Source organism: Novosphingobium sp. KCTC 2891 (genome assembly GCF_025938155.1).
Classification (GTDB): Bacteria; Pseudomonadota; Alphaproteobacteria; order Sphingomonadales; family Sphingomonadaceae; genus Novosphingobium.
Genome location: NZ_JAPCZG010000009.1, coordinates 56,494 through 112,880, shown reverse-complemented (window position 1 = coordinate 112,880; position 56,387 = coordinate 56,494). Strand labels below are relative to the sequence as shown.

Genomic DNA, 56,387 nt, shown 5'->3' with positions numbered 1-56,387 from the left:
TGAATCAGATCCTCGGTCAGGCGGCTGTGATCCCAGGCAAGGTACTTGAGCGATTCGCGCATCGCCTCGACCGAGGGTTCATAGCCCCAGACCTTGTCGAGCGCAGGGGTAATCGGAAAGTTGAGCCCTGCAGGTCCCATCAGAACGGCGCGCTCCACCCGATCGGGGTGGGCGATCATGAACGCCAGCGTGATCCCGCCACCGAAAGAATTGCCGACGATCGAAACCTTGTCGATGCCCAGACCGTCGAGAAAGCCGGCGAGCTGATCGACCCAGACCTGCTTGTCCTCGATCCGGCCCTTGCTGTCCGAATAGCCGAAGCCGAACATGTCGGGCGCGATGACCCGGAAATCCTCGGCGAGGATCGGCATATTCAGCCGCCAGTTGGCCCAGGCTGTCACACCGGGGCCCGATCCGTGGACCAGCAGCACCGGGTCGCCTTCGCCGACGTCGTGGTAATTGGTCGAGCTTCCGCCGACAACCAGCGACCTACCGATTTCCGGACGTGCCGTGTCCAAAGTCGAGCGTGCCATGGTAGCCCTCCGATCCTTTCCCGCCTCGATGATTTTGCATTGGGCTGGACCTGGACGCCGAATCGCCGTCTCTGTCGCCAGCACCGTCATCCATTGCACTATTTGAAACGCATTTGCAAATGAAGAACGACGTGGGCGACGGCAATCGCCGGCGCCCCGCGCTCTTCGATCAGATGAGACCTTCGGCCTGCAAGGCCGCCCCAACCGCAGGCCGCTGAGCAATCCGACCGCAATAGGCGCCCAGTGCGGGATACGCGCTCATGTCGATCCCGACATGGGCAGGCCAGCCCAGCATCACGAACAGATAGATGTCGGCCACGCTAAAATCGGCGCCCACATAGTGCTCTTTGCCGGCGAGATCCTTATCGAGCGCGGCCAAGTGATTCTTGACTGCGGTCGTAGCGACTGCCTTGGCTTCATCGCTGGTGCCGGGCGTAAACAGGGGCACGAAGGCCTTGTGAAACTCCGAACCCAGGAAGCTCAGCCGGCTGAGCAGGCGGTACCGGTCCATGGTGCCGTCGCGCGGCGCCAGGCCGGCTTCCGGCTTTTGGTCGGCGATGTAAAGCAGGATCGCGGGATTTTCGGTCAGGGTTTCGCCGCTGTCGAGGGTCAGCGCCGGAACCTTGCCCGACGGGTTGACCGTCAGGAAATCGTCTCCGGTCTCGACCTTGCGGGTCGCCAGATCGACCTTCACCGCATCGAAAGTGGCGCCGGTTTCGCGCAGGGCGATATGCGGAGCGAGCGAACAAGCACCAGGGCTAATGAACAGCTTCATGGATAGTCTCCTTCTGGGAAAACAGGAAATTGGGGATTGGCTCAGATCGGGGTCGCCAACAGCGTGGCGATGCGCAGCGTGTCATAGATGCAGGTCCGGCTTTTCAGTCGAACGGTTCCACCGCTAAGATCAAACCGATCGACATATTTGCCGGCATTGTAGATGCGCGTTTCACCATCGTTACGGGTCTGGAAGACGACATAGCTGGCTTCAGCAGAAACCTGGTCGCCTTCCACGCCGGTGATCACCGCACGCCCGATCAGGTGCCGGTTGAAATGTTCGGGGAAGACGTTTGCCTTGCGCAGCGCGACAACCCGATCCGCCAGCATCCCTTTGCTGTCGCAATACATCACAGCTGCGGGCAAGCCGTTATCGACATTCTCGCGCGCGATCACCTGGTACAGGCAATCGTCAACGAACAGCGTGGGCCATTGCTCGAGCCGGTCATCATCAAGGCAAAGCCCGTAAGCCGCGTTGAAATCGTCGATCGCACTTTGCGCGACTTGCGCTACTTCGGCTGCAACGCTCATGCCCGGCCCTCCGCTGCGAGATCGGCCAAGGCATTGCCCATCAGCCCGAGATAGCCCTTCCAGAACCCGCGCACGGAATTTTCATCCATACCCATCGGGGCGTATGACGGTCGGACATCGTCCCCGCCCATCTCGACGAAGCTGCGCTTGCCTTCGGCACCGATCGTGCCCTGCTGGCACAGTTCGACCGCTTCGCCGTCTTCCATCGAAATCAACCCAGACGGTCCAACCAGGTTGAGGTTGCGAAGGCGGTGGCGAGTCGTTTCATCGTCATCGTCGGCATAGCCGAAATAGGTCCAGACCAGCTCGGTCTTGTCGGTCCCGTGGGGCACGATCTGCCTGGTGGCGAGGGTGTTCTGGATCTGCTGGACAACGACAGACGGGAAGATCGACTGGATGTGCAGTCCGACATCATCAGCGATCTCCGGGCGGAATGCCAGCAGGCGCTCGTCCTGCAACTTGGCCTCACCCTGCATCTCGCGGTTGGCCTCGTCACCGAACGAGCCGTAGTCGACATCGCCCTTGGGCTTAGACACGGTAAAGACGGTGTGGTAGCCCTCGTCCGAAACCAGACCCGCGCTTTCCTGGCTCTGGCGGTAGATGCCGAAAGTCGGATAGAACAGGTGCAACAGACCGCCGTGGTAGCTGTCACGACTGTTTTCCGAATAGAGCTTCCAGTTGCCGGCCATGAACTGCCGCGCATAGCCCAGAACCTTGACCGGGCGCTGGAAGACGCGCTGAATGTATTTGCGCATCACTGGACCCAGAAAGTCGTCGAGCGGGGCGATGGTCGAGTTGAAGGTGCCGAACACGAGGCCGCCGAATGTCTCGACCCGCAACCGCTCCAGCGAATGCTCGGCCATATTGAATTCCTTCGAATAGCCGCCCACGCCTTTCAGCCCCCGCCGGAACGGCACGCCGACAAGCACACCGGTCGCGTCGTAGGCCCACTGGTGATAGACGCAGACGAACGCCCCGTCGGCCTGGTTGCCACGCAGCGAGCGGCACACGGTTGCGCCCTTGTGGGCGCAGCGATTTACCCAGGCATGAATGGTGCCATCGGTTGCCCGCGTCACCACCACCGGAGTATTGCCGACATGGGTCGAACGGAAATCGCCGCTGTTGGCCAGCTCGGCTTCGAGGCCGAGGTAGCACCAGGTCTGTCCGCGAAAGATGTTTTCCTGTTCGGCAGTGAAGATCGCTTGGCTGTGATAGACTGCGTAATCGACCGCAGTCGGCTCCGACCCCGCGGCGACGGGCATGGTTTCGGCGTTCATGGTCTTCTCCTTAAGCTTGTTCGAAACCGCGGCCCGAAGCGAGTCGTCCGCAAGTGCGCATCGCGCTCAGCATCATCGCGGCATCGGCCTTGCCGGTACCGACGATGTCGTAGGCGGTGCCATGGGCCACCGACATGTGCAGGTACGGCGGCCCCATGATGATCACGCTGTTGCCCGAAAAGCCCCAGGTCTTGACCGCGATGTGGCCCTGATCGTGGAACATCGCCAGGACCATGTCGTAGCGACCCTCGATGCAGTGGCGGAAGACCGAGTCAGGCGCGATAGGCCCTTCGACATCGATGCCCCTTGCCCGCGCCGCTTCAATCCCAGGCGCAATTTCAAGGCGATCCTCGTCGCCGATGGCATGTGGGTTGAGACCGGCAACCGCGATCCGCGGTTGGGCGATGCCCCACGATTGCATGGCCTCGTGCAGTTGCCCCACCGCCGTGGCGACGAGATCGGCTGAAATAACGTCGATCACTTGCCGCAGCGACATGTGGTCGGTGAGATGCGCAACCCTGAGCGGCCCGGTCAGCAGCACCAGATAGCTTTCGCCCGGGGTCGGGCTGATGACCCTGTCGAGCTTCTTGGCCAGTTTAAGCGAACCAGTGCTGATCGGCCCCATGATCGTGGCGGCGAAAGAACCGTCGCGGGCCAACGCGTCGAGCTCATCCAGCCATTGCGCGGTGGCGTGCCCGGCGGCCTCGGTGTCCTCGCCCAGGGGCAGAACGCCATCGGGCAGCGCGCCGGTATCGATGACGTCGATGATCGCGGGATCGTCGCTGGGTTTTTCGAAGCCGCGCATCACCCGCAGCCGTGCCTTGGTGCCAGTGAAATCGAGCGCCCGCTCTACCGCCGCAGCAGACCCGACCAGCACGGGGATCGAATCCGTGTGTACGGCACCGTCGGCCAGCGCCCTGACAGCCACTTCGGGTCCGATCCCGGCGGGATCACCGATCATCGTCCCCACGACGGGGCGCACCCGCTCAGAGGCTGTAGACATCGGCTACTTCTTGGAACAGATCGGTGACGACAATCGTCTTCTTGCGGCGGATCACGAACGAATCATCCCGAGGTTCGAGATCATAGAAGGCCCACCCGCTGAGAGTGGCGACTTTGCCTTCCAGCACCGAAACCGTGGTCCAAGACGTCCGCGCATGCACCTGGCCATCGCTCTCCTCAGCAGACAGCAGGGAGAACTGGTGAACCGTGCGTGGCTGCGGCGTGCTCGCCGCCGAGCGCCGGGTCCTGATCCGGAACACCCGATCCTCAAGCCCGCCCCGGTTGGGATAATAGATCAGCGAGACTTCGTTCTGCGGATCCGCAGTCGGCCGTTCGTGATCGTCCCAGGCTGGAACCCAGTATTCCGCCTCTTCGTGATAGAGCGCCAGCCAGGCATCCCAGTCCTTGTCGTCAAGCGCCATGGCTTCCTGACCGATGAAGCGGGAAACCGCCAGCCAGCGCGAATGGAATGCGGTCATCATGCCTTCTCCAGCGAACGCTCAAGGAAGGCGGCAAGCTCGCTGCACTCGCTGTCGATGGCCTTTTCCATGAGCGTGAGCCACTCGTCATGGATCGCCACATAGAGGCCTTCGTCGGCAACCGCCGGGCTGCTCAGCACCACATTGAAATCGAGCGGCTCGCCGAACTTGCCCGGGCCGGTGTCCCAGCGCGTCGAACCGCGCGACATCTCGTTGTAGCGGCCTTCGCCGGCGCCATAGCCGGTCTGGCAGTTGTTGAATTCGGTCAGGTCGTCCGGGGTCGCCATGCCGGTCGAATTGAAGAAATCCTCATACTGACGCAGCCGCAGGGCACGCGCCTCGGCGCTTTCGCCGACCGGGGCGATGCACACCGTGCTGACTTCGGTCTCATCCACCGCCAGCGGCTGGATGATGCGGATCTGAGTGCTGGTCTGGTCCATCAGGAAGACGTTGGGAAACAGCTGCAGGTTGCGGATGCGCTTGTTCATCCACTTGGCCTTTTCGGCACCGTGGGTTTCTTCCAGCCAGTCGACGATCTCGAAATTGGGCCGATCGGCGAAATTGGCATAGTCTGCCCACAGCACCGTATGGCCGTTGTGGAACGAGAACGAGCCGCCATCGCGCGCGGTGAAGCCATTGAAGCTAATCGCCTTGGTTTCGTTCTTCGAAATGCCTTCGACGCGGCGCTGAACCGTCATGAAGTAGTTGGCGTGCGTGGTCATGACGTGATAGCCGTCGAGCCCGTTCTCGACCTGCATCTTCCAGTTGCCGTGATAGCGGTAGCGGTTGGTTCCGGGCAAAACTTCCATTGCGCCGGACTTCGACTGGTCCACCAGGATATCGATGAAATCCCGCGCGCCGGCGAGGTGATCGACCAGCGGGACGACATCGGCGGAGAGGCTGGCAAAAATGAAGCCGCGGTAGCTTTCCACCCGGGCGACCGGTTGAAGCCCGAAATCAGCGCGATTGAATGCCTCCGGATAGCCCCCGATGCTCTCATCGGTGACGTCCAGCAGGTCGCCCCCAGACGAGAATGTCCAGCCATGGAACGGACACATGTGGTTGCGCTTGTTGCCCGCCCGCTCGCGGCAAATGCGCGCGCCACGGTGCGAACACGCATTGACGAAGGCTCGGACCTCTCCCGTCTTGTCACGGGTGACCAGGATAGGAACGCGCCCGATCTTGGTCGTGATGAAATCGTTAGGTTTAGCGATCTGGCTCTCATGCGCCAGATAGACCCAGTTGCGCTCGAAGATGTATTTCATCTCGAGATCGAACAGCGCGCCTTCGGTAAAGGCAGCACGATCTAACTGGAAGATCCCGCGCTCGTGATCCTTCTTGAGCCAAGCGCGCATGCGCCCTTTCAAGCCCTGCAAGTCGGCAATCCTGCCGCCGATTTTCTCATTGAGTTCCATCGATCCTCTCCCGTTCTGTGCGTCGGGCACCCAATACCTCCGCGAATCAACCGCAGATTGCACACGGGGACTACCTCATCCCATCATTTCGTGCAACGTATTGCACAATGAAAAACGTTCTGGTAGGTAATGAGTCAGAAATGGCTGAAACCGGCGGCTTGAATCGAAGCAAGGCGGCCAGCAAATCGCAAAATGACCCCGTTTTGGGGTGAATTGGGAGAGTTTGAACTATGTCGGTCGTCACCGAACTCGGCTATCTTGGTCTTTCCGTTTCCGATCTCGCTGCCTGGCGCGCTTACGCCGCCGAAGTCGTCGGCATGGAAGTCGTCGATGAAGGCGAAGGGGATCGGCTCTATCTGCGAATGGACCTTTGGCATCACCGCATCGTTCTGCACGCTGATGGCAGCGATGACCTGGCTTACATGGGCTGGCGCGTGGCCGGGCCGCAGGAATTCGCCGCGATGCAGGAAAAGCTGAGCGCGGCGGGAATCCCCTTCACCGTGGGCACCGAAGCCGAGGCGCGCGAACGCCGGGTTCTCGGGCTGCTCAAGCTGGCCGATCCGGGCGGCAACCCGACCGAGATCTTCTTCGGCCCCCAGGTCGATACGCACAAGCCGTTTCATCCTGGCCGTCCGATGTTCGGCAAGTTCCTGACCGGCTCGCAAGGGATCGGGCACTGCATCCTGCGCCAGGACGATGTCGAGGCGGCGGCCCGGTTCTATGAACTGCTCGGCCTGCGCGGGTCGGTTGAATACCATCTCCACCTGCCCAACGGCATGGTCGCCCAGCCCTATTTCATGCATTGCAACGAGCGCCAGCACTCGGTCGCCTTCGGCCTCGGACCGATGGAAAAGCGCATCAACCACCTGATGTTCGAATACACCGATCTCGACGATCTCGGCATGGCTCACGACATTGTGCGCGGGAAGAAGATCGATGTAGCGCTGCAGCTTGGCAAGCACGCCAACGATCAGGCCCTGACCTTCTATTGCGCCAATCCGTCGGGTTGGTTGTGGGAGTTCGGCTGGGGCGCCCGCCACTCGACCGGCCAGCAGGAATACTACACCCGCGACATCTTCGGCCATGGCAACGAGGCGGCTGGCTACGGGATGGACATTCCGCTGCTCTGACAATCGCCCATTTTGCTCGATTCTTGACAGGACAACAGGTCAACCATGTCAAACAAATTGCGACTCTGTGAAGCTGCCAGCGTGAAGGACGGCGAGCCGGTTGCGGCATTCGCAGAGGGAATGCCCGCCCTTGCCGTCTACAATGTCGATGGCGAGATTTTCGTTACCGACAATCTTTGCACCCACGGCAATGCCATGCTGACCGACGGATATCAGGATGGCGACATCATCGAGTGTCCGTTCCATGGCGGCTCGTTCGACATCAAGACCGGCGCAGCCAAGGCCTTTCCCTGCCAGGTGGCGATCGCGTCCTATCCGGTCGAAATCGAGGATGGCTGGGTCTGCATCACGAAGCCCGAAGGAGCAGCATGATGGGCCTTCCCACCCTTGAGCAGATGCAGTTTCAGCATGCCGCTGCGCAACTTAATGCGCTTCATGCGGAACTGATCGATGACGACCGGTTGGAAGAATGGCCTGACCTGTTTGAAGAAAAGTGCCAGTACAGTGTGATCTCAGCGGAGAACCACAATCGTTCACTGAACCTGGCTGCGGTGTTCTGCGACAGCCGCGGCATGCTGGTCGATCGCATCGTCTCTTTGCGCCGCGCCAATATTTTTCCCGCGCACAGCTACCGGCATATTCTCGGTCCGACCCGCGTGAAGTCGACCAGCGGGCAGATCGTCACCACACAGACCAACTATGTGGTCCTGATGACGCGCAACGACGGTCAGACGTCGATCTACAATTCCGGAAAATATGTCGATCAAATCGACGTTTCCGGGGCTGCCCCGCGCTTCCTTTCCAAGACCGCGATCTTCGACACCCACCTCATCGATACGATGATGGTCCGCCCGATCTAGCTGCAAAGTTGAAAGCACCCAATTATGTCCATTCCCCAGCAAACAGACGCCTTGGATCAAGCCCCGTCCACTGCAGGATGCCGGGTTCCGTACCGCGTTTTCACCGATCGCCAGTACTACGATCGCGAACAGGAGAACATTTTCAAGGGTAACTGCTGGTCCTTCGTCGGACTTGAGGCTGAAGTTCCGCAGGCGGGTGATTTCAAATCGACCTTCGTGGGCGAAACACCGGTGATCCTCACGCGCGACAGCGACGGCTCGTTGCATGTCGTGGTCAATCGCTGCGCCCATCGCGGCGCCCTGGTCTGCCGCGAAATGCGCGGCAACCGCGCAAGCCTGGAATGCGTCTACCACCAATGGGCCTACGATCTGAAGGGGAACCTGATCGGGGTACCCTTCCGCCGCGGCCTCAAGGGACAGGGCGGGATGCCGGGCGATTTCGACATGTCCCAGCACAATCTTCGCCAGCTGCGCACCGAATCCGTTGGCGGTCTGGTGTTTGCCTCATTCTCCGAAACTGTCGAATCCTGCCGCGATTTCCTCGGCCCGATCGTGGTCGAGCAGATCGAGCGGATCATGTGCAAGCCGATCACCGTGCTGGGCGACCAGCGCCAGCGGATCCGCGGGAACTGGAAGCTCTACGCCGAGAACACCCGCGATCCCTACCACGCGAGCCTGCTGCACCTGTTTCACAACACGTTCGGTCTCTATCGCTCGACCCAGACAGGTAAGGCATTGATGGATGCCAACAAACGCCACTCGCTGCTCTATTCGATCGCGGCCAGCAACGACGATGCCGCCGACAAGCAGGCCTATGGCGATTCCCGCACCTTCGACACCGAATTCAAGCTGCAGGACATGTCGCTGCTGAAAGGTCGGCAGGAATTCGCGGACAATGTTACGCTGGTGATCCTCGCGGTCTACCCCAACCTGGTCCTCCAGCAGATCCAGAACACTCTCGCGGTGCGCCAGACGGTGACCTACGGGCCGGATGAATTCGAGCTCGTCTGGACCCATTTCGGCTACCAGGACGACGATGCGGAAATGCAGGCCATCCGGCTCAAGCAAGCCAACCTGATCGGCCCCGCCGGGCTCATTTCGATGGAAGACGGCGAAGCGGTGGAAATCGTCCAGAACGCCATCGTCGGCGAGGCAAGCGCGACGTCCTACATCGCGATGGGTGGCGGCCGGGCCGAGGATGCCGACCATCTCGTCACCGAGGGCGCGATCATCGGCTTCTGGGACAATTATCGCGAAATGGTCGGCTTTGAGGTGGAGCCGACATGACCCGCACGATCGACTTCTACTTCGATTTCATCAGCCCGTTCAGCTACCTTGCGCAGCTCAAGCTGCCGGAGATCGCGCGGGCAGCGGGATGCACGGTCGATTACTGGCCGATCGACATTCCCGAAGCCAAAATTGCCGCCGGCAACTATGGCCCGTCCAATCGCGAGGTATTGCCCAAGATCAAGGTCATGAAGGCAGACCTTGAGCGCTGGGCCGAGCGCTATGGAGTGCCCCTCACCTTTCCAGCCAGCTTCGCTTGCGCAGACTGGAATTGCGCGGTGCTGTTCGCCCGCGAGCACGGTAAGGCCGAGGCATTTGTGACCGATGCCTACCGCCGGATCTGGGGCCAGGGGATCGATCCCGGCGACCGCAACGAACTGGCCGCATGCGCGATAGCAGCGGGGCTTGATCCCGCGGCGCTGATCGCTTTCGTCGAATCGCCCGCCGGCCAGAACGAATATCGCAAGGCCCGGAGCCAGGCGATCCAGCGCGGCGTGTACGGTGCGCCGCTGATGTTCGTCGACGACCAGATTTTCTGGGGAAATGACCGATTGGATTTTCTTGCCGAGTATTTGAACAATTCAAAATAAGCAATTCGGTTACATAGGGGAGGTTTGCATGAAAAAGTATGGCTGCTATTTCGTTGCCTTGATGGGAGCGACCGCGCTGACGCCGCAGATGGCCTTGGCACAAGACATCACAAGCGAATCGGACGAATCCCACGCTACCGACACGGGCCTAGGTGACATTATCGTCACGGCCACTCGGCGCGAGGCCAGGCTGCAAACCGTGCCGGTTGCAGTTACTGCGGTTACCGGCGACGCTCTGGCTTCCGCCGATGTTTCGACGGTCCGCTCCCTCACTCAGGTTGTGCCGGGCTTCATCGGCAGCCGTAATATGGGCGTCTTCCAGCCGGTGGTCCGCGGGGTCGGCTCAACCGGCATTTCGGTTGGTGATGAACCCAATATCGCAACCTACGTCGACGGCGTCTATCAACCGGAATCGGCCGCCAACTGGATCGACCTGGTCGAGGTCGAACGGGTCGAGGTGCTGCGTGGCCCGCAGGGAACGACCTTTGGCCGCAATGCCACCGGCGGACTGATCAACGTAATCACCCCCGATCCCAGCTTCGACTTCCGCGGCAAGGCTTCGCTGCGCGTGGGGCGGATGAGGCGCGATGCCGGCGATTACGATGCCCGGCTCTATTTCACCGGCCCAATGAGTGACAAGGTCGCGGCTGATTTTGCCGCGCTTTTCCGCAAGAACGATGGCTATATCGACGATCTGGTCCGCGGCGGCACACTTGGCAACCAGCGCGTCATCGACCTGCGTAGCAAGTTGCTGTTCAAGCCGACCGACAATTTCAAGGTGGTCCTGACCGGGGAATACTTCAATCAGGAAAGCACCACCAATTCGCCGCAACCGCTGGACGGCAACACCGCGGGCCGCAACTGGCCGGGCGTGATCGTACCGACCGATGCCTGGCAGGCGTCGTTGACCGAGGTTCCGCTGCTCAATCTCACAAGGTGGAGCTTTGCGCTGCACACCCGGCTCGATCTGGGCAGTGTGATGCTTGAGACCACCTCTGGTTTCCTCAACCTGCGCTGGCAGCAGACCACCGATGGCGATGCCTCGAACATCAAGCTTTCGAACTTTCCGGCAGTGTTCGAATCGGAATCGGGCAGCCAGGAAATCAAGCTGAGTTCGGCCAAGCCCGGCCCCTTCCAGTGGCTGGTCGGCGGCTATTTCTACCAGTTCGGCGGCGGCGCGCCGGTGCTTCAGCCTTGGACCACCACCAACCCCGCTTTGCCTTTGACCGGACCTTCGTTGACACCCAAGCTGGATGGGCGCTCTTTCGCGGGCTTCGCCGAAGGCACCTACGAGGTTCAGCCGGACCTATTCATCACGCTCGGCGGGCGCTATACTACCGAAACGCGGTGGTTCAGCCAAAGCAACAATGGCGTGTTGCTGGTCAATCACGTTTCGAAGACGTTCAACAAGTTCAACTACAAGGTTGGCGTCCGCTATGAAGTGACTGAAAAGACCAACGTATATGCCACCTACAGCACCGCGTTCAAGAGCGGTGTGTACAACATGGCGAGTACCGGCGGCACCCCAGTCAATCCGGAGAACATCAAGGCGGCTGAATTCGGAATCAAGTCCGATCCGCTGGATTGGCTGCGCACCAACCTTGCTGCCTATTATTATGATTATAAGGGCCTGCAGCTGCAGTCGAAGGCCCCGGCCGGCCCCGGATATATCCTGCAGAACGCCGCCAATGCCGAAATCTATGGTGGCGAATTCGAGACCATCATCAGCCCGGTCCGCGACCTCCGGCTCCGCGCGGCGGTTGCCTATACCCATGCCCGCTACAAGGATTTCCCGAACGCCCAGGGCTTTACGCCGATCGTCAACGGCAATGGCGACTTTGCCGGCAACGTTGCGGCGCCGTTCGATGCCTCGGGCAAGGTCATGACCCGCGCACCGGAATGGTCAGGCAATGTCGGGTTTGATTGGGGGCATGATGTCGGTAACGGCCGCGTTACCCTGGCCGGAAACCTGCTGTGGAGCTCCAGGGTCTATTACGACTTCGCCAACAGGTTCTCGCAGCGGCCCTACACCCTGTCCAACCTTTCGGTGAATTGGCAGCCCGAAAGCGAAGCCTTCAAGATCGGTCTGTGGGTAACAAACCTGACCAACGCGAAAGTGCTGCAAACCGTGCGCCCGGGCACTTTGGGCACCGATGGGTTCTACGAACAACCCCGCAAGATTGGGGTCACGATCGAAACAAAATTCTAATTACAAAACATAATAGGGAGAATAATAATGATCACGAGTAGCCTGAACATGCGCAGGCTTGCGCTTCGTACCAGCGCTTCGGCCATAATCGGGCTTGCTTGCTTTGCCCCAGTGTCGGCCTATGCCCAACAGGCCGCCGCAAGTGAGCCGCAGGCCGAGGAACAGAATTCCGGCGGCCTTGAAGAGATCACTGTCACCGCGCGCAAGCGGTCCGAGAACCTGCAGGAAACGCCGGTTGCGATCACCGCGATGACCGGGGCGATGCTGGAAGAAAAGCAGATCGTCAACGTTGCGGAAGTCGCCAAGTTCGCGCCGAACGTCAGCATCTCGCCGGTGGCGAACATCTCGGGTTCGAGCGCCTCGATCACCGCCTTCATCCGCGGCGTGGGCCAAACCGACTTCAACATTACTGTCGATCCCGGCGTGGGTGTCTATGTCGATGGCGTCTATGTTGCCCGTTCGGTTGGCGCGCTGCTCGACATGGCCGATGTTTCGAGCGTCCAGGTCCTGCGTGGGCCGCAGGGCACGCTGTTCGGCAAGAACACCATCGGCGGCGCGATCGTGGTCAATTCGGTCGAGCCGCAGAAGGACTTCGACATGAAGCTCGAAGCGGCGACCGGCCGGTTCAACCGTGCCGATTTCAAGGGCATGATCAACGTGCCGCTGAGCGAAAATCTGGCGATGCGGGCCGTTGCCTCGTACGAAACCCGTGACGGCTATCAGAAGCGCCTGTTCGACGGTGGTCGCCAGGGCAACAAGGACAGCTTCGGCGGGCGCGTTGCGTTCAAGTGGGAACCGACCGACAAGTTCACTGTCAACCTCAGCGCGGATATCAACATCCGCCGCGAGGAAATGGCCGCATCGACCCTGGTCAACCTATATGAATCGCCCGACTTGCTGCAGGTTGTCGACTTGAATGGCCGAACCGTGGTTTTCCCCAGTTCGACTTATGCTTGGAACAAGTTGCAGGGCGGCGCAGGTTTCTGCGGTGCGGACGGGCAACTGGCACCGGTCAACGACCCGCGCTGCGCCACCACGCAGTGGATCACCGGCGATATCGATTCAACCTGGTCCGGTGCCAAGAACCAGTCGGATTTCGACCTGTGGGGCACGAACCTGACGCTGGATTATGATTTTGGTGACATCAACCTGAAGTCGATCAGCTCCTATCGCGATCAGAAGGCCACGATCCAGTTCGACTTCGACGGAACGCCACATCCCTACCTCAACCTGACAAACAATATCGATCTGTGGCAGGCTTCGCAGGAATTCCAGTTGACCGGCAGTGTCCTGAATGATCGGGTGAAGTTCGTTCTGGGCGGCTATTACCTGAAGGAAAAGGGCCAAGACAAGAACAACCTGCTGTTCGGCTTCGCTGACTTCTTCAGCGGCGGCAAGATCGACAACGACAGCTATGCTGCCTATCTGCAGGCAACGATCAAGGTGACCGATCGTCTTTCGATCACGCCGGGCATCCGCTATACCGACGAGACCAAGCGGTTCGATCCTTCGTTCCAGACCATCAATGTTGATTACACTGCTCCGCTTGGGCAGGCCGGCATCATCCCTTACCCCCAGGGCGTGTTCATCGCCTTCAGCCAGTGCGTGACCGGCCAGCCAGTGCCCTTGCTGGTGACCGATCCGGCGAGCCCGCTGTTCGGCTTCCCGCTGCCTGGAGGCTGCGCACCAGCCGCCACTAACCCTGGTGGAAACCACACGATGCCGGCGGTCCAGGTTGCCGCCAAGGCCAAGGAATGGACGCCGGCAATTTCGGCTGACTACAAGATCACCGACGATATCCTGGTCTATGCCTCCTATTCCAAGGGTTTCAAGAACGGCGGCTTCACGCAGCGAATCTTCCCGGCTGAACAGGTTGCGCCGTCGTTCAGGCCCGAATTCGTGGAATCATACGAACTCGGCCTCAAGACCGAGCTGCTGGATCGCCGCCTGCGGCTGAACCTCGCCGCGTTCATGTCAAACTACGATGACATCCAGGTCGTCGTCAGCGAAGGCATCGCCCCCCGGGCACGAAACGCCGGTTCCGGCCGGATCAAAGGCTTTGAAGTCGAAGGCGAGGCGGCTCCGACCGATTGGCTGCGCCTGACCTTCGGCGTTGGCTATCTTGATGCCTATTACCGCTCCATTGATCCGCTCGCGTTCCCCGTGAACCAGAACTCGAAGTTCGCCTTCGTGCCGGAATGGACCGGATCGGCCTCGTTCAACGCCGACGTCTATGAAGGTGACATGGGCAAGCTGACGCTGCGCGGAGACTGGTCGTACCAGAGCGAAACCTTCAAGGATGCGGTCAACAGCCCGCAACTGCGCCAGCCTGGCTACAGCGTCTTCGGCGCCAGTGCTTCGTTCACCGAGAAGAGCGAGCACTTCACCGTGACCGCTGGTGTGACCAACCTGACCGACGAACGCTATATCCAGGGCGGTTACGTAGATCCGTTCGTCGCCGGGACAGCGTTGGCAACCTATTCGCGCCCGCGTGAATGGTTCCTCAAGCTCGCCTATAAGTACTGACACTTACCACCCCCGAGGGCGGCGGTCCGCCGCCGCCCTCACCCTTCTGGTGGCACCGACCAAGAGCCTGCCAGACACCTCGCCGCCCAATTTGGTATTGGCAACTTGTCTTGCGGCCAAAGGAGCAATGTCTTGGGCGTTACGATCCCCCCGCTCGAGCGCAGCGATTTCCTGACCGGCCAACCACTTGTCGACGGCACCGAAATCTGTGGCGACTCTACCTACGCGATCACTAACCCGGCAACCCGCGAAGCGCTGGCGAATGTCGCCAAGCTTGGCGCTGCCCAGACGTACCGAGCAATTGAAAGCAATTCCCGCGCCTTCATCGATTGGCGCAAGCGGCACGCACAGGAACGCGCCCGTCTGCTGCACGACTGGCTGGCGCTGGTCCGGCTGCACCGCCAGGATCTGGGTCTGCTGATGACCGCCGAGCAGGGCAAGCCGCTGGCCGAGGCGCTGGGCGAGGTCGATTACGCCGCCAGCTTCATCCAGTGGTTCGCCGAGGAGGCGCGCCGCGTCTATGGCGAGGTTATTCCAGGCAGCGCCGACCGGCGGATTATCGTGATCCGCCAGCCGGTTGGGGTAGCGGGGGCGATCACGCCGTGGAACTTTCCCGCCGCGATGATCACCCGCAAGGTCGCGCCAGCGCTGGCGGCGGGCTGCACCGTCACCCTCAAGCCGTCCGAACTCACCCCGCTGACCGCTTTCGCCCTCGCGAAGCTCGCCCTTGAAGCCGGCATCCCGCCCGGCGTGTTCAACGTGGTCTGCGGCGATGCTCCGGCCATTGGATCGGTGCTGACCAGCCATCCCGATGTCACCAAGTTCACCTTCACCGGTTCAACCGCGGTGGGCAAGCTGCTGACTGCGCAATGCGCCACCACCCTGAAACGGGTTTCGATGGAACTGGGCGGCAATGCCCCGCTGCTGGTTTTCGACGACGCCGATCTCGATCAGGCGGTCGAGGGGACGATCGCCTCGAAATTCCGCAACACCGGGCAGACCTGCGTCTGCGCCAACCGCATCCTGGTTCAGGGCGGGATCCACGACCGTTTCGTCGAGGCGCTGGCCGCCAGGGTCAGCGCGTTCACGGTCGGCAACGGGCTTGAGGGCGCAACCGATCAAGGGCCGCTTATCACCCGGGCCGCCTTCGACAAGGTTCAGGGCCATGTCGCCGATGCGCTTGCGCAAGGCGGCGGCATCGTCACCGGGGGCAAGCGGCACGGGGCGGGGGAACTGTTCTTCCAGCCGACCGTGCTGACCGGCGCGAACCCCGCCATGCGCCTCGCGGACGAGGAGACCTTTGGCCCGGTCGCGCCCGTGTTCCGCTTCGATACCGAGGCCGAGGCGCTGGCCCTGGCCAATGCGACCCGTTCCGGGCTGGCCGCCTATGCCTTCACCCGCGACATCGACCGGGCATGGCGAGTCGCCGAAGGGCTGGATACCGGCATGGTCGGCATGAACAACGGCATCGTCTCGACTGAAACGGCCCCGTTTGGCGGGATCAAGGAATCGGGTCTAGGCCGGGAAGGATCACGCCACGGCATCGACGAATTCCTTGAGCTGAAAACGATCAATCTGGGGGTTCGGGCGTGAGTTGAACCGCTTTCATCGGTTCGCAAAACTCGTTGCGCAATGCGGAATGCATTGTATAGTGTTGGCAAAGATCGGGAGACGGATTGCAGCATGCCCAACAAGGTTTGGCCTTGTGCGACCTTGATCGCGATGCGCGCGCAGGCAGGATGCCTGCGGTGAAGAGGATGGTTGTGGGCATTACCGGCGCAACCGGATCGGTCTATGGCCTGCGACTGCTTGAACTGCTGCGCGATGCCGGGGGCTGGGAAACCCATCTCGTGTTGTCTCCGGCCGCCCTGCTCAACATTCGCGAGGAATTGCCTGATGGCAAGGCCAGGCTCGAAGCGCTGGCCGATGTCGTGCATAACGTCCGCAATGTCGGCGCCTCGATCGCCAGCGGTTCGTTCGTGTGCGAAGGCATGGTGATTGCGCCCTGTTCGATGCGCACGCTGGGCGCGGTCGCCCACGCCCTGTCCGATAACCTGATCACTCGCGCCGCCGACGTGATGCTGAAGGAGCGCCGTCGCCTGGTGATGATCACCCGCGAAACGCCGCTCAACCTGGCGCACCTGCGCAACATGAGTGCCTGCACCGAAATGGGTGCGGTGATCTTCCCGCCGGTGCCGGCCTTCTATTCGCGGCCTACCTCGCTGGCCGAGGTGGTCGATCACAGCTGTATGCGGGTGCTGGATCTGTTCGGGCTTCACGCGAAGTCGGAGAAACGCTGGCAAGGCCTGAGCAAAGAGGCGGCAAACCTCGTTCCGGCCTTGGCGCAAGAAGAAGGGAACTAGAGAATGGCGTGGGATGTCAGCCGTCGCACCGTCATGAGCGGGGGTGCCGTGGGAGCGGCAGTGGCCGGTCTGGGGATCGGTCGCAGCGCCTTGGCGAAGCGACCACTCAAGATCATTGTCATTGAGGAAGCAGAAGTCCCCGAAAGTCGGCTCTATGCCGAAACCTTCGTCAATTCGGGACGTGCGGCAAAGGTGATCCGGATCGACCGGACGCTCAACGGCCTGCTCCATGAACTCGTCATTGGCGAAGGTGTGCTCGTCGGCCTGACTTCCGACCCGGCAGCCATGATTGCCGAACAGGTTCTGCTAGCCGACGGCGCGCGCCCGTTGCTGAAATGGGCGCATCATTACCGCAAAATGCGGTGGGAACACCGGACCGACGGCGCTCCGGCGCTGCTCGCGCGGGCCAGCACCGGCTGGCCGACCGTTCTAGCCAACCACATGCAGGATGCGCTTGGCGGGAGCCGACAGGCTCCCGATCTGCGGTGCCAGTCGGGACATTGCGGTCTCGATGGAAAGAGCCCCGGCATGCTGGTTTCGTGGGCATTCGAAGTGGGAGTACAACAGTCGTGAGCACGCGCATGCCCCATGGCGTCGACGCCGCAACCTTTCGCAAGGCGCTGGACGAACTGGCCGCGATCGTCGGCAAGGAATGGGTCTTTGTCGACGATCTGCCGTTGTCGGCTTATCGCGATGCCTATTCGCCGCTGGCCGATGGCGAAATGCTGCCTTCGGCTGCCGTGGCGCCGGCAAACATGGACCAGATCCAGCAGGCGTTGAAAGTCTTCAACGCCTACAAGCTGCCGATCTGGACCTTCGGCAACGGCCGCAATTTCGCCTATGGCGGACCCGCCCCGCGCCAGTCCGGTTATGTCATGTTCGATCTCAAGCGGATGAACCGCATCCTCGAGGTCAACGAGAAATACGGCTACGCGCTGGTCGAACCCGGGGTCTCCTATTTCCAACTCTACCGGCATCTGCGCCAGATCGGCAGCAAGCTGTGGATCGATCCAGCGGCGCCGGGCTGGGGCGGCGTGATGGGCAACGCGCTTGAACACGGCGCCGGCTACACCCCCTATGGCGACCACTTCACGATGCAATGTGGCATGGAAGTGGTCCTTGCCGACGGCCAGGTGGTCCGCACCGGTCAGGGCGCGATCGAAGGGTCGCAGCACTGGCAGTCAACCAAGCACGCCGCCGGCCCGCATTTCGACGGCATGTTCACCCAGTCGAACTTCGGCGTGGTGACCAAGATGGGGATCTGGCTGATGCCCGAACCACCGGGCTACAAACCGTTCATGATCACCTACGAGCGCGAGGAAGACCTCGCTGCGATCTTCGATGCGGTCAAACCGCTAAAGGTTAACCAGGTGATCCCCAACGCGGCGGTGGCGGTCGATCTCTTGTGGGAAGTGTCCGCCAAGACCACGCGCCGCCATTACTTCGACGGCAAGGGCCCTGTCCCGGATTCGATCCGCAAGAAGATCGCTTCGGATCATGGCCTGGGCATGTGGAACTTCTACGCCGCGCTCTATGGTCCGCCGCCGATCATCGAGAACAACTGGAAGCTCGTCGAGGAAGCGATGATGAGCATCCCGGGCGCCAAGCTGCACCTCAACCGCGAAAACGATCCCGCCTGGGACTATCGCGTGCGGCTGATGCGCGGCGAGCCGAACATGACCGAATTCAGCATCATGAACTGGATCGGCGGCGGCGGGCATATCAACTTCTCGCCAATCTCTGCACCCGACGGCAAGGAAGCGCTGAGCCAGTACAACCTGATCAAGCAGCGCTGCCACGATTTCGGGTTCGACTATATCGGCGAGTTCCTGGTCGGATGGCGCGACATGCACCACATCCTGATGATCATGTACGATCGCGCCGACGAGGCCATGCGCAAGAGCGCATACGACCTGTTCGGCAAGCTGGTCGACGAGGCAGCGGATGCCGGCTTCGGCGAATACCGCACCCACCTCGCCTTCATGGACCAGATCGCCAAGACCTATAAGCATAACGACGGGGCGCTTTGGGATCTGCACCACCGGCTCAAGGACGTGCTCGACCCCAACGGCATCCTCTCGCCCGGCAAGCAGGGTATTTGGCCCCAGGCGATGCGCAACCAAGCGTAATCACCCGGCCGGCTGAACAAAGACTTCAAGGATTGAAAGACCATGACGCAACTTGAGCACTGGATTGGCGGCACCGCCGTGGCTGCAACAGGCGGGGCCTATTTCGACGATCTCAACCCGGTCGATGATTCGGTCTATTCCCGGGTGCCCGCCGGCACCGCTGAGGACGTGAACCGCGCCGTGGAGAACGCGCATCAGGCCTATCTGCAGCATCGCGACCTGCCCGCCGCGGTGCGAGAAGGGTGGATCGCGAAAGCCGCCGAAATCATGGAGCGCGATACACCCAAGTTCGCCGACGTGCTGGTCGACGAAATCGGTTCGCCCATAGCCAAAGCCGGATTCGAAACCCGCTTTGCAATCAGTTTCCTGCGCGCGGCGATCGGCGTTCCGCGCCGGGTCCGGGGCGAAACCATCCCATCGGACACGCCGGGCCGGTTCAGCATGAGCCTGCGCCAACCGGTGGGCGTCGTTGCCGGGATCACCCCGTTCAACGTACCGCTGATCAAGGGGATCAAGCAATCGGCCATGGCCCTGGCCACAGGCAACGCCTTCGTGCTGCTGCCCTCTGAAGCCGCGCCAATGATCGCCGATCTGCTCGCTAAATTGTGGAAGGAGGCCGGCGTTCCCGACGGCCTGTTCAATGTGGTCTATGGCAATGGCGCGGAAATCGGCGATGTGCTGACCGGCCACCCCAAGGTCGCCTCGATCACCTTCACCGGCTCCTCGCGCGTCGGCAAGCACATTGCCGAAATCGCGGCGCGCAACCTCAAGAAGTACACGCTGGAGCTGGGCGGCAAGAGCCCGCTGGTGATCTGCGCCGATGCCGATCTGGACAAGGCGGTCAACGCCGCGCTGTTCAGCATCTTCATGTACCAAGGCCAGGTCTGCATGGGGGCCTCGCGTATCTATGTCGAACGGCCGATCTTCGACCAGTTCGCCAAGGCCTTCGCCGCCGCGACCAGCCGGGCGAAGAGCGGCGACCTGCGCGAGCCGACCACCATGCTGGGGCCGATCATTTCCGAACGCCAGCGCGACCGGGTCCGCCGCCATATCGACGATGCCCGGTCCAAGGGCGCCGCGGTGCTAGCCGGCGGCGAGTGGAGCGGAAACAGCTGCGCGGCCACCATCCTGAGCGGCGTTACCGCGGAAATGACCGTGTTCGAGGAGGAAACCTTCGGACCGGTGACCTCGCTCTATCCGTTCGACACGCTCGAGGAGGCGCTCGAACTCGCCAACAGCACCGAATACGGCCTCAGCGCCTCGATCTTCACCCGCGATCTCGACAAGGCGCTGGCCTTTGCCCAGCGGGCCGAATCGGGGATGGTCCACATCAACGCGCCGACCCTGCACGATGAACCCCACGTTCCGTTCGGCGGGACCAAGGCCTCTGGGTTCGGGCGCGAAGGCACCGAAGCCGATCTCGAAATCATGACCGAATGGAAATGGGTCACGATTCAGTCGGCGACTGCTGGCGCGGGCGGACACTGACAGGCGGGATGCAACGGCAATGAACGATCTTCCCAACCGCGCCCGCTCGATCTCCTCGCTGCGCGATTTCCTCGAACTGCTCGAGGATTCGGGCCAGGCCATCACCTGGAGCGATCCGGTGATGCCGGAACCCGGCGTGCGCAACATTGCCGTTGCCGCCTCGCGCGATGCCAACGGCGCGCCGGCGATCGTGTTCGACAACATCACCGGCTATCCCGGCAAGCGCCTGGCGGTGGGCGTCCATGGTTCGTGGGACAACATCGCCCTGCTGCTGGGCCGGCCCAAGGGCACGACCATCCGCGAGCTGTTCTTCGAGATCGCCGGTCGCTGGGGCGATCAGGAAGCGCAGATCAGTTATGTGCCCTCCGCACAGGCCCCGGTGCACGAATGCCGACTCGAGCAAGACATCAACCTCTATGATATCCTGCCCGTCTACCGGATCAACGAATACGATGGCGGGTTCTACATCGGCAAGGCTTCGGTTGCCTCGCGCGATCCGCTTGATCCCGACAATTTCGGCAAGCAGAATGTCGGGATCTATCGCTTGCAGATCCAGGGACCGGACAGCTTCACCCTGATGACGATCCCGGCGCATGACATGGGCCGCCAGATCCTTGCCGCCGAGCGCGAGAAGGTTCCGCTGAAGATCGCGGTGATGCTGGGCAACCATCCCGGGCTGGCGGTCTTCGCCGCGACCCCGATCGGTTACGAGGAATCGGAATATTCTTATGCCTCGGCAATGATGGGCGCACCGATCCGACTGACCAAATCGGGTAACGGGATCGACATCCTGGCCGACAGCGAAATCGTGATCGAGGCCGAACTGCAACTGGGCGAGCGCGAGCTGGAAGGGCCGTTCGGCGAATTCCCCGGTTCTTACAGCGGAGTGCGCAAGGCGCCGATCTTCAAGGTCACGGCGGTGTCGCACCGGCGCGATCCGATCTTCGAGAACATCTACATCGGGCGCGGATGGACCGAGCACGATACCCTGATCGGCCTGCACACCTCCGCCCCGATCTATGCCCAGCTGCGCCAGAGCTTCCCCGAAGTCACCGCGGTCAACGCGCTTTACCAGCACGGACTGACCGGGATCATCTCGGTCAAGAACCGCATGGCCGGCTTTGCCAAGACGGTCGCGCTGCGTGCGCTGAGCACGCCGCACGGCGTGATGTACCTCAAGAACCTGATAATGGTCGATGCCGATGTCGATCCGTTCGATCTCAACCAGGTGATGTGGGCGCTTTCGACCCGCACCCGCGCCGACGATATCATCGTGCTGCCCAACATGCCGGCCGTGCCGATCGATCCTTCGGCCGTGGTCCCGGGCAAGGGCCACCGCCTGATTATTGACGCGACCAGCTATCTCCCGCCCGATCCGGTGGGTGAAGCGCACCTTGTCACCCCGCCGACCGGGGACGAGATCGACGCCCTGAGCAAGCGGATCCGCGAAATGCAGTTGGGAGCCCTGTCATGACCACCACCGTCTGCGGGCGCTGCAAATCGAGCGGCGCTGTCACCGATTTTCAGGGCAGGCAGGACGGCGCGGTCGTGTGGACGATCCTGCGCTGCCCGACCTGCAACTTTTCCTGGCGCGACAGCGAACCGGCCCGCGCGATCGACCCGGCTGTGCGCTCGGCCGATTTCGCCGTCGATGCCGGCGATCTCCAGCGTTATCCCAAGATTCTCCAGCAATAAGGCTCCCAGCGCCATGATCGATCAAGCCCGCCAGACGGCCATGCTCGGCACCCTCGCCCAGGCACTGGGCAAGGCCGCCGTCGATACCAGCCCGCAGACCCTGGCCCGCTATGCTGTCCCGGGGATGGCACCGGCAGGCGTGGTGCTTCCGGCCGATGAAGCCCAGCTCGCCAGGGTGCTGGAAGCCGCGCGCAGCAGCGGCGGCGTGGTCCAGACGGTCTGCAACGGCGCCTACGGACTTGAAAAAGCCGTACAGGACAAGGTGATCGTGCTTGACCTGCAGAAGATGAACAAGGTCCTCGAGGTCAATGACGAACTGGCCACCTGCCTGGTCGAACCGGGCGTGACCTTCCGCCAGCTCGATGCCCACGTCAAGGAAAAAGGAAGCAAGCTGTGGGTCGACTTTCCCGGCAATCCCGATGAAAGCGTGGCCGCCAGTTTCATCAACCGCCGCCCCGGCTACACTCCCTATTCCGATCACTTCCTGATGCAGTGCGGGCTCGAGGTCATGCTGGCTGATGGCAAGATGGTGCGCACCGGCATGGGCGCCATGCCCAAGAGCACCTGCTGGCAGCTGTTCAAGTTCGGCTATGGCCCTTGGGTCGATGGTCTGTTCACCCAGTCCGATTTCGGGGTGGTGACCAAGGTCGGCATGTGGATGATGCCGCAGCCCCCGGCGCACCAGACCTTCATGGTCTCGGTCCCCAAGGAGGACGATCTGGGCGCGTTGCTGGACGTGCTCGGGCCGCTCAAGCTCAACATGGTGGTGGCCAATGGCGTCGCGGTGGGCAATGCGCTCCACGAAGCGGCCCTGCTCGGCAAGCGCCGCGCCGATTTTGAGGGCCAGGGGCCGATGGCGGCAAGCGCGGTCAAGGCCGCTGGTGAGGTGCTCGGACTAGGCTACTGGAACCTTTACGGCTCGCTCTATGGCCTGCCCGGCAACGTCGCGATCCTGTGGGACATGGTCAAGGGCGCGTTCTCGTCGATCAGCGGCGCAAGGGTGATTACCGATGGCAAGGGCATCGATCCCAAGCTGTGGGCCTGGCGGATGGGCACGATGACCGGTGTGGTGGCCGATCCCCCGGCCAGGACAGCAGGCTGGAGCGGCGACTTGGCGCTTACGGTCAACCCGGTCAGCCCTGTGGATGGCGAGGAAGCCGTCAAGCTCTATGAACTGTCGCGCGATATCTGTGCCAAAAACGGCTTCGACTTCGTTGGCGAAACCACCGCGATCTGGCGTTCGGCCAACCATCGCCAGGTGCTGCCCCATGCCGCCGGGAAGGGCGAGGATGCGGTACGGGCCAAGACTTGCGCCGAAGCCCTGATCGCCGCGCAGGCCGAGGCCGGCTTCGGCCAGATCATGACCGACCCCGGGCTGGGGGCGGCGGTTGCCAAGACCTATGAAAAGGGTGGCCGCTCGGCCCTGCATGCGCGGGTCAAGCAGGCGCTTGATCCCAACTCGATCTTTGCCTCGGTCTGAGCCGATGCGTCGCCATGCCTGCGGAGGTAAAATGAATAAGTTCCTCGCCCTTTCGCTTTTCGCTGCACTTGCTGCCTGTTCGTCCGCACAAGGCGAATCAGTGGTGGACGGTGCGGAGAATTATGAGCGTTACTGCGCAGGTTGCCACAACCCCGGCCCGGGCCACGGTGGCACCATGCTGCTGGCCGAAAAAGGTGCTCCGGTGCCTTCGCTCATCGGTCGCAAGGACTTAGATTACGATTACCTACATTCGGTCGTTCGCCAGGGCCTGATCGAAATGCCGCCGTTCCGACCGACCGAATTGTCGGACGCGGAGATCAAGCAGATCTACGATCACATCGTGGCGCAGAAGCTTCCCCCCACAAAGGCCGAACCCGCCAAAAACAAGGCACTTTGAGGTCAAATCAAGCTGGGCGGAAAAGGTCAACAGGGTTTGTAAGGCTGAAATTGCTAGGGTGCCAACGGAGTATGCGGATAGCTGGTTGCTTTGGTGAGCACGCAGGCTTGGTGCCATTGAGAAGTCAGCCATCTCCGGTTGGCACCGCAGTCGTCTGCAGACCCGCCGCATCTGATCCCGAACCGGGTTCGGTCAGGCCGAAAGCGGCGATTTCATGCGCGGCAGCCATGCAGACTTCTGCGCTTCTGTTCCACCATTCTTGAAGGCTGATGCGAACATGCCGACATTGATCGAAATGAACGAGCGGAATGCCGGCATCGCATAACTTAGCGTGTGCCTGGTGAGGATATACTGGCTGATGTTCATGCCGGCGCCGCCATGCTCTTCCGGTATGGTCAATCCAAACAGACCCAGGTCGCGCATCGCTCGAGGACGCTTTCGGGGATGAGGTCGGTTTCAATAATTTTGCACTCGACAGGACTGAGCCGGTCGCGCACGAAGCGTTCAAGCTGTATCAAGACTTCTGCATCTATGCCGGCATTGCTCATCGGTTACCTGTCAGATTGCATCATAAGGAAAGACATGCGCCGAGACTTCATCGGCGCGCGCGAAGCTGCTGCGAAACGAAGGTACAAGCTCGTGGGCAATTGCCTCCGGCGTCCAGCCTTCGACCTTGGTCATCGACCGGATCGGCCGGGGCTTGCAAAACAGGGCGATTTCATTCTTGCGAACCGCGAAAATCTGGTTCGTCACGTCCTTAGACAGGTCGGATGCCAGATAGGCAACCAACGGCGCGATCTTGTCTGCCGACATGGATTGCAACCGTTGGACACGTTCGTGTTCGGCAGGAGTTGTCGCGGGAATTGACGAGGTCATGCGGCTCCACGCAAAAGGCGCGATGCAATTCGAGCGGACGCCAACCCGCGCCATGTCGAGCGCGATAGACTGCGAAAGCGCGACGACGGCAACTTTGCCGCCGAATAGTTCGCCTGCCCGATGTTGCCGATCAGACCGCTCGTCGAAGTGAAATGATCGAAACTGCCCGCCTTCTGTTCACGAAAATAGGGCGTGGCGGCCTTGGAAACGTTGAAGACACCAGTAAGATTCACCGCGATAACGCTGGTCCAGTCCGCGTGACTCATCTTGTGCCAGATGCTGTCTCGCAGGATGCCTGCATTGTTCACGACCGCATCGATTCGGCCAAATTTCCGTACCGCATCCTCGATAATGCTCTGCGCCTCCGCCGGATCTGCAACATTACCGAAGTTGGCCGCCGCTTTGCCCCCGGCAGCGATGATGTCGTTGGCGGTGTTCTGAGCGAATGCGGTGTCGCCGCCGTTGCCCGCCTGCGCCACGCCAAGATCGTTGACGATAATTGCCGCCCCCTGCGCGGCGCAATACAACGCCAGTTGGCGACCTATTCCGCGCCCGGCACCAGTGATCGCGACAACTGATCCATCCAGGCACCGATCCATATCCCGTTCCTCAAATGCAATTAGCCCGACAGGCAGGACTGGCTCAATGCCAGGCCCTGGCAACAAGCTCACCCAGTTCCTCTGCCACTCCGCCAGATGTGCTCGCCAAGGTACAATAGTTGGCAAAGCTTGCCTGGACTGCAGCTTCGGACGACTCGGCACGGGTCAACTGGTCCAGGTCCAGCCCAGCGAGCATTTGGGACTGGACCAGACGTTCACCATGCAACTCTGCCGTCTTCAGCGCCGCATAAGCCGCGGCGTTAATTTCCGACTCAGGCGTACCTTGGCACCACTGCTTCATCCAGCGCCGCACCGCACGGACCGGTTGCACGAAGCGTTCATTCGCAGTTGCTGCCGAGTGCTGCGCGGCCTCGATGTCCGAAACAGCGAGAATGGCGCTACGCGCCCCTGCCAACCAAAGGCAAAGCAACACCGTGTTGACGTCACAACCATGCTGGTCCTGCAAGGCAAGGCAGGAAGCTGCCACACCCGGCTTGGCATAAATGTGTAAGGAATAGTCCCATAACGCCGCCGCGTGCTGCTCCACCTGAACTGAAGCTCCATCACCCACTGGCGGCACGGCCGGGCCTTGGTCCGACCGTGCCGAAGTACCCAATCGCGGACCTTGGTGAAAATGCTGACCAGACATGCAACGTGGTCAACCGCCTAGAACCTGCGGGCGCCGAAATGGATTTCCATCATCGGACGCATGACATCCCACCGTTCCAGCTGCGACCAGTGGCCCGAACGGTCGAGAACGTACAGTTCGGCATGCTTGAGATGCTGGATCAGGTAGAGGCTGGTGTCGAGCGGCACCACCCGGTCCTGGCGGCCATGGAAGATCAGCACTTCGTGCGGCATTTTGCCCAGCAGTTCGGGCGGCATGTTGAGCGTCTCAATGCCGTTCTTCATCGAATCGATCATCTTGACCGCGGTCTTCATGATTCCCGGATCGGTGGCGATCTTGTAACGGTTCTCGACGATTTCCTCCATGCCTTCGAACTTCTCGGCATCGTAGGCGAAGCTGTGCATCACCTGGCGATAGCGGGCATATCGTGGATCGGAATAGAACGAGAGCAGGCGGATCAGTTCCGGGGTGCGCGGGCCGGGGGCTCCGATCGAACCCATCAGCACCACCTTGTCGATCGCGTCGGGCTCCTCGCTCATCATCTGCAGGGTCAGCGCGCCGCCCATCGAATTACCGACAACGTGGGCCTTCTTCACACCGAGCGCCTCAAGCAGGCCAAAGCACTGGTCGACCCGGGTGCCGATCCAGCCCATCACGCTGTCAGGCCACGGATCGGGAATCACTGACTGGCCGAAACCGATCAGGTCGGGCGCGATCACGAAGAAGTTTTCGGCGAGGTCCGGCATCAGGTGATACCAGTTGGATGCGGCATGTGCGCCCGGACCCGCACCGTGAAGCAGCAGAATTGCCGGCTTGGACGGATCGCCCGCCAAGAGGGTGTGCGAGGTCAAGCCCCGGCCCGTGATCTTTTCTTCCCTGATAACCCCTTCAGCAGCCATGACATTCTCCCATGCGATCTTGACGAAATATCCGCGAGACTCTTTGCCGGAGTTCACGGTCATTTTTACCGGAGCCTAAGATATCGTTTGACATTGTGCAATGAGTTTTCCCAAACGATATGCCACGGGAGATTGCAAGATGGCAGTGGAGGCATTCAGCGACATACTGGTCAACGAGCTGGCGCTTGAACTCGACGGCGCCGAGCAGACCCGCGAACGGGTCCGGCCGTTCTCGGCGCGCTATCCCGCCATGCGGATCGAGGATGCCTACCGCATCAACCAGGCCTGGGTCGATCTCAAATTGGCGCGAGGGCGCACCGTTTGTGGCCACAAGATCGGCCTGACCTCGCGCGCGATGCAACAGGCAGCCGGGATCACCGAACCCGATTACGGCACCTTGCTGGATGACATGGTGTTCGAACAGGGCAGCGACGTTCCAGCCGCGCGGTTCATCACGCCCAAGGTCGAGGTCGAGCTGGCCTTTGTGCTCGGGCGCCGCCTGGAAGGAGCACAGACGACGATTTTCGATGTCCTGAGCGCCACCGACTATGTGGTTCCGGCAATCGAAATCATCGACACACGGGTGCATCCCAAGGATGCCGAAACCGGGGCCGCGCGCAAGGTCCTGGACACGATCAGCGACAATGCCGCCAATGCCGGAATCATCGTCGGCGGTCTGCCGGCGAAACCCGACGGGCTCGACCTGCGCCGCATCGGCGCCCTGCTCAGCCGCAACGGGGTGATCGAGGAAACCGGCCTTGCGGCAGGGGTGCTCAACCATCCCGCCAACGGCGTCGCCTGGCTGGTACGGCGGCTCGCGCCCTGGGGGCAAGCGCTCGAAGCCGGAGAAGTCGTGCTCGGCGGATCGTTCACGCGTCCGGTCGAAGCGGCGCCGGGCGATGTCTTCAACGCCGATTTCGGCGAGTTTGGTTCAATCGGGTTCCGGTTCGTATAGAGGGCGACAATGCAAACACCCGTCAACAGCTTCAAGGCGGCCTTGCGCGAAGGTCCGGTCCAGCTTGGTTTCTGGCTGGCGCTGGCCCATCCAGACATTGCCGAAATCTGTGCGGGCCAGGGTTATGACTGGCTGTTGATCGACGGTGAACACGGCCCGCAGACCTTGCCCGGCATCGTCGCGCAGCTGCGTGCGGTGGAAGCCACTCCACCTTGTTCTGCGATTGTACGGGTTCCCGGCCATGATTCGGTGACGATCAAACAGGTTCTGGATCTTGGTGCGCAGACCCTGATGGTTCCGATGGTCGAAACCGCCGAACAAGCCAAAGCGATCGTGACCGCATCGCGCTATCCGCCAGCTGGGGAACGCGGCCTCGGCGGTGCCCGCGCCTCACGCTGGGGTGGCTATCCTGCCTATGTCGCAGAGGCCAATGCGCAGGTTTGCATCATCGCCCAGATCGAGACCGCGACTGCCGTCGACAACATTGAGGCGATCGCTGCGGTGGATGGGATCGACGCGCTGTTTCTTGGACCTGCGGACCTGGCCGCGACCGAAGGTTTGCTGGGCGCAAGCAGCTTCGATGCCCTGTTCAAGCTGACCGGCGAGGCGCTGGCGCGTATCGTGGCAACCGGCAAACCGGCCGGGATCCTTTCGCGCGACGAGCGGCTCGTCCAGCAGTTCCTCGATGGCGGCGCCCGCTTCATCGCCAACGGCATCGACAGCTTCACCTTTGCAAAAGGTGCAGGCGACGGGCTTCGCCGCTGGCGCGAACGCATCGCCGCGCAGGGCGGAGTCTGACCATGGCGAAACCGGCCTGGCGGGCCGCAGTAACCGGCGATCCGTCCAAACCGCTCGATGGGGTACGGGTGCTTGAGCTCGCCCGCATTCTGGCCGGACCTTGGTGCGGGCAATTGCTGGCGGACCTGGGCGCCGAAGTGATCAAGATCGAGCGGCCCGGTGCGGGCGACGACACGCGGCATTGGGGGCCGCCGTTCGTGACCGCAGAAGACGGTACGAGTCTGGGCGCGGCCTATTTCCATTCGACCAATCGCGGCAAGCGCTCCTTCGCGATCGACATCGCCAGCGCGGAAGGCCAGGCCATCATCCGCGAGCTGGCGAACGGGGCCGACATCGTGATCGAAAACTACAAGGTCGGCGGGCTGGCGAAATACGGGCTTGACCATGCCGCGCTGTCCGAACTGAACCCGCGCCTGATTACTTGCTCGATCACCGGGTTCGGGCAGACCGGGCCTTATGCCCACCGCGCGGGCTACGATTTCATCGCCCAGGCCATGGGCGGCATGATGTCGATGACCGGCGAACCCGATCGCGAGCCGCAGAAGGCGGGCATCGCGGTGGCCGACCTGTTCACGGGCATGTACAGCACTGTGGCGATTCTCGCCGCGCTCAACCGCCGGGACCGCACCGGCAGCGGCGCCCATATCGACATGGCGCTGCTCGATACCCAGGTGGCGGTCATGGCCAATCAGGCGATGAACTGGATGACTTCGGGCAAAGTCCCGCGCCGGTTCGGCAACGGTCATGCCAATCTGGCACCCTATCAAGCCTTCCCCACGCTTGACGGACCCTTGGTGATTGCGGCCGGCAACGACGGCCAGTTCGCCAGCTTGTGCCGCGTTTTGCGGTGTTCACTGCATGAAGACCCACGCTTCGCCACAAATCCTGCCCGTCTCTCGAACCGGGCGGAACTGGTCACAACGGTCGAGGGGCGCACGGCCCAGTGGAACCGACAAGCGCTGTTCGACGCGCTTGAAGAGGTTGGCGTGCCAGCCGGACCGATCAACGAACTCGACGAAGTGTTCGCCGATCCGCAGGTCGTCGCCAGAGGCCTCGCCGCAATGGCCGGAGGGCGCAAAGGCGTCGCGAGCCCGATCGTGATCGACGGGGTGCGAATGGTTTCGAATCTGGCCGCGCCGGGAAGTCCCGAGCCGGTCGAAGATGAATAGGCGGCACAGTCAGTTCGCAGCCTGAACCGGTATAGGTCCCCCGAACAATCGCCAGCCTTCGCTGAACAGTACAAGCACGATGGTCACGCTCGCCACCCCGAAGAACGAATAGGCCAGAGGCAGCGGGGAACCATTGTAGGCCTGCCCGATCAGTGCGCCCAGCCCCGCGCCAAGCACCAAACGGAAGAACGTCTGAACAGAGGCCGCGGCCCCGGCCACCTTGCCGAATGGCTGCAGGGAAATCGCGGTGAAATTGATGAAGACCGTGATCAGCAAGCACATGTTCGCGGATGTCAGAAGCACAAACTGAAGCAGGGTTTCGCCCGGTCGGGATGCCAAATAGATCTGGCCGATCGACACAAGGAAATGGCACAGGATGGCGGCATGGCCGATCCCCCGGATGCCGAAACGGTGTACGATCGCAGAATTGGCAATGCTGGCCAGCATCATCGAGCCCGCCATCAAGCCAAAGATTACCGAATAGGCCCCGCCGGCCCCGAAATGTTCGCCGATCAATTGCTGCGAGCTGTTGATAAAGCCGAAGTGAGCGCCGAAAATCAGGGCCATGCCAATGACGTAACCGATCGACCGGCGGTTTGTCAGAACGAGGCGGATGTTGCCGAACAATTCACTGGCACCATGGGACTGCCGCCGGGAAAGCGGCAGCGTTTCTTCCATGCGGTAGAAATACCATGCTGACACTCCCATCGACAGCACCCCGATGACAATGAAGACGGCACGCCAGCCGAGCGTAGTAAAGATCACATAACCCAAACTTGGGGCAAGGGTCGGGACTGCCATAAACAGCATCGCGACAAAGGCTTGCAGCTTGGCCATGTCTTCGCCTTGATAGCGGTCGCGAATGATCGCCAGAGGAAGGACGGTCAGGGCGGACGAGGCACAGCCAAGCAGCGCGCGGGCCGCCAGCAGGACGGAAAAGTCAGCCACGAAAGCACAAAGCAGATTGATCAGGGCGAACAGGCCCATGCAAACCAGCAGGACCGGCTTCCTCCCAAGCCGGTCGGAGATCGTCCCCGGGACGAGCGAAAACAGGCCGGAGCAGATCAGGAAGGTGCCGATGACCCATTGCCGCTGGTTTGAACCGCTTGCCCCCAGATCGTTTGCCATGACACCCAAGGCCGGAAGCAAAGTTGTAAACCCAAGTGACTGCAATGCCTGGATCATCGCCATCATGGCGATGAACTCCCGTTTGCCGATTGGCTCTTTATGGGTCAGCGACAACGTTCATACCTTCCGGATGGTCGGGCCTGGCAGCGCCCCCGCCATGAAGCCGGTCCACCAATATGGAGGCCAGTCCACTTCTGATGGAAAACCGCAGGAGCTATCCTTGCCAGCCGATCGCACGACTCGCTGCCATGGCCGCCGAACGGATCTTTTCGATCTTCGGCTTCGAATAAAAATGCTTGTCCTGAACTCGCGAGAGAACGCTCATCGTTGCAACAAGCCTGTTCCCGGAATCAAGCACAGGTACACTCAAGGCAGAGAGACCAGGCACAACCGTACCCTGTGTGGTCGCGTATCCCATCTCGCGCGCTTGGACTATCTGCCTTTCCAGTTCGTCGTCGGAAACCACCAGCCCGCTGGCGCGCTCCTGAGCGATGACGGGCCGAGTCAAAGCTCGTGAACAATGGGTCAAATACAGGATGCCGGTGGACGAAGCCTGCAAGGGCAAAACAGAGCCGACGTGCAAACTGGTAAACAGGGGCAGACCGCCATCGATCCAGCGAATCACCGTTGGCCCATAATCGCCCCAGACCGACAGCAACCCTGTCGTTTGCAGTTCTTCCAGCACGCTCGCCAGATTATCGCCAGCGATCCGTACCGGCTCCACCCGCGCCAGCGCGGCCATGCCAATACGAACTGAAAACTCACCTAGTGCATAGCGGCCATTCTGGACATTCTGCTCGACCACGCCTGTATTGACAAAAGCCAGCAGGTAACGGTGTGCCTGGCTGCGTGACAGACCCGATTTCTCGGCAACTTCACGCAGATGTGCGCCATCCCTTGGGCAATCCATCAAGGCCCTGAGGACGCGAACACCAATTTCCACGGACTGGATAGCCTTGCGCGGCGAATCATTCGCGCTCAAATCTTCGGGAGGCAAGCGCTCGGTAGCCTGATGTTCCATTTCATCACCTTTAGCTGCCAGCTGGCTAGCCTTGCGTGCGTTCATCGGTATTCCCCTTCACCAGCCACTCCCCGGCCCAAAAGCCCCTTGCATGATGGGAAAGCATTGCATATTGTCCAACGAATAGTGTAAGGCCCAAACGCGTGCAAGAGCATGATCTGAGTCAATTGCGACAAAGAGGCCGAGCGTCAACCCAACTAGGCGCTTAGAAACCAGTGAGAGGAAAGGAAGTCGGGTAATGGCTGCAATTGCGTTTCCCAGATCGTCCGAAGAGCATTTCGAACAGTTGCGAAAGGCGCCCGTTCTCGCCCTGCCGACAGCTCTCTTGTTTGTCGTTTCCATGGCAGGGATCGCAACGACCTGGTACTTGGCGCTGAACTCAATGCTTCCGCTTTGGGTCGGTGCAATCTCAAACGGCCTCGTGACATATCTCCTTTTCAGCGTGATCCACGACGCCTCGCACAAGTCGTTGTCGAGCGTTGGCTGGATCAACGAATCGATCGGCGCGATCGGCTTGTTCTTCCTCTTTCCCTATGCCCCGATGGTCCTGCTCCGCTGGGTCCACAACAAGCACCACACGCATACCAATGGACCCAAAGATCCCGACCGGTTCGAGCATGAATCGCCCTGGTGGCAGGTTCCATTCCGCTGGACCTTCTTCGATGGTGCCTACATCTGGTATTTCGTCAAATATGGTCAGAACGTGCGCAAGAAACATGGCACCGAACTGCTTGTCTTCTATTCGCTCCTCGTGCTGCTGTTCGTTGCGGCAATTTACTTCGGCTTCGGCTGGGAACTGTTTATGCTGTGGTTCGTGCCGTCACGGATCACGCTGTTCATCATCGCCATCGTCTTCGTCATCCTGCCACATCATCCCGCGATCATCGCGCAAGACGAAGACCCTTACATGGCGACAACCATGCGGTTCGGCTGGGAATGGTTGCTCAACCCGCTACTGGTTTATCAGAACTACCACCTGATCCACCACCTCTGGCCGGAAATCCCGTTCTACCGGATGCACAAGGCCTATTACCTCAAGTACGATGAAATCAACGCCAACCGCATCCCGCGCCAGAAAGCCTTCGCCCTGAAGCCCGAGAACTATGACGACCACTTTGCGGTTCGCCGGGAACTCGACCAGGCGCAAGGCAAGGCCATGCCTGCCTAACGAAATAACGGCCGGACCGTTCGGTATGGTCCGGCCGTACCTCCAGATCGGAAAACGCACTGATGGCCAAGCAACTTCACCTTGGCGCGTTCATGCGCCCGGTCAGCATCCACACCGGAGCTTGGCGGTATCCAGGTGCCTTACCCGACGCGAACTTCAGCCTGGCAGCGATCCAGCGCTTCATCCGCAGCCTTGAAGCTGCCAAGTTCGATTATTTCTTCATGGCCGATCACCTCGGCGTGCTCAACCTGCCACGCCAGGCGCTGATGCGCAGCCACACGGTGACCTCGTTCGAGCCATTCACGTTGCTTTCCGCACTGGCCGGGGTGACTGAGCGAATCGGCCTCGTCGCAACGGCCTCGACCACTTACGACGAGCCGTTCCATGTCGCGCGCCGCTTTGCCTCTCTCGATCACATCAGCGGCGGGCGGACCGGCTGGAACGTGGTGACCACTTCGAATCCGGACAGCAGCCGCAACTTCGGCCTGGAGACCCAGCCAGATCACGCCGCGCGCTATCACCGCGCCCGCGAGTTTCATGACGTTGTGACCGGGCTGTGGGACAGTTTCGCTGACGATGCCTTCGTTATGGACGCAGCAAAGGGCATCTATTTCGACCCCGACCGAATGCATGCGCTGAACCACAAGGGCGAGCATTTCTCGGTCACCGGGCCGCTTAACATCGCGCGTCCGGTTCAGGGCTGGCCGGTCATCTTCCAGGCCGGTGCCTCTGACCCGGGCCGCCAGCTCGCTGCCGAAACTGCCGAAGCCGTATTTGCTGCGGAATCGACGCTGGAAGGCAGCAAAGCCTATTACGACGACGTCAAAGGGCGGGCGGCGACGGTCGGACGCAATCCCGATCACATCAAGATCATGCCGGCCGTATTCCTGGTTGTTGGAGACACCGTCGAGGAAGCCCACGCGAAGCGCGCGAAACTGGACAGCCTGGTCCACTACGACAGCGGCATCCATTCACTGTCTGGCATGCTGGGTCACGACGTATCGGGCTTCGATCCCGACGGCCCCCTGCCCGACATCCCCGAATCCAACGCCAGCAAAAGTTCGCGGCGGTTCATGATCGAATTGGCCAGAGCTGAGAACCTGACGATCCGCCAGCTCGCCGCGAAGGCTGGCAGCTATGGCGGTTTGGCCTTTGTCGGCACCGCCAAGACCATCGCCGACGAGATGCAGCATTGGCTTGAGCAAGGCGCTTGCGACGGTTTTACCACCATGTTCCCTTACCTGCCCGAAGGCCTGGAAGACTTTACCGGCAAGGTTGTACCCGAACTGCAGGCGCGCGGCCTGTTCCGCACCGAATACGAAGGCGAAACGCTGCGCGACCATCTTGGCCTGCCGCGCCCGGACAACCGCTTCTTCGCCTGATGCGGTGAGCCGGTTTGTCATCATCGGCGCCGGGGCAATCGGCAGTTTCCTGAGCACGCGGTTGCACGACGCCGGGCATGAAGTTCTGCTGATCGCCAGAGGAGCGCGTCTCGAGGCCTTGCGAAACATGGGCGTGCTGCTGTCCGAAGGCGGGGCCGAGCGGCAAGTGCGTGTGCCGGTGTCCGCAGCATGCGATCCCGCAACGCCTCCGGATCATGCCATCCTGGCAACCAAGACGTTTCAGATCGAATCCGCGCTCGCCCTGCTCGAACCACTGCGCGGAAGCCGCTTCACGCTGCTGACGGTGCAGAATGGGGTCGAAGCACCCGGCATCGCCCAGGCCGCCCTGCCCCGCGCTGTCGTGCTTGGCGCACGCATGCACGGCTTCTTCGAGCTGGAAGACGGGATCGTGCGCCACACCGGCGTCCCCGCCACGCTGCTGGCCGGCCCGGTCGCCGATCACGCAACCGACCCGGCTGCCGGACAGGCCTCGGCAAACCTTGCGGGCGACCTTATTGCCGCTGGGGTCCCCACCACTCTGACAGGCGACATGCGCCCAGCATTGTGGGACAAGTTCCTGATGGCCGCGACGATCGGCGCGGTGGCCCCGGCGTTCGGCCTGAAGGTCGGTCAGGTGCTGAGCCATCCCCAGGCCAGCGCGCTTTTGCGCGAGGCCATGGCCGAGGTCGAACGGATCGCAACGGCGTTGGGCATCGAATTGCCGCCCGATTGCATAGACGAGAAGCTGGACTTCATCGGCCGCTTTCCACCCGACGTCACCAGTTCGCTGCAGCGCAATCTCGAAGCGGGCAGACCGTCGGAATTCGTCCACCTCAGTGGGGCCATACCCCGCTTCGCGCGACAGGCCGACCTGCCCTGCCCGGCGACAGACGAAATCCTCGCGCGGCTGCGCGCCCGCGGGCTTCAACCTGATTGATCAGACGATATCCCGCTCCATCGCGCGCCTGGCAAACCATGCACCCGCCATGATCACAGCATGCGCGGCCAAGGTCGTCAAGCCGACCCACAAGGCTTCTCCGCTCCAAACGACGCTATAGATGTCCCAGGCGGAGCCGACGAGTTCGGTCAGCACGATCACCGGAACCAGCGCCCAGTAGCGCAACGGATCGCGCGCGCCCCACAACGCCACAAGGCCGATTGCCGCCAGTTGGATGCCAACGATCAACCAGGCATCAAGCAGCAGGCCGAAAGACGGCGTCCCCTGCCCCAGCGCAATACCGGGGTAGATCAGCCGCAGGGCCCCCGCATAGACCGGCGGCCAGAGCAGCACGAGATTGCAGAGATACCAGATCCCCACGGCGATCAGGTAAGTGCGCAGAACCTTCATGGCGGCCTCCTCAGGCGATCGCGAAGATATCCGATGTGGCGCAGGCGATGCGCGCATCCTTGTGCGGCGCATAGTCCGGATCGTTCATGAAGGCGTCGATCGCCTCCATCGAAGGAAACCGGATCACCACGACATAGTCAGGTGCGGCTCCCTCGCCCTCATAACGGACGAACTCGTGCGAACGGCAGACCATTTCCCCGCCGTGGCGTCCGACCAGCGCCGGAACTGCGGCCATATAGCCTGCCACCCAGGTTTCGTCGTGCGATTTGATCGATCCGATGAAATAGGCAGCCATCACTCCGTTTCCTTTGGTCAGCGCCGGGACCGCCAGCTTTCCGGCTAGAGCCCCAGCAAGGTGCTGCGAACAGCTTGCGCAAATCCCGCGGTTGTCCCGTTTCCGCCAAGATCGGGGGTCCTCGCAATATCGGGCGCAATGAGCGCCGTTTCGAGTGCGCGCATCACCAGCGCGGCGGGCTCGGCTTCGCCGAGATGTTCCAGCATCATTGCACCCGACCAAATCTGGCCGATCGGATTGGCGATGCCCTGCCCGGCGATGTCCGGGGCAGACCCGTGGACCGGCTCGAACATCGAAGGGAACCGCCGTTCGGGGTTGAGGTTAGCAGAAGGCGCCACAGCGATGGTGCCAGTGATTCCCGGCCCCAGATCGGAAAGGATATCACCAAACAGGTTCGAACCAACCACAACATTGAACCGTTCGGGCGACATCACAAAGCGTGCGGCGAGAATATCGACATGATACTGATCGGCGGCAACATCGGGGTATTCGGCGCCGATCGCGGCAAAGCGCTCGTCCCAGAACGGCATCGAATGATAGAGTCCATTGGACTTCGTCGCGCTGGTCACATGCCTGCGCCCGCTCCGCCGAGCGAAGTCGAAGGCATAGCGCAAGATGCGGTCGGTGCCCCGGCGGCTGAAGATCGCCTGCTGGACGACGATTTCGTTCTCGCCGGTCCCGGTCCGACCGCCGATCTGGGAATATTCGCCTTCCGAGTTTTCGCGCACCACCCAGAAATCGATGTCGCCGGGAGCCTTGTCGCGCAGGGGCGAAGCGATGCCCGGCAGCAGCCGCACCGGACGCAGATTGACGTACTGCTCGAACTCGCGCCGGATCGGCAGCAGCAGCCCCCACAGCGAGATATGATCGGGTACCCCGGGAAAGCCGACCGCGCCGAGGAACACCGCATCATGATCGCGCAACCGGTCTAGCCCATCATCGGGCATCATCTTGCCGGTTTCGAGGTAGGTCTGGCAGCTCCAGTCGAAGTGCCGGAATTCGAGCACGAAACCGCACTTGGCCGCTGCCGCCGTCAGCACCTCGATTGCGGCAGGCACCACCTCGCGGCCTATTCCATCTCCCGGAATGCTGGCGATGGAATAACGCCTCATGGTCAATCTTTCACTACAGATAGCTGTTCAAAGTCTTGAGCACCCGATAGGCGCTGAGAAAGGCTGGCGCAGGAACCTGCAGTTGCTCCGCTGCCGCCGCGAGCGGCCCCAGGACCTCGTCAACTTCCATCCGCCGGCCCGCCACGAGATCGTCATGCATCGAGGTGCGGACAGGACGGTTTTCCGGCTTGAACCTGGTGCCCATCGCCATGACACCGGACACTGCCTCTTCAAAGCCTTCACGGTCAATCTCGACCAATCTGGATACCGGCGCGAAATAGTTCTGTGGTTCGTAGCCAAGCGCCTTGTAGATCGCCAGCAGATCCTTGACGACGTGGACATAGTGTTCGGCGCCTTCGCGAACCGCCACACCATCCACAAAATCGAGCTTTGGAAGCGCGCCCAGCGTACTGGCGCTCCACGACGATGCTCCACCGACCTGAACCACTTTTTCCCAATGGACATGGACGATATCGGGAGTTGAGCGCGAACCCATGCCCGCAGCGTCGAGCGCTTCGGCCATGATCCGCGTGCGCTCGCTCTCCCCGCCTTCCAGCTCGCCGAAATAGGCGGTGACGGGAACCGCCATGTGATTGAGCGCCTTGCCCGGTTCGAGCAGGGTCGCCCCGTCCATGATCGAGCCGCCGATCACCTTGTCCTTGCCAAACGCGGCCTGGAGTTTGCCTTCCTTGCCCACGCCGTTCTGCAAAGTCAGCGCGCAAGCGGTGCGATCGACCAACACCTGCGCATCGGCCAGCGCCTGATCGGTACCCTTGGCCTTGGTCAGCAGGATGTAATAGTCGATGTCGCCTTCAACCTCCTCGGGCGTTTCGACCGCGAAGAGGTTTTCGCGCTGGACGAATTGCGCCCGCACACCAGAAATACTCAGGCCATCCCGGCGGATCGCCTCGACATGGGGCTTGCGCGCAATCAGCGTGACCTTGTGGCCGCCGCGCGCCAGGAATCCGCCGATGACCGAGCCTAGCCCGCCGGCGCCGTGGAAACAGAAATGCAATTGCTTGGACATGCTTTGGGATTCCCGTTGGTTCGGCTCAGGCAATGCCCAGTTCGACCAGCTTGGCCCTGATCTGCTCTTTCTTTTCCGGCGTCACATCAGCCACCGGCGGCAGGATCGGGCCAGCCTTGAGGCCAATCGCTTCGTACCAGGCCTTCACATTGGCAAGTGCGCTGGCATAGGTCGCGGTGCGGGCGATATCCCACAGGAAGTTGTCGTGATAGAATTCGCGGACTTCGCTGAGCTGATCGGAAGCGGCCCGCGCTTCCTCCCATTTTCCTTCATGCGCCAGGCGGATGTATTCCTTGGCGAAATGGCGCTTCTTGCCGTACAGCATGTAGGACAATTCACCCCAGCAAACGGTGCCGCCAAGACGCAGATCGTCGAGGAAGAAGTATTCAAATGGCTCCATCGTGTTGAAGCCTTCGGGCATTAGCTGGCGGATCTTGATTGTCTCGGCACGGCTCATGGCACCTTGTTTGACGCCGATCACGGTATCGATATCGGCCAGGCGGCGCATCAGGTCCCAGCTCAGCACGGTGCCCGAAACCGGGGTCCGGTAGAGGCAGACGGCCAGATCGGTGTGGTCGGTCAGGAACTTGAACCAGGAATAGATTTCGTCGTCGCGCTTGAGCTGCACAACCGGGTTGATCACCTCAGCCCCGTTATACCCGAGCTTCTCGACGAACTGCATCTTCTCGATCGCGGTATAGACGCTGGGATCGAGCACGATGGTCCACAGATCGAGCCGCCCGGCATTCGCCTCGGCAACGATCTCGTGATAGCGAAACCAGTCTGACGCTGAGACGTTCCAGCATTCGGCGATGAACCCGCCGACGGCCAAGCCATCTACGCCCATTTCGACATATTTATCGATGTTGTAGCGGATACCGTCCACATCGAACTTGTAATCGGCGGTCATCGGGGTGATCGGACACTGATAGAAGCCCCTGACGGTCTTCGTTGCCCAGGCCTTGGCGTCCTTACGATCATATTCCATTTGAGGTGCACCTCATCTCGATTTGGTTCAGAATTTCAGCTTGCATCGTCCGTTCATGAAGGCGCCAGCGCCGCCTGGGCCGCAGCCAGTCGGGCAATCGGCACCCGGAAAGGCGATGCGCTGACATAGTCCAACCCGATCTCCTCACAGAAGGCGATCGTGGCCGGATCGCCGCCGTGCTCGCCGCAGATCCCCAGTTTTAGGTCGGGCCGGGTTTCGCGCCCTTTGCGCGATGCCATTTCGATCAGCTTGCCGACCCCTTCGATATCGAGGGTGACGAACGGGTCCTTGGCGATAATGCCTTTTTCCACATAAGCACCCAGGAAACGCGCCGCATCGTCGCGGCTGATCCCCAGCGTAGTCTGGGTCAGATCATTGGTTCCGAACGAGAAGAATTCCCCGCTTGCAGCGATTTCGTCGGCAACCAGGGCTGCCCGCGGCAGCTCGATCATGGTGCCAACGCTAAAGGCGATCCGCTCGCCTTTTTCGGCGAACACGACTTCAGCGACCCTGTACAGGGTATCCTTCAGTGATTCCAGTTCACGCGGCAATCCGACCAGCGGAATCATGATTTCGGGACAGACCGCCATGCCCGCCTCGCCCGCGACTTCGAGCGCCGCCTCGAAAATCGCGCGAGCCTGCATTTCGTATATTTCGGGATAGACCACGCCCAGTCGGCAGCCTCGATGCCCCAGCATGGGGTTGGTTTCCGCCAATTCGATTGCGCGATGCCGAACCTGCTCCACGTCAATACCCATCGCCCGCGAAAGCTCGGTGAACTCGCTATCCGTATGCGGCAGAAACTCGTGCAGCGGCGGATCGAGGAGGCGGATGGTGACTGGCAAGCCTTCCATGATTTCGAAGATCCGGCGGAAGTCGGTGCGCTGTTCGGGCAATAGCTGGTCGAGCGCGGAGCGTCGTTCCTTTTCGCTGTCGGCCAGGATCATCTGCCGCATGGCGAGGATCCGGCTTTCATCGAAGAACATGTGCTCGGTTCGGCAAAGCCCGACCCCTTCGGCCCCGAACCGGCGGGCCATTTCGCAATCGAGCGGGGTTTCCGCGTTGGTCCGAATCTTCAGGCGGCGATGCTTGTCAGCCCATGCCATCACCGTTGCGAAATCGCCCGAAAGTTTGGGCAGGATCGTCGGCAGTTCGCCCAGGAACACTTCGCCGGTCGAACCGTCGATCGTGATGAATGCGCCCTCTTCGAGCCGCTGGCCGCCGATCTCGGCGACCCGCGCGACCGGGTCGATCTTGAGACTCGCGGTGCCCGCCACGCATGGCCGGCCCATACCCCGCGCGACCACGGCCGCGTGGCTGGTCATGCCGCCGCGCGCCGTCAGGATGCCGGTTGCGACGTGCATGCCATGGATGTCGTCAGGCGACGTCTCATGCCTGACGAGGATGACCTTCTCTCCCAATTCGGCCCACCGTGCCGCTGTTTCCGCATCGAATACCACACCTCCCGAGGCTGCCCCGGGCGAGGCAGGCAAACCCTTTCCGAGCAGCACCCGTGGGGCATTCGGATCGAGCGAGGGGTGAAGCAACTGGTCGAGCGAGGCCGGGTCGAGGCGGAGCAGCGCGGTCACTTCGTCGACCAGGCTCTCTTCGACCATGTCGACGGCAATCTTGAGCGCGGCCTTGGCGGTGCGCTTGCCCGAACGGGTCTGAAGGAGGTAGAGCCTGCCGCGTTCGACTGTGAATTCGATGTCCTGCATGTCGCGATAGTGGCGCTCCAGCAGTTCGAACACCTCAGCAAGTTGGGCATAGGCCTTCGGCATCGCTTCCTGCATTGAGGGAAGCCGCGCACCTGCGGCTTCGCGGGCAGCCCTGGTCAGATACTGGGGCGTGCGGATGCCGGCGACAACATCCTCACCCTGGGCGTTGGCCAGCCATTCGCCGTAGTAGGCCTTCTCGCCGGTTGCAGGGTTGCGGGTAAAGGCGACGCCGGTAGCGCTGGTCTCGCCAAGATTTCCGAACACCATGGCTTGGACGTTAACCGCCGTGCCCCAATCTCCGGGGATATCGTTCAGGCGCCGGTAGACCTTGGCTCGCGGTGAGTCCCATGAGCGGAACACCGCCTCGATTGCCGTCCAGAGTTGTTCCTGTACATCCTGAGGAAAGGCCGCGCCGTGATGGGCAAGCACGAGATCCTTGAAGGTCGCGATCAGGCCGCGCAGATCCTCCACTCGAAGATCGATATCCTCATCGACGCCGCGATCTTCCTTGATGCGGTCAAGGGCTGCCTCGAATACGCCATGCTCGATTTCGAGCACGACACTGGAATACATCTGGATGAAGCGGCGATAACTGTCGAGCGCGAACCGCTCATCCCCGGAGGACTGGCCCAGGCCGGTGACGGTAGCATCATTGATGCCAAGGTTGAGGATCGTGTCCATCATCCCCGGCATGGATACCCGCGCGCCCGAACGCACCGAGACCAGCAGGGGATCGCGAGGATTGCCGAACGTCTTGCCCGTCGCCCGTTCGACCAGCCCCAAAGCAGCCGAAACCTCATCGCGGATGCGATCAAGTGAAGCTCTGCCGTGGTCAAGATAAGCGAGGCATTCGCCGGCGGAAATCGTGAATCCAGGCGGGACGGGCAGCCCGATCCGCGCCATCTCGGCGAGGTTGGCCCCTTTCCCGCCCAAGACGCGCTTGTCGAGACCAATCTGACCTGCGACCAGAACGCCGGAACCGAAGGAAAACACACTCGACATTGTTAAATTCCTGAGGTCCAAGTGCAGGTCCAAGGCGGCGCAATTCGATTGGTGCGCCGCCCCAAAAGCGATCTACATTTTGAGAATGGCCTTGATCGCCTTGCCGGTCTTTTCGGTATCCTCGACGGCCTGGTTGATCTGGTCGAGATCATAGAAGGTGCAGAGCTTCTCGAACGGGAACAGCCCGGCCTTCTGCATCGCAATCAGTTGCGGGATGAAGACCTGCGGCGTGCTCGATCCTTCGACTACGCCGCGCAACTTGCGGCCAAACAGCATGTTGTTCATGTCTAGCGAAAATTCGGTGCCCAGCTTCGCCCCGCCGACCACTGCGGTTTCACCCATGTTGTGCGTGCTGTCCACCGCCGAGCGCAGCACCGCTGGAATGGCGGTGGTATCCATGGCATAGTCGGCGCCGCCACCGGTCATCGCGACGATCGCTTCCTGAGCGTTAACCGTGTTGGCGTCGATCACATCGGTGGCGCCCAGTTCACGCGCCAGTTCCAAGCGGCCTGCGTTGCGGTCAACCGCGATGATCTTGAGGCAGCCCGAGGCCTTGGCGGCCATCACTGCGCTGAGGCCGACCGACCCGACCCCGAAGATCGCGATCGAGGAGCCAGGTTCGGGACAAAGCGCATTGAGGATGCTGCCCGCCCCGGTCTGGATGCCGCAGCCCAGTGGGCCCAAAAGTTCGATCTGTGCGTCGTCGGCAACCTTGACGCAGTTGTTTTCCGACGCGATCGAATAGGTCGCGAACGAGGATTGCCCGAAGAAGCAGGCGTTGACCTCTTGGCCGTTGCGGGTAATCGGCGTCGAACCATCCAGGCGGCGGCCCATGAAATTGAGCGGGAACAGGCTCGGACAATAGGCCTGATGCCCCTTGAGGCACGATGGACAGGTGCCGCAATAGCTGAAGGAGAGCACGACCTTGTCGCCTGGCTTGACAGTGGTGACGCCACGTCCGACCTTTTCGACAACGCCCGAACCTTCATGGCCCAGCACCGCCGGCAGCGGCGTCGGGTAATATTGATCGCGAACCGTCAGGTCGGTATGACACATGCCAGCTGCGGCAACCTTGACCAGCACTTCGCCGTCGCGCGGATCCTCGATAGAGACGTTATCCAGAACGAATTCGCCGCCTTGACGCTCGATAATTGCCGCGTATGCGTCCATTTTTGCTCTCCCCTTTCCTGATTTCCAGTTGATTGAATTTGCTTATACAAAGAAATAGAGATTCTTGTCCTGCACGACGCGCGCGTCGATATTCAGCTTCCTGCTGAATACCTTGAAGCCGCTGCCTGTTTTCCGCAGCTTGTCTTCGCGTCCCAGCGTGTGCACGTAAACTTCGCTCTGTCGGCGATTGCGGTGCACCAGAACATTAGAGAAGACCTCGAATTCAAACGGTGCAATTTCGAATGCTTCGACATTGGTGACGAAATAGCGGATACGTGATGGCGGATCTTCCATCCATACCTGACCCGTCAGCAACCGGTCGACCCGCTGCTGCAGCTCGGCATAGTCATCGTTGTAGATTGCGGCATCCCCCGGGGTTGGATCCGGGCGGCGGTCACGTGCGAACCGCTGTTCGTAAACTGGCATCCAGTAATGGATATCTTCGGCGATTACAGTATCGAACCATTCGCGATATTGCTGGTTTTGCAACATCCGCACCTCGGCGGAATAGTGACTGACGATGGCATGATGCAGTTCCATGCCTACGGGCTTGCGTGTTTCGGTCATCTTGCGGTCCAGATTGCTGTCGGGATCAGTCTTGCGGCTCGGCTTGCTTCGCCGACAGACGTTCAGGCCAGAAATTACGGTTGGTCCACATTGCATCCCAGGTATCGTCATTGGCCCGGATGGCGGCCCAATCTGGCGCATCGAGCATTTCTTGCCAGAAACGATAAAAGCCTCGATACGAGGTTTCGCCGATGAAGCTGACCCCGACAATTCCTGGATAGACGGGGTGCGGCCCTTCGCGGTCCTTGCCCATGCTCGAATTCATCCGCCCCTTGCGGGTGATGATACCGTTGTTGTTGTAGGTGGCCGACGACATGTTTTCGCCATCGTCGCTTTCGAGCGTTCCCGCCGTACCAAATGAACGGATCGCTTCGCGCTGGATCGACCGCTTAGTTTCGGTGTCGGCATTCTTCGGTACCATGGTATAGGTCCAGACCTCGATTTCATGCGGCCCGCGCGGATGCCAGATCTTGAAGGTGTTGGTTCCGTAGAGGAACGAACAGTTTGGGAAGATCGACGTATTCCAGTGACCGACATAGAGCCGTTCGCGCTCCGGCCCGAATTTTTCGCGAATTCCGCCCCGCGTCTCCTCGAGATATTTGACGTACCCGTCGCGCTTGACGTGGATCGCAGTCGCCGCGTTATCGATCAGGCCAAACCCGTGGCCATGCCGCATGGTGAATTGCAGACCAAGGTCGTCAAACGGCATGTCGGCGCGATTGCCCGACAGGCCAGCCAGCTCGCCCCCGATCATCTGGAGAGCGGCGGCATGCGTCCAGCCCACGTGATACCCATCGCCGACGAAGTTCTCGGTCGGGACTTTCCAATTGCAGGCGAGGGTGCTCTTCAACGGCGGCCCGAGCAGTTCCAGACCACCGTCCGGACCGTCCCAGATCGTATCGAGGTACCAGCAGAAGTCCCCCAAATAGTCCTCAAGCGAGGGCGCTTCGGGATCATGGCAGCCGAAGATGAAGCCCTTGTAAGTTTCGACCCGGATCGGCGCGAGCCCCAGCTTGGATTTGTCGAGATCGCTGTGATAGCACCGCTCTTCCATCGGAACATCGACGAGCGAACCATCCTGACCGAAAACCCAACCATGATAATTGCACACGAACGCCTTGGCGCTGCCGCTGTCGGCATGACAGATCTGGTTGCCGCGGTGAGTGCAGGAATTGATGAACGCCTTCAGCGAACCGTCCGGCTGCCGCGACAAGATGACACGGTCTTCTGCCATGTACGTCGTAATGAAGTCGCCCGGTTTGGGAACTAGCGAATCATGTCCGAGCATGAGCCAGCATCGCGAGAATATCCGCTCCAGCTCCAGCTGATAGACATCTTGATCCCAGAACACCCGGCGAGACTGGCTCGCACCGGCGTTGTCGACGAGTGCCGACGATCCATTCATCGCATCGCTCCCATGCTTTTTGTTCCGAGTGCTGCATAGTCGATTCGTGCTATACATGCAACGCGATGCACCATATGCAAAACCTACCGTTGGCGCAAGGACGATTCTCAAGCCGCGTTTCTGGGGAGAATTTTAGGTTGCAAGATGCCGACCGCAACACGTCCAGCATCCTGGGTCTTGTGTCCAGGCTCTGGCAATCACCAGCCCTGTTGCTGTGTCTGGCCTCGTTCTTTTGGGCCCTGAATCCGATCGTCGGGCGGGCGGCCAAGGACTTGCTCTCGCCCGTGACGCTGGCGTTCTGGCGGTGGGTGGTGGCGCTGGTCTTCGTGCTCCCGTTCGCTTGGCGACACCTCCGCGACGACCTGTCCGCCATTGTCGACGGCTGGCGGTTCCTTGGGCTCCTCGGGGCCTTAGGAGTGGGGCTGTTTTCCTTTCTCGTCTATCAGAGCTTGCAGTTCACCACCGCGACCAACAATCTTCTATTGCAATCGACCATGCCGGTGATGACCCTGCTCATGCCAGTTGTGCTGTTTCGGGAGAGGGTGCACCCGATCCTTCTCGTTTGCGCACTCCTTTCGATCACCGGAATCGCGTGGATCATGACCAAGGGGCATCCCGACTATCTGCGCTGGGATGCGCTGAACCGAGGCGATCTGCTCGCCATCATTGCGGTTTTTCTCTATTCCGCCTATGCTACCTTCCTGCGCCGCGCACCGGCGATGCACCACCTCAGTTTGCTGGTTGTCCTGTTCGGGGTCGGGATCGCGGCTTTGAGTGTGCCCTATGCCTGGCACCTCTGGTGGGCTGGCCTGACCGTGGCTTCACCCGCAGCGCTCGCATCCCTGCTCTATGTCGGGATATTTCCTTCGCTGCTGTCCTACGCGCTGTTCAATCGCGCGGTCGCCTTGGTCGGCTCGGGCCGCGCGGGGGTCTACATGAACCTGCCATCAGTGTTCGGGGTTCTGATGGCCGTACCCCTGCTTGGAGAACGGTTCGCAAAATACCACCTGATCGGTTCGCTGTTGGTGGTTGCATCAATCCTGCTGTCGCGTCGGGTCAAGACATAAGGCCAATGAAGTTCTGGAGCCGACAGAGCCAGATCTGCCTCCTGGTTGCCGGTCAGTCTTCTTTAGTGGCCCATCGTAATGCCGCCTGATTTCGACGGTCGCGGGGCAAGCCAGATCAGGGCGGCGGCAAAAAGCAAAACGGCTGTGGTCGCCCAGAAGGTATGAATAAGCGCCAGCGTTGTCGCCTCCAGCTCAACCATGTTGCTGAGCACTTGCCTTATCTGGTCAGGAGGGAAGCCGAGGCTAGAAAGGCTTGCCTGCGCCGCTTCCGGCTGCAGGACCGCCACCGCATCGCTGCGCGCTAGGCGTTGGGTGTCACCCGCCTCGAAAAACTCTGGCCTTTGATGGGTGGATTTGATTCACTTCGCTTACGTTACGGCGGAGGCGATGATGGCAGGACAGCCCGGTTTCTTTGATCTTTCGGACCGTTATGAGGCGTTGAGCGCAGCAGGCGATCCGTTGGAGCGTTTGCGGCGGTGGTGGACTTCGAGGTTTTTCGCGGGCCGTTGGTGGCAGCACTTCGGCGCAGCGTACGGGGCAAGGGTGGACGACCACCGTTCGACCCTGTGGTGATGTTCAAGATCCTGGTGCTTCAGGCGCTGTACTCGCTGTCCGACGAGGCGACGGAGTTCCAGATCAAGGACCGCCTCTCGTTCCAGCGCTTCCTGGGCCTGGGCCTCGACGGCACCGTTCCGGATGCGACGACGGTGTGGCTGTTCCGTGAGCGCCTGGTGCAGGCCAAGGCGATCGACAAACTCTTCGCCCGCTTCGACGCCGTGCTCAAGGATCGCGGCTATCTCGCGATGGGTGGGCAAATCATTGACGCCACGGTGGTGCTGGCGCCCAAGCAGCGCAACACCGAAGCCGAGAAGACCGCTATCAAGGAGGGGCGCGTCCCCGAAGGATGGAAGCCGGCCAAGGCGCGGCAAAAGGACCGCGATGCGCGTTGGTCGATCAAATACAGCAAGGCCAAGGTCCGGGAAGGCGCCGATCCGAAGGCAGCGAAGCCTGTCGATCTCGCCATCCCGATGTTCGGCTACAAGAACCATATCGGCATCGATAAGGCCCACGGCCTGATCCGCACCTGTGGTGCCAGCGCCGCCAACGCCCACGACGGGGCGCGGCTGCCGGATCTGATCAGCAAGGGTAACACCGGCTCGGGCGTCTGGGCGGATACCGCCTACCGGTCGAAGAAGAACGAGGCGTTCCTCGCCGCCGGCATGTTCAAAAGCCATATCCATCAGAGGCGCAAACCGAGGCGGCCGATGCCCGAGCAGATCGCCAAAGCCAATACCCGGCGATCCAAAATCCGCGCCCACGTCGAACATGTGTTCGCCGGGCAAAAACACCGCATGGGGCTCGTAGTGCGTACCATCGGTATCGTCCGCGCCACGATCAAAATCGGAATGGCCAACCTGGTGTGAACGGACAAAGTAGACTGCATTCTGCTGCATTTGCGAAATCGCACTGAACGACAGAGTTTGCTGCAGCGTCGCCGCCTACGATCAAACCCTGCGGCCCGCCAATATCCGCGCTGCGGCATTGGACGCGGGCGCGAGCCTGCGGCCATAGCGCAGCTGTCGGTTGCCAAAATTGATGTCATCGCTGCCCTTCGCCTAGCCGTCGCCCTGCCATAATTAGTGGCAACGCCGTGGAGCCAAAAAAGCGCGCCGCACGGTCCTGCGCGGTGGTGGAATTCAAGGCGACACGAACTGGCAAGACCTTCGCATCATTGCTAGCCATGCAATTCCTGCAACAGCAATGCTCGTGACACGCGGATGGACATCGACAACGACAGGATCGACGCAGCGGTACTGGCGCTCTTGTGGCGCAACCTTGAATCTAGCGGCATGGCCTGGAAGGGTTTTGACTGGGCGTCGATGGAACGGCTGCACGCGCATGGTTTGATCTCAAACCCGGTGGGCAAGGCGAAATCGGTCCAGTTGACGACCGATGGACTTGCCAAGGGTGCGCGCCTGTTTCGGGACCTGTTCACGCGCTCCGCCGCCTCCCCCGAAACCGCCTCCGAAGAATGAGTTGCCGAATGGTACTCGACCTTCAAACGATCGGCTATCCCGCAGTGCGCGAAGCGTTCAACGACGTGCTGCAACTCTGCGTTGAAAGGCTCGGCAAGTCCGAATTGAAGCTGGCTGAAGAGGTTCTCGGCCTTGCCGAATTTGCCGGAATTTCCGCGAATGTCTCGGAAATGCTGGCGGACACAGCGCTCTATTCGCGAAAACCCTCGTCCTCCGGATCGCGCACCGCAGGCCGCCGAGCGATCGACCGCATCGCGCCCAGGCTCCCGCTCAAGCGCGATCCGCTGGGGGTGCATATCGCCGCCCGACTGCCGGCCGCACGTTTCTCCGTTTTGCTGGTCGAGCGCGTGCATGAGGGTGGCGGTGTCCTGGCGCGCGATTTGCTTGAGGACGGTGCCACGGTCCACGTCATGGACCGGGCGCTCGCGGCACAGGTTGCCGCCCTTGGTGGATTCCAGATCGCGGGGCGTTTCGTCGATCTCGAGCCATGGTACATCGGCTTCGGCATCGTCGTGCCGCTGCGCAAAAGCGAGGCCGTGGCGATCCGTCTGGGGATCGTGGACGAAGCGGACATCACGCAAGCACGCGTCGCACTGCACGAGCTGGTCTATCCGGCGCACCTCCACGACCTCGACCTCGTCATGCTCGCGCTGGAGCCGGCCATTACCGCACTGGCACACGCGATCGATACGGGCGACCTCGGCATCGACGACCTCGCTACGGGCCTAGGCGCGCTGCTGCCCGGCAAGCCCACGTCGAAGCGAAAGCGCAAGGCCTCTGCCCGATGAGCGATGCACTTGCGATGCGGCTGAACGCACTCGATGCCGAGACCTTGGCTGCCCTGCTGGTTCAAGGTGCCGAAGCGGACGAGAATTTCCGGCTGTGGCTCGAGGCAAAGCTGGCGGCGCGGGAGGCGCGCGAGCAGCGGACACCCCTCGATCCGGAACCCTTTCGCCGCCAGGCGGAAGCGCTGCTCGAACCTGCCCGCGCCATTCGCCCGAGGCGGCACTGGGACGATTCCCGTTCGGATATCGATGAATCCGCGCTCGAAGCTCTGATCGGACAAGCCGAGCCGTTCCTGGTGGCAGACAACGGCATCGATGCCTTGGCAATCCTGAGGCCCATTGCCGAAGCTCTAGTCGATACCTGGCCGGACTGCGCGGGCTGGGACGAGAGCCTGCACGAGTTTTTCCCGGTTCTCGACGCGCTGTTCGCCCGGGCCGCCCTATTGGGCGACATGCCCGAGGACCTGCGTGACGTCCTGGTCGATGAATTGAGTGATTGGCAGGACCGGATCGCCGAATATGGCGCCGGCGACGCCTTTGCCGCGGCCCTTGCCGCCGCCACGCTGGGGTGGGACGAGCCTGGCCTGTCCGATGTCCTCAGCGGGTGCACCGACACCTGGCCGCTTGACCGCAAAGACGATTGGCTGAACGCAAGACTGATCGAAGCGCGGCTTGCCGCGCTGGAGGCGATGGGGCGCACGGAGGGGTTTCTCAATCTCTCCCGCGCAGCTGAGCGCCATTGCGACCATGCCGTGATGCTTACGAAATGCGGCCGCTTCAATGAGGCCTTGGCGATCGCCCATGCCCGTTTTCGCGAGGCCGACAGTGTCTTGACCCTGGCACAGTCGCTTCGCGCTCAGGCTCAGCCCGATGCGGCCTTCGACCTCGCGCAATGGGGGTTGTTGTCGGCTGCCAAAGTTGATGTCATCGCAGCGTCCGGTGGAAGGGCTTCTGTGCCATAATTAATGGCAACTCCGCTCGTGCGTTTACACGCCCGGCAATTGATTTACCTTCCCGACCATGTCCGAAACCCCTTCCTGGCGTGCCGGCTTCGAGCTGGAAGTCATTCTTGGCGACCTCGGCGAGCCTCGTTTTGAGAGAGAGCTGCGCGAAGGAGAGGCCATGGACGAGGCCTCGCCCGCCTTCTGCCGAGCATTCGCGGCCAAATTGCGGGACCGGACAGGCCGCGCCTGGTCCGCCCCATCCGGAACCCCGAAGCAGCCCGGCTTTTATGTCGTCCCTGAATATGGGCTCGATCCACTGAACTGGCCTGAAGATCGCCTGGCAGGCGTAGAATTGCTGACCCCTCCCCTGCCCCTGGACGATGCCGAGATGGTCAGATCTGAGTTATGCGACGCGATCTACGAGATCGACGGCGATTTCAACTTCTTCGAAAGTGAGCATACCGCCAACTGCGGTTGGCACATCAACATCGATGCCGGGAATGGCCATCGGCTCGATCCCGACCGGTTCATCGTCGGCGTCGATGAATTGCTGCTGCTCGCGAACAACGACCGGCTGTTCAGCCGCTACACGGCCTTGCAGCGCCATGCCGTCGGCGTGCCGCTATTGCGGCATCTGGCGCATGATCCGACCGGCAAATTCCTGCTTGGCTCGGCGCTTGGTAACTTGCTCGAGGCCCGCGCCGGGCGCGACAAAGGCTATGCCGCCAATTTCGCCAAGCTGGACAAGGGCTACTTGGAGTTGCGCCATTTCAGCGCGGAAGCGTTCTTCAACGGCCCTCGCCTCACCGAACAACTCGAGCGCATTCCCGCCGCCTTCGACGTCTGGCCCACCTACAGCAAACCCTTCGAGCAAGCCTTTCGCCAGAAGTTTCTGCTGCTCTCGCGCTGGCTTGCCCGAAATCGCGACAAACTGGCGTGGAACCTGGCTCACGGCCTGGTCGCCGCCTCGGGCCAGGTTCATTTCGTCGACGAACCGCTCGGCCACGTGATGGCCGACGGCCTGGTCGAACTCAATCTGTTCGGGCGCGGCGCGTACGAGTATGTCGCCACCATCCGCGACATTGTCCTCTCGGATATCCCCGAAGCGGTCGCCCTGCTCGCGCTGGATCTTGCCGAGCTTTACAACCTTGGCGTCCGGCAACGGGTCAGCGGCAACAAAGCCTTCCAGCGCGCCGTGCTCCAGCTCGCGGCCTCGTTGCGGAAGGATGCAAGTCTTTCAAGCGCGGCCCAACTTGAGGCGCTGGCCCATGCGGAGGCACAGCGCCGAAAGATGCACCCGTACTCTGATGGGATCGCCGCGTCATAGCGTCATGGCAGACTAGGAACCCGGCTGCCCGCCACCATCGCGCAAGCGTCCCAGCACCCGCGCCGCGGCATTGTTCCCTACGGCCAGCTCGCGGGCATAGCGCAGCGCGGTGGTCGGCGACGACCAGCGTAGGGCCAGCGCGATCCCGGCGCCGTCTTCGCCCGCCGCGAACAAGTCCTGGGTCAGCCCCACCCGGAACGAATGGGCGCTAAGCGAGCGGACCGTGTCTCCTTCCATCCCGGCTTCCAGCTCAACATGGCCAAGGTCGATAGCCTCGAACACCCGGCGGCGCAGGATCGCCACCACGCCTTGCCGGGTGAGCGGCTTCTGGCCGATATAGTGCCGCTGAGTCTGCTCCCCCGCATCGTCTGGCGGACTGGTCAGCACGTTGATCCGCCGGAACACCGCCCCTTGCGTGATCCCGCTCGCCAGCAGCCAGGCCGAGAGGCGCGCCATGGTGTCGGGCGAGAGCCAAGCCAGAGCCCCCTCCCCCAGCTGGTCGGTCTTCGAATGCGCGATCTCAAGCCGCCCGCTCCCATCCACAGCCTGACTGAGATCGGCTACCGTTGCCCCGACCAGCTCGGAAACTCGCAGGCCTGCGTCATAGGCAAGGCTGATGAGCGCCGCATCGCGCTTGCCCGTGATGTCGGTACCGCACGAGGCGAGCAGCCCCTTGATCGTCACCCCTTCGGGCGGCGCCTGCCCCTCCGCCATCGCCTCGCCAAACCGCAGCGGCGCGGCCTGACGCTGCCGTTCGCGCCTCTTACGCCGGATCGCTTTCAGCGTGTCGCGAACCATCCCCGCCTGCGTTGGCAGCGGCTCCTTCTCGCCGAACCCGAGGATGCGGTGGATCCGGGCGATCGAGGCGATCCGCCGCGCCAGCGTCGCGGGTTTGGCCGGGGCCCGGATTTCCGATCCCTTGGCCAGCCAGTGAAGATAGTGGACGAGGCTTTCCGGATCGGCAGGAACCGCGGTGACGACGGGCCGCCGCGACTTGCACCAGGCAAGGAAGCACCGGAGGTCGGCGGTGATGGCCGCCTTTGTCGCCGGCGCCATCGCCGCAACCGCCGCCTCGAGCGCCAGCGGGCGCGCGGCGCGCGCGTCGACCAGCGGGGCATGCGCGCCCAGCACCAGCTCGACCGAGGACCGGAAAGGTCGATCAGCGGTCATACGCGAAGGGTACTTCGAGCGGCGTGCATGGGGCAATTTCTGGCCAAAATGGGCATTTCCGGCAAGCTCGATTTTACCATAACATCCGATTATGGAAAATCCGTGTTTTCAGGGGGTCGAATGATAGGATACCAAACTGGCGTTTAGGTGAACTTTGCATTGACCGCATTTTCCGGCGCAATTATCCCACCTTCCGATGTACATCGCGCCGAGACATTTCCAGTGAAACAGTCAACCGACGCCAGTCCTATCGCTTTCCGGATCGGCCAGATCGACGCGCTGGCCAAGACCCTGCTCGCCTCCCCTGCCCTCTATTCCCCGGAAATGCGCGCGTCGCTGGCGCTGCGCTGGCTCAGCCGGGCGTGGCAGCAATACCGCCAGGACCGGGCAATCACACTCGGTCCCGCGCTGATCGGGGCCGAATGCGCGACCGAGCGCAATGCCTTTCTGACCCTGTTCGAACAGGCCCTGCCGCGCCGCGAGAAGCTGCTTTCCCAGGCGGTCCGGACCGTGCGCAAGATCGCCATCCGGCCGATGGCGAGCGAGGTCACCGAGGCCGAAACGATCGTCGCAGCAAGCACCGATGAGCTCGAGCGGGTGCTCACCGTACTCGCCCAGCCCAAGCGGCCCACTGCGCCGCTGGAGCGCCTGCTCGAGCTGGTCGACGGGTTTCGCTATTCAACCGGCGATGAACCCGATCCCCTGTCCGCGACCGCGCGAACCCCGTGCTGGGCGATCAACCTGGCCGCCACAGCGCGCGGCGACGCGTTTCGCCTGAGCGAGACCGCCCTGCCCTTCCCGGGCCTGGCCCAGCGCCGGCTGTTCCGCGCTGATCGCGGCGCGCAAGAAAGGCGCGCCGACGCGCGCGAACATCTGCTCGAGGCGCTGCACGCCACCGCCTGCGACATCGCCCGGCTTCCGCGCGCGGCGGAGGTCTTCACGCGTGAATTTCCGAGCCAACGGACCAACTCGCGGCTGTACCTCGCCTGGATGCTGCTATTCGGCCTCGGCGGGTTGACGCCGGCCCAGCTCGCCCGCGCGCTGCCAGCGACCAAGGCCGGGGCAGGCAAGCTCCTGCGCCAGTTGGAGGCAGGCCATTTGGCGCGCAGTCAGGGGCCATTCGCGCCCTTCCTGTGCACCCTCAATATCCCGGTGGCCATGCCCGACTGGCGTTACCTGAGCTCAAAATAGCTGCCGCGGGCAGCCCCAGCAGGCCGCCGAAGTGGCGCTCGAACACCGCCGCCCTGGCCTCATCGATATCCCTGCGCTCCCGCACCCAGGCATAGGCGCGCAGCAAGTCGAGGAACTCCGGCGCCATCCACGCCGAGGCTGACTTGGGCGGAGCACAGGCCCGCAGGCGGTAAGGCATTTTCACAGGCGCTTGAACGCCGCCGCCGACTGTCGGACATTCGGGCAATCGTGCCGCAACCAGACGCTCGAAGCGGCGCGCAAGCGCATGCCGGTTGCCATGCGCGAGGGCCAGCATGCCGATGCGATCGGCCGAAAAGTGGAACAGGTTTGCGGCGAAACGGGCATGGTAGCGTTTGTTGGGCGGCGCCATGCCATGCCCATCGCGGGAGCCGGCCAGATAGGCCAATTCCGCCGCATTACGCCGCAGCGCGCCTGGTCGAACCCGGTATGCCCAGCGTCGCCGCTCCGCCACAATGGTAGCCAATCCCAGATCCGCTTGCGAAATCGGGCTCGCAACGTCCCGCAACAGGCTGGCCATGTCGGTCAACGGCAACTCGTGGTCGTGGCAACGCCAGCTTGCCCGCAAGATCCATTCCCGGCGGACGATCATCGGCTTGCCCGCCCGTCCCGCTTCGTACCAGCAGCGCGCACAGGCGTATCGCCTTATGCGCCGCGGCAGCACGTCGTGCGCCTGGCAGGCGAGAAAAGTGGCGGAAATCCTGTCGTTTTGGCATTGCACGGCCCAGGCGAGGCGCTCGACCAGATTGGCAAAGGCACTGTGCCAAGCCACGTCCAGCCCCCGCGCGCCGCGCGCCAGGTCGTATCCAGCAAGAGCCGGTTCGATCCCGACATGGCGGAAAAGCGCCGCACGGGTCGTCTCGTGGGCCCGGGTCACCCGGTCGATCCAGGAGTCGAAACATTCATCGGCAAGCGGTCGCACCCGGAACGCCAGCGGCTCCGGCTCGAGCCCGAGCGCGATCACCGCGCCGGGTGACCGGGGAGCAAACCCGCAGCCTCACGGATATCGGCGAATTCGACGCATTCGCGGCCGTGACGACGCGCAACCTTCTGTCCCCAGTGCAGCAGCCGTTTGAAGTTGCCGGTAACCCCGAGACTGTGGCGCCACAGGAATTCGGCGATTTCCGGCTCAGCAAGCCGGTCAGGCTCAATCAGCTGCATCCCGTGCGCCAGAACGCGGATCAGCCGCTGCGATGCCTCGCCAGGCGCCCAGGGATTGAGCCGCACGATGATCGAGCGATAGGCCAGCTCGACATCTTCGGCAAAGATGTCCGCCGCGACGTCGAGCCCGGCGACCACCATCGGGACATTGCCCTCGCTCATCAGGAAGCGGAATGCATCGAGCGTGTCGCGCCGCGCCCTGCCGCCAGCGGTGAGGATGGCATGGACATTATCGATCCCCACGAGCCTTGTGCGCTGCCGACGCAGGAGTTCAACCACCTTGAGATCGGCAATACGGTGGGTTTTCCCGGTGATCGGCCAGCCCTGCTTCCACAGCAGCGTCAGGTTGATCTTGAGCGCGGTTGAACCCGACGGAATGACCGTGCGCAACATCGGCTCGTAACGGGCCTCACCCCAATCGGCAGGTTCGGGAAAATCGAGCGCAATCCGGCGCTGGGTCTCGCGCAGGATCGAGGTCTTGCCCATCCCCGACTGGCCGACAAGCAAGACGCAGGGCGGTCGCTCGTCGGGCTCGTCGTGCGCCAGTTCGACCAGTGTCGTAACCGCCGTGCGCGCTTCGTCGAAATCGATCCAGAAGGCTGAATTTCCGCTCATTTGCGCCATTTCAGCCAATCATTGTCCGGCAGATCCGCAGCCGGGATCCAATGAACTTCGGCCCGTTCGATCCGCCCCTTGGCCTGGGGTGAGTGTGCCACGCCTTCGCGCTCCTGCCGCTTGCGCTCTTGTCGGCTACTCGCTGTGCGCTGCCGTGCCATGGCGACTTCGCGCCGCGCGGCCTGAATGTACCGGGCGGTCGCTGCCTTTGCGCCATCCGCCTGAAACGCCGCCCCTGCCCGCCGCTGGCGTTGCCGTTCGGCTTCCCATTCGGGCTCGCTGATATCTGGGTAGTCGCCGACCACGGGCAAGACTACGAACTGGCCATCGATCTCCGCATAGATCCGCTGCAGCGTGCGCTCATCATGATGCACGGTGATTTGTTGGCCAATTCGGGCCGCCAGAACCGGATTCCAGTAGCGGCGGTGCAGGATTTGAACGCCGTAAGCCTGAACGGTTCGCTGCCGCGCCGGCAGGAACTGGCGGGTGAGATGCTCAACATCAAGGCAAGCCGGTAGCAGCGGAGAATGGCCGGAAACCGCCGTTTTCCACGCCTGTGCAGGACATTGTCCGCCCAGCCCCTTGTGCGGACCGTTGTGATAGATGGCGATCTGGAACAGCAGCCAGCGCTCGAATTCGGGCAAGGTCATCGC

At 61.7% G+C, this 56,387-nt stretch carries 54 protein-coding genes and 2 pseudogenes (2 of these 56 only partly in view); 29 read left to right on the top strand and 27 right to left on the bottom strand.

The genetic code is table 11. The annotated features are described in order from the left end of the window. The 7 genes from OLX02_RS16195 to OLX02_RS16165 form a co-directional block, all read right to left on the bottom strand. Positions 1 to 533 carry the 5' portion of an alpha/beta fold hydrolase gene (locus OLX02_RS16195; protein WP_010891021.1) on the bottom strand. It extends 319 nt beyond the left edge of the window, so only the first 533 of its 852 coding nucleotides appear in the window; the start codon lies at positions 531 to 533; the stop codon falls past the left edge of the window. A 169-nt stretch (positions 534 to 702) separates the two neighbouring features. Next, positions 703 to 1,308, bottom strand: a complete 606-nt coding sequence (gene gstA, locus OLX02_RS16190) for a glutathione transferase GstA (RefSeq protein ID WP_264424543.1) — start codon at positions 1,306 to 1,308, stop codon at positions 703 to 705. 41 nt (positions 1,309 to 1,349) lie between these two features. After that, entirely contained in the window at positions 1,350 to 1,838 is a 489-nt protein-coding gene (locus tag OLX02_RS16185) for an aromatic-ring-hydroxylating dioxygenase subunit beta (protein WP_010891023.1), read from the bottom strand. Next, positions 1,835 to 3,115, bottom strand: coding sequence for an aromatic ring-hydroxylating dioxygenase subunit alpha (locus tag OLX02_RS16180; protein ID WP_264424541.1), 1,281 nt, complete (start codon positions 3,113 to 3,115; stop codon positions 1,835 to 1,837). Before OLX02_RS16180 ends, OLX02_RS16185 begins: the two co-directional genes overlap by 4 nt. Positions 3,116 to 3,125: 10 nt before the next feature. Next, positions 3,126 to 4,118, bottom strand: coding sequence for a PdxA family protein (locus OLX02_RS16175; RefSeq protein ID WP_193829251.1), 993 nt, complete (start codon positions 4,116 to 4,118; stop codon positions 3,126 to 3,128). Next, entirely contained in the window at positions 4,102 to 4,599 is a 498-nt protein-coding gene (locus tag OLX02_RS16170) for an aromatic-ring-hydroxylating dioxygenase subunit beta (RefSeq protein WP_011906646.1), read from the bottom strand. The genes OLX02_RS16175 and OLX02_RS16170 overlap by 17 nt, the downstream gene beginning before the upstream one ends. After that, positions 4,596 to 6,011 (bottom strand): Rieske 2Fe-2S domain-containing protein, encoded by a 1,416-nt coding sequence (locus OLX02_RS16165; protein ID WP_264424537.1) that lies wholly within the window; start codon positions 6,009 to 6,011, stop codon positions 4,596 to 4,598. Before OLX02_RS16165 ends, OLX02_RS16170 begins: the two co-directional genes overlap by 4 nt. A 230-nt stretch (positions 6,012 to 6,241) precedes the next feature. On the opposite strand from OLX02_RS16165, the gene bphC reads away from it, so the two are divergent. From bphC to OLX02_RS16085, 16 genes are all read left to right on the top strand, one after another. Then, a complete protein-coding gene (gene bphC / locus OLX02_RS16160; RefSeq protein WP_264424535.1) occupies positions 6,242 to 7,141 on the top strand; it encodes a biphenyl-2,3-diol 1,2-dioxygenase in 900 nt (299 codons plus the stop codon). A gap of 45 nt (positions 7,142 to 7,186) precedes the next feature. Further along, positions 7,187 to 7,513, top strand: a complete 327-nt coding sequence (locus tag OLX02_RS16155) for a non-heme iron oxygenase ferredoxin subunit (protein ID WP_010891029.1) — start codon at positions 7,187 to 7,189, stop codon at positions 7,511 to 7,513. Next, a complete protein-coding gene (locus tag OLX02_RS16150) occupies positions 7,513 to 8,001 on the top strand; it encodes an aromatic-ring-hydroxylating dioxygenase subunit beta (RefSeq protein WP_010891030.1) in 489 nt (162 codons plus the stop codon). The genes OLX02_RS16155 and OLX02_RS16150 overlap by 1 nt, the downstream gene beginning before the upstream one ends. Before the next feature lie 24 nt (positions 8,002 to 8,025). Beyond that, on the top strand, positions 8,026 to 9,288 hold the full coding sequence (locus tag OLX02_RS16145) for an aromatic ring-hydroxylating dioxygenase subunit alpha (protein WP_010891031.1): 1,263 nt from the start codon (positions 8,026 to 8,028) through the stop codon (positions 9,286 to 9,288). After that, positions 9,285 to 9,878: a 2-hydroxychromene-2-carboxylate isomerase gene (locus OLX02_RS16140; protein ID WP_010891032.1), complete on the top strand. Its 594-nt coding sequence runs from the start codon at positions 9,285 to 9,287 to the stop codon at positions 9,876 to 9,878. Before OLX02_RS16145 ends, OLX02_RS16140 begins: the two co-directional genes overlap by 4 nt. Positions 9,879 to 9,906: 28 nt before the next feature. Then, positions 9,907 to 12,087, top strand: a complete 2,181-nt coding sequence (locus tag OLX02_RS16135; RefSeq protein ID WP_264424531.1) for a TonB-dependent receptor — start codon at positions 9,907 to 9,909, stop codon at positions 12,085 to 12,087. A gap of 27 nt (positions 12,088 to 12,114) precedes the next feature. Then, positions 12,115 to 14,613, top strand: coding sequence for a TonB-dependent receptor (locus tag OLX02_RS16130; RefSeq protein ID WP_264424529.1), 2,499 nt, complete (start codon positions 12,115 to 12,117; stop codon positions 14,611 to 14,613). A gap of 132 nt (positions 14,614 to 14,745) precedes the next feature. Continuing rightward, positions 14,746 to 16,206, top strand: a complete 1,461-nt coding sequence (locus OLX02_RS16125) for an NAD-dependent succinate-semialdehyde dehydrogenase (protein ID WP_264424527.1) — start codon at positions 14,746 to 14,748, stop codon at positions 16,204 to 16,206. Between the two features lie 146 nt (positions 16,207 to 16,352). Then, positions 16,353 to 16,976: a UbiX family flavin prenyltransferase gene (locus OLX02_RS16120; RefSeq protein ID WP_413630340.1), complete on the top strand. Its 624-nt coding sequence runs from the start codon at positions 16,353 to 16,355 to the stop codon at positions 16,974 to 16,976. 3 nt (positions 16,977 to 16,979) lie between these two features. Beyond that, positions 16,980 to 17,549 carry a hypothetical protein gene (locus tag OLX02_RS16115; RefSeq protein ID WP_264424523.1) on the top strand — a complete coding sequence of 190 codons (570 nt, stop codon included), beginning with the start codon at positions 16,980 to 16,982 and terminating at the stop codon, positions 17,547 to 17,549. Continuing rightward, entirely contained in the window at positions 17,546 to 19,105 is a 1,560-nt protein-coding gene (locus OLX02_RS16110) for an FAD-binding oxidoreductase (RefSeq protein WP_264424521.1), read from the top strand. Before OLX02_RS16115 ends, OLX02_RS16110 begins: the two co-directional genes overlap by 4 nt. Positions 19,106 to 19,147: 42 nt before the next feature. Further along, positions 19,148 to 20,593: an aldehyde dehydrogenase family protein gene (locus OLX02_RS16105; protein WP_264424519.1), complete on the top strand. Its 1,446-nt coding sequence runs from the start codon at positions 19,148 to 19,150 to the stop codon at positions 20,591 to 20,593. A 19-nt stretch (positions 20,594 to 20,612) separates the two neighbouring features. After that, positions 20,613 to 22,067: a non-oxidative hydroxyarylic acid decarboxylases subunit C gene (locus tag OLX02_RS16100; protein ID WP_264424517.1), complete on the top strand. Its 1,455-nt coding sequence runs from the start codon at positions 20,613 to 20,615 to the stop codon at positions 22,065 to 22,067. Beyond that, positions 22,064 to 22,288 carry a non-oxidative hydroxyarylic acid decarboxylases subunit D gene (locus OLX02_RS16095; protein WP_264424515.1) on the top strand — a complete coding sequence of 75 codons (225 nt, stop codon included), beginning with the start codon at positions 22,064 to 22,066 and terminating at the stop codon, positions 22,286 to 22,288. Before OLX02_RS16100 ends, OLX02_RS16095 begins: the two co-directional genes overlap by 4 nt. Positions 22,289 to 22,301: 13 nt before the next feature. Further along, positions 22,302 to 23,768, top strand: a complete 1,467-nt coding sequence (locus tag OLX02_RS16090; protein ID WP_264424513.1) for an FAD-binding oxidoreductase — start codon at positions 22,302 to 22,304, stop codon at positions 23,766 to 23,768. 31 nt (positions 23,769 to 23,799) lie between these two features. Further along, positions 23,800 to 24,165 carry a c-type cytochrome gene (locus OLX02_RS16085; RefSeq protein ID WP_010891043.1) on the top strand — a complete coding sequence of 122 codons (366 nt, stop codon included), beginning with the start codon at positions 23,800 to 23,802 and terminating at the stop codon, positions 24,163 to 24,165. Between the two features lie 192 nt (positions 24,166 to 24,357). Here the strand turns inward: OLX02_RS16085 and OLX02_RS20215 are convergent, their stop codons facing one another. The 4 genes and pseudogenes from OLX02_RS20215 to OLX02_RS16065 form a co-directional block, all read right to left on the bottom strand. Further along, on the bottom strand, positions 24,358 to 24,588 hold the full coding sequence (locus tag OLX02_RS20215; protein ID WP_010891044.1) for an acyl-CoA dehydrogenase family protein: 231 nt from the start codon (positions 24,586 to 24,588) through the stop codon (positions 24,358 to 24,360). A gap of 135 nt (positions 24,589 to 24,723) precedes the next feature. After that, a pseudogene (locus OLX02_RS16075) lies at positions 24,724 to 25,640 on the bottom strand (SDR family NAD(P)-dependent oxidoreductase). Positions 25,641 to 25,683: 43 nt separating this feature from the next. Next, positions 25,684 to 26,187: a TIGR02444 family protein gene (locus OLX02_RS16070; protein WP_011906638.1), complete on the bottom strand. Its 504-nt coding sequence runs from the start codon at positions 26,185 to 26,187 to the stop codon at positions 25,684 to 25,686. Positions 26,188 to 26,306: 119 nt separating this feature from the next. Next, complete coding sequence (locus tag OLX02_RS16065) at positions 26,307 to 27,119, bottom strand: alpha/beta fold hydrolase (protein WP_264424510.1); 813 nt, start codon at positions 27,117 to 27,119, stop codon at positions 26,307 to 26,309. Positions 27,120 to 27,306: 187 nt separating this feature from the next. On the opposite strand from OLX02_RS16065, the gene hpaH reads away from it, so the two are divergent. Genes hpaH through OLX02_RS16050 form a run of 3 tightly spaced genes read left to right on the top strand, consistent with a single transcriptional unit; the run spans position 27,307 to position 30,089 of the window. Beyond that, a complete protein-coding gene (hpaH, locus tag OLX02_RS16060; protein WP_010891050.1) occupies positions 27,307 to 28,122 on the top strand; it encodes a 2-oxo-hept-4-ene-1,7-dioate hydratase in 816 nt (271 codons plus the stop codon). A gap of 9 nt (positions 28,123 to 28,131) precedes the next feature. Further along, positions 28,132 to 28,920, top strand: coding sequence for an HpcH/HpaI aldolase family protein (locus OLX02_RS16055; RefSeq protein WP_010891051.1), 789 nt, complete (start codon positions 28,132 to 28,134; stop codon positions 28,918 to 28,920). 2 nt (positions 28,921 to 28,922) lie between these two features. Then, on the top strand, positions 28,923 to 30,089 hold the full coding sequence (locus OLX02_RS16050; protein WP_011906637.1) for a CaiB/BaiF CoA transferase family protein: 1,167 nt from the start codon (positions 28,923 to 28,925) through the stop codon (positions 30,087 to 30,089). Between the two features lie 9 nt (positions 30,090 to 30,098). On the opposite strand, the gene OLX02_RS16045 is transcribed toward OLX02_RS16050, so the two are convergent. Beyond that, positions 30,099 to 31,331, bottom strand: coding sequence for a multidrug effflux MFS transporter (locus OLX02_RS16045; RefSeq protein ID WP_230487997.1), 1,233 nt, complete (start codon positions 31,329 to 31,331; stop codon positions 30,099 to 30,101). Between the two features lie 100 nt (positions 31,332 to 31,431). Continuing rightward, positions 31,432 to 32,283 carry an IclR family transcriptional regulator gene (locus OLX02_RS16040; RefSeq protein ID WP_240959863.1) on the bottom strand — a complete coding sequence of 284 codons (852 nt, stop codon included), beginning with the start codon at positions 32,281 to 32,283 and terminating at the stop codon, positions 31,432 to 31,434. 193 nt (positions 32,284 to 32,476) lie between these two features. Here OLX02_RS16040 and OLX02_RS16035 point away from each other — a divergent pair, with 193 nt between their 5' ends. The 3 genes from OLX02_RS16035 to OLX02_RS16025 all read left to right on the top strand — a co-directional run bounded on the left by OLX02_RS16035 (position 32,477) and on the right by OLX02_RS16025 (position 35,725). Then, positions 32,477 to 33,406, top strand: coding sequence for a fatty acid desaturase (locus tag OLX02_RS16035; RefSeq protein WP_010890871.1), 930 nt, complete (start codon positions 32,477 to 32,479; stop codon positions 33,404 to 33,406). A 92-nt stretch (positions 33,407 to 33,498) separates the two neighbouring features. Continuing rightward, a complete protein-coding gene (locus OLX02_RS16030; protein WP_264424501.1) occupies positions 33,499 to 34,788 on the top strand; it encodes an LLM class flavin-dependent oxidoreductase in 1,290 nt (429 codons plus the stop codon). Next, a complete protein-coding gene (locus tag OLX02_RS16025; RefSeq protein ID WP_264424499.1) occupies positions 34,751 to 35,725 on the top strand; it encodes a 2-dehydropantoate 2-reductase in 975 nt (324 codons plus the stop codon). Before OLX02_RS16030 ends, OLX02_RS16025 begins: the two co-directional genes overlap by 38 nt. On the opposite strand, the gene OLX02_RS16020 is transcribed toward OLX02_RS16025, so the two are convergent. The 9 genes from OLX02_RS16020 to OLX02_RS15980 form a co-directional block, all read right to left on the bottom strand. Beyond that, positions 35,726 to 36,136: a BphX family protein gene (locus OLX02_RS16020; protein ID WP_008828093.1), complete on the bottom strand. Its 411-nt coding sequence runs from the start codon at positions 36,134 to 36,136 to the stop codon at positions 35,726 to 35,728. A 10-nt stretch (positions 36,137 to 36,146) separates the two neighbouring features. After that, positions 36,147 to 36,431, bottom strand: coding sequence for a DUF1330 domain-containing protein (locus tag OLX02_RS16015; RefSeq protein ID WP_008828092.1), 285 nt, complete (start codon positions 36,429 to 36,431; stop codon positions 36,147 to 36,149). A 44-nt stretch (positions 36,432 to 36,475) separates the two neighbouring features. After that, positions 36,476 to 37,543 carry a tartrate dehydrogenase gene (locus tag OLX02_RS16010; RefSeq protein WP_010890874.1) on the bottom strand — a complete coding sequence of 356 codons (1,068 nt, stop codon included), beginning with the start codon at positions 37,541 to 37,543 and terminating at the stop codon, positions 36,476 to 36,478. Positions 37,544 to 37,556: 13 nt separating this feature from the next. Then, a complete protein-coding gene (locus tag OLX02_RS16005; protein ID WP_010890875.1) occupies positions 37,557 to 38,570 on the bottom strand; it encodes a ketopantoate reductase family protein in 1,014 nt (337 codons plus the stop codon). 25 nt (positions 38,571 to 38,595) lie between these two features. Beyond that, positions 38,596 to 39,558: a dihydrodipicolinate synthase family protein gene (locus OLX02_RS16000; protein ID WP_010890876.1), complete on the bottom strand. Its 963-nt coding sequence runs from the start codon at positions 39,556 to 39,558 to the stop codon at positions 38,596 to 38,598. A 53-nt stretch (positions 39,559 to 39,611) separates the two neighbouring features. Next, positions 39,612 to 42,278, bottom strand: coding sequence for a pyruvate, phosphate dikinase (gene ppdK / locus OLX02_RS15995; RefSeq protein WP_193829265.1), 2,667 nt, complete (start codon positions 42,276 to 42,278; stop codon positions 39,612 to 39,614). Positions 42,279 to 42,350: 72 nt separating this feature from the next. Then, entirely contained in the window at positions 42,351 to 43,448 is a 1,098-nt protein-coding gene (locus tag OLX02_RS15990) for an NAD(P)-dependent alcohol dehydrogenase (RefSeq protein ID WP_011906635.1), read from the bottom strand. A 42-nt stretch (positions 43,449 to 43,490) separates the two neighbouring features. Beyond that, positions 43,491 to 44,015 carry an aromatic-ring-hydroxylating dioxygenase subunit beta gene (locus tag OLX02_RS15985; RefSeq protein WP_010890879.1) on the bottom strand — a complete coding sequence of 175 codons (525 nt, stop codon included), beginning with the start codon at positions 44,013 to 44,015 and terminating at the stop codon, positions 43,491 to 43,493. Between the two features lie 25 nt (positions 44,016 to 44,040). After that, positions 44,041 to 45,420: an aromatic ring-hydroxylating oxygenase subunit alpha gene (locus tag OLX02_RS15980; RefSeq protein ID WP_264424482.1), complete on the bottom strand. Its 1,380-nt coding sequence runs from the start codon at positions 45,418 to 45,420 to the stop codon at positions 44,041 to 44,043. A 137-nt stretch (positions 45,421 to 45,557) separates the two neighbouring features. On the opposite strand from OLX02_RS15980, the gene OLX02_RS15975 reads away from it, so the two are divergent. Further along, entirely contained in the window at positions 45,558 to 46,487 is a 930-nt protein-coding gene (locus tag OLX02_RS15975; protein ID WP_264424480.1) for a DMT family transporter, read from the top strand. Positions 46,488 to 46,549: 62 nt separating this feature from the next. On the opposite strand, the gene OLX02_RS15970 is transcribed toward OLX02_RS15975, so the two are convergent. Further along, positions 46,550 to 46,774: a hypothetical protein gene (locus OLX02_RS15970; RefSeq protein WP_264424478.1), complete on the bottom strand. Its 225-nt coding sequence runs from the start codon at positions 46,772 to 46,774 to the stop codon at positions 46,550 to 46,552. Positions 46,775 to 46,877: 103 nt separating this feature from the next. On the opposite strand from OLX02_RS15970, the pseudogene OLX02_RS15965 reads away from it, so the two are divergent. The 5 genes and pseudogenes from OLX02_RS15965 (at position 46,878) to OLX02_RS15945 (ending at position 51,579) form a co-directional block, all read left to right on the top strand. Continuing rightward, positions 46,878 to 47,911: pseudogene (locus OLX02_RS15965) on the top strand (IS5 family transposase). A 354-nt stretch (positions 47,912 to 48,265) separates the two neighbouring features. Further along, positions 48,266 to 48,523 carry a DUF6429 family protein gene (locus tag OLX02_RS15960; protein WP_226019771.1) on the top strand — a complete coding sequence of 86 codons (258 nt, stop codon included), beginning with the start codon at positions 48,266 to 48,268 and terminating at the stop codon, positions 48,521 to 48,523. An 8-nt stretch (positions 48,524 to 48,531) separates the two neighbouring features. After that, positions 48,532 to 49,311, top strand: a complete 780-nt coding sequence (locus OLX02_RS15955) for a hypothetical protein (RefSeq protein WP_264424476.1) — start codon at positions 48,532 to 48,534, stop codon at positions 49,309 to 49,311. Continuing rightward, complete coding sequence (locus OLX02_RS15950) at positions 49,308 to 50,270, top strand: hypothetical protein (protein WP_226019773.1); 963 nt, start codon at positions 49,308 to 49,310, stop codon at positions 50,268 to 50,270. Before OLX02_RS15955 ends, OLX02_RS15950 begins: the two co-directional genes overlap by 4 nt. Positions 50,271 to 50,328: 58 nt before the next feature. Then, positions 50,329 to 51,579, top strand: a complete 1,251-nt coding sequence (locus OLX02_RS15945; RefSeq protein WP_021224334.1) for a hypothetical protein — start codon at positions 50,329 to 50,331, stop codon at positions 51,577 to 51,579. 12 nt (positions 51,580 to 51,591) lie between these two features. Here the strand turns inward: OLX02_RS15945 and OLX02_RS15940 are convergent, their stop codons facing one another. Further along, a complete protein-coding gene (locus OLX02_RS15940) occupies positions 51,592 to 52,749 on the bottom strand; it encodes a tyrosine-type recombinase/integrase (RefSeq protein ID WP_021224398.1) in 1,158 nt (385 codons plus the stop codon). A 159-nt stretch (positions 52,750 to 52,908) separates the two neighbouring features. On the opposite strand from OLX02_RS15940, the gene OLX02_RS15935 reads away from it, so the two are divergent. Next, the gene (locus OLX02_RS15935; protein ID WP_183615276.1) at positions 52,909 to 53,940 is read left to right on the top strand and encodes a hypothetical protein; all 1,032 of its coding nucleotides are present in this window, start codon (positions 52,909 to 52,911) and stop codon (positions 53,938 to 53,940) included. On the opposite strand, the gene OLX02_RS15930 is transcribed toward OLX02_RS15935, so the two are convergent. The 3 genes in view from OLX02_RS15930 to OLX02_RS15920 are tightly spaced (each overlapping or abutting the next) and all read right to left on the bottom strand, a layout consistent with a single transcriptional unit that may run on beyond the window. Continuing rightward, on the bottom strand, positions 53,891 to 54,922 hold the full coding sequence (locus tag OLX02_RS15930) for a TniQ family protein (RefSeq protein WP_021224396.1): 1,032 nt from the start codon (positions 54,920 to 54,922) through the stop codon (positions 53,891 to 53,893). The two genes, OLX02_RS15935 and OLX02_RS15930, sit on opposite strands and share 50 nt — an antisense overlap. Next, positions 54,919 to 55,734 (bottom strand): TniB family NTP-binding protein, encoded by an 816-nt coding sequence (locus tag OLX02_RS15925; protein ID WP_084514624.1) that lies wholly within the window; start codon positions 55,732 to 55,734, stop codon positions 54,919 to 54,921. The genes OLX02_RS15930 and OLX02_RS15925 overlap by 4 nt, the downstream gene beginning before the upstream one ends. Continuing rightward, positions 55,731 to 56,387, bottom strand: partial view of a Mu transposase C-terminal domain-containing protein gene (locus OLX02_RS15920; RefSeq protein ID WP_021224394.1) — the 3' end only. Its footprint extends 747 nt past the window's final position; the window shows 657 of its 1,404 coding nt (coding positions 748-1,404); the start codon falls outside the window, past its right edge — the gene reads right to left on this strand; the stop codon is at positions 55,731 to 55,733. The genes OLX02_RS15925 and OLX02_RS15920 overlap by 4 nt, the downstream gene beginning before the upstream one ends.

Excerpts from the sequence above, each read along its gene's own strand:
- gstA (WP_264424543.1), bottom strand. The coding sequence starts at position 1,308 with ATGAAGCTGTTCATTAGCCCTGGTGCTTGTTCGCTCGCTCCGCATATC.
- OLX02_RS16185 (WP_010891023.1), bottom strand. The coding sequence starts at position 1,838 with ATGAGCGTTGCAGCCGAAGTAGCGCAAGTCGCGCAAAGTGCGATCGAC.
- OLX02_RS16180 (WP_264424541.1), bottom strand. The coding sequence starts at position 3,115 with ATGAACGCCGAAACCATGCCCGTCGCCGCGGGGTCGGAGCCGACTGCG.
- OLX02_RS16175 (WP_193829251.1), bottom strand. The coding sequence starts at position 4,118 with ATGTCTACAGCCTCTGAGCGGGTGCGCCCCGTCGTGGGGACGATGATC.
- OLX02_RS16170 (WP_011906646.1), bottom strand. The coding sequence starts at position 4,599 with ATGATGACCGCATTCCATTCGCGCTGGCTGGCGGTTTCCCGCTTCATC.
- OLX02_RS16165 (WP_264424537.1), bottom strand. The coding sequence starts at position 6,011 with ATGGAACTCAATGAGAAAATCGGCGGCAGGATTGCCGACTTGCAGGGC.
- bphC (WP_264424535.1), top strand. The coding sequence starts at position 6,242 with ATGTCGGTCGTCACCGAACTCGGCTATCTTGGTCTTTCCGTTTCCGAT.
- OLX02_RS16155 (WP_010891029.1), top strand. The coding sequence starts at position 7,187 with ATGTCAAACAAATTGCGACTCTGTGAAGCTGCCAGCGTGAAGGACGGC.
- OLX02_RS16150 (WP_010891030.1), top strand. The coding sequence starts at position 7,513 with ATGGGCCTTCCCACCCTTGAGCAGATGCAGTTTCAGCATGCCGCTGCG.
- OLX02_RS16145 (WP_010891031.1), top strand. The coding sequence starts at position 8,026 with ATGTCCATTCCCCAGCAAACAGACGCCTTGGATCAAGCCCCGTCCACT.
- OLX02_RS16140 (WP_010891032.1), top strand. The coding sequence starts at position 9,285 with ATGACCCGCACGATCGACTTCTACTTCGATTTCATCAGCCCGTTCAGC.
- OLX02_RS16135 (WP_264424531.1), top strand. The coding sequence starts at position 9,907 with ATGAAAAAGTATGGCTGCTATTTCGTTGCCTTGATGGGAGCGACCGCG.
- OLX02_RS16130 (WP_264424529.1), top strand. The coding sequence starts at position 12,115 with ATGATCACGAGTAGCCTGAACATGCGCAGGCTTGCGCTTCGTACCAGC.
- OLX02_RS16120 (WP_413630340.1), top strand. The coding sequence starts at position 16,353 with ATGCCTGCGGTGAAGAGGATGGTTGTGGGCATTACCGGCGCAACCGGA.
- OLX02_RS16115 (WP_264424523.1), top strand. The coding sequence starts at position 16,980 with ATGGCGTGGGATGTCAGCCGTCGCACCGTCATGAGCGGGGGTGCCGTG.
- OLX02_RS16105 (WP_264424519.1), top strand. The coding sequence starts at position 19,148 with ATGACGCAACTTGAGCACTGGATTGGCGGCACCGCCGTGGCTGCAACA.
- OLX02_RS16100 (WP_264424517.1), top strand. The coding sequence starts at position 20,613 with ATGAACGATCTTCCCAACCGCGCCCGCTCGATCTCCTCGCTGCGCGAT.
- OLX02_RS16095 (WP_264424515.1), top strand. The coding sequence starts at position 22,064 with ATGACCACCACCGTCTGCGGGCGCTGCAAATCGAGCGGCGCTGTCACC.
- OLX02_RS16090 (WP_264424513.1), top strand. The coding sequence starts at position 22,302 with ATGATCGATCAAGCCCGCCAGACGGCCATGCTCGGCACCCTCGCCCAG.
- OLX02_RS16085 (WP_010891043.1), top strand. The coding sequence starts at position 23,800 with ATGAATAAGTTCCTCGCCCTTTCGCTTTTCGCTGCACTTGCTGCCTGT.
- OLX02_RS20215 (WP_010891044.1), bottom strand. The coding sequence starts at position 24,588 with ATGCGCGACCTGGGTCTGTTTGGATTGACCATACCGGAAGAGCATGGC.
- hpaH (WP_010891050.1), top strand. The coding sequence starts at position 27,307 with ATGGCAGTGGAGGCATTCAGCGACATACTGGTCAACGAGCTGGCGCTT.
- OLX02_RS16055 (WP_010891051.1), top strand. The coding sequence starts at position 28,132 with ATGCAAACACCCGTCAACAGCTTCAAGGCGGCCTTGCGCGAAGGTCCG.
- OLX02_RS16050 (WP_011906637.1), top strand. The coding sequence starts at position 28,923 with ATGGCGAAACCGGCCTGGCGGGCCGCAGTAACCGGCGATCCGTCCAAA.
- OLX02_RS16040 (WP_240959863.1), bottom strand. The coding sequence starts at position 32,283 with ATGAACGCACGCAAGGCTAGCCAGCTGGCAGCTAAAGGTGATGAAATG.
- OLX02_RS16035 (WP_010890871.1), top strand. The coding sequence starts at position 32,477 with ATGGCTGCAATTGCGTTTCCCAGATCGTCCGAAGAGCATTTCGAACAG.
- OLX02_RS16030 (WP_264424501.1), top strand. The coding sequence starts at position 33,499 with ATGCGCCCGGTCAGCATCCACACCGGAGCTTGGCGGTATCCAGGTGCC.
- OLX02_RS16020 (WP_008828093.1), bottom strand. The coding sequence starts at position 36,136 with ATGAAGGTTCTGCGCACTTACCTGATCGCCGTGGGGATCTGGTATCTC.
- OLX02_RS16015 (WP_008828092.1), bottom strand. The coding sequence starts at position 36,431 with ATGGCTGCCTATTTCATCGGATCGATCAAATCGCACGACGAAACCTGG.
- OLX02_RS16010 (WP_010890874.1), bottom strand. The coding sequence starts at position 37,543 with ATGAGGCGTTATTCCATCGCCAGCATTCCGGGAGATGGAATAGGCCGC.
- OLX02_RS16005 (WP_010890875.1), bottom strand. The coding sequence starts at position 38,570 with ATGTCCAAGCAATTGCATTTCTGTTTCCACGGCGCCGGCGGGCTAGGC.
- OLX02_RS16000 (WP_010890876.1), bottom strand. The coding sequence starts at position 39,558 with ATGGAATATGATCGTAAGGACGCCAAGGCCTGGGCAACGAAGACCGTC.
- ppdK (WP_193829265.1), bottom strand. The coding sequence starts at position 42,278 with ATGTCGAGTGTGTTTTCCTTCGGTTCCGGCGTTCTGGTCGCAGGTCAG.
- OLX02_RS15990 (WP_011906635.1), bottom strand. The coding sequence starts at position 43,448 with ATGGACGCATACGCGGCAATTATCGAGCGTCAAGGCGGCGAATTCGTT.
- OLX02_RS15985 (WP_010890879.1), bottom strand. The coding sequence starts at position 44,015 with ATGACCGAAACACGCAAGCCCGTAGGCATGGAACTGCATCATGCCATC.
- OLX02_RS15980 (WP_264424482.1), bottom strand. The coding sequence starts at position 45,420 with ATGAATGGATCGTCGGCACTCGTCGACAACGCCGGTGCGAGCCAGTCT.
- OLX02_RS15960 (WP_226019771.1), top strand. The coding sequence starts at position 48,266 with ATGGACATCGACAACGACAGGATCGACGCAGCGGTACTGGCGCTCTTG.
- OLX02_RS15955 (WP_264424476.1), top strand. The coding sequence starts at position 48,532 with ATGGTACTCGACCTTCAAACGATCGGCTATCCCGCAGTGCGCGAAGCG.
- OLX02_RS15950 (WP_226019773.1), top strand. The coding sequence starts at position 49,308 with ATGAGCGATGCACTTGCGATGCGGCTGAACGCACTCGATGCCGAGACC.
- OLX02_RS15945 (WP_021224334.1), top strand. The coding sequence starts at position 50,329 with ATGTCCGAAACCCCTTCCTGGCGTGCCGGCTTCGAGCTGGAAGTCATT.
- OLX02_RS15940 (WP_021224398.1), bottom strand. The coding sequence starts at position 52,749 with ATGACCGCTGATCGACCTTTCCGGTCCTCGGTCGAGCTGGTGCTGGGC.
- OLX02_RS15925 (WP_084514624.1), bottom strand. The coding sequence starts at position 55,734 with ATGAGCGGAAATTCAGCCTTCTGGATCGATTTCGACGAAGCGCGCACG.